The organism is Methanobrevibacter sp. V14, assembly GCF_963082475.1.
GTDB lineage: Archaea > Methanobacteriota > Methanobacteria > Methanobacteriales > Methanobacteriaceae > Methanocatella.
This window is the reverse complement of the sequence record NZ_CAUJAM010000003.1, coordinates 1-51,022: the sequence shown is the minus strand read 5'-3', so window position 1 is coordinate 51,022 and position 51,022 is coordinate 1. Positions and strand designations below refer to the sequence as shown.

Here is a 51,022-nt window from a genome sequence, read left to right as displayed (position 1 = left end):
GTATTAAATATTGTATAATTAAGTTTACATAATGGTGGCTTAATTCATTGAAAACATTAGAAATATTATTTTATCATCCTAATTTTTTAATATAATTATTTGTATAATTCTAATAAATTATATTATAAATTTGTTATTGGGGAATAATATGATAAGAGATGAATCCATACAATTGTGGATGGGTAATAAAAATAAGGAAAAAGATGACGGCTCTTTAGACATTAGTCTGATTAGAAGTCCTACAAAATACGAAATTATACGATTATTAAATAATAATGAGTTAAGTTTCGAAGAGATTGTAAAAAATACTTCAAAATCGAAACCAACAATTTCAATGCATCTTAAAAGCTTAAGAGAAGAGGGCATTGTAAAATATAAAATGGATCCGTCAGATAATCGTAAAAAAATTTTTTATTTATGTGCAGATATCATTGGCAATGTAAATGCAAATAGACATGTTCATGTTAAAGAGAACCAAACCAAATTGTTAATTGAAGACTTTATTGAAAATGGTGATGTGGAATATACATTAATGCTAGTTCATTCATTCAAATCAATTCTTCAAGAATTTGGTATTGAAATGGAATATATTCTAACTTCAATTGGAAATCATATGGGGGTATATTTATTTGAAACTCTCTATGATAAAGATTTCAATAGATTTCAATCAAATATCATCCAATATTGGAAAGACAATAATCTAGGTTTGCTTCAATTTGAACTTAATGATAATATTCAAATTGTCTGTTATGATTGTTTTGAATGTTATAATTTACCTAAAACTGGAAAACCCGAATGTTATTTGGAAGTTGGAATGTTTGAAACATTGTTTTCTAAATATTTCAATCATGAAGCTTCTGTTACTGAAATTAAATGTTATTCCATGGGCGATGATTATTGTGCTTTTGAAGTGGAAATTTAAGTTAACGTTTTAATTATTTTTAAAACATAACTTCTTTATTTTTTTAAAATTAACATTCATATGGATTTCATAAATCTTTCTTTAATTGTAATCGGGTCTATATCAATTATCGGTGCTTTAGAATTTCCTTCTTCAGTTCTATATACAATAAAACTTGCATCTTCACTTTTGATAAATTCTTTTAAATCGATATCCTCATAATAATGACTATTTTTAAATCCAACGCCTCTTGCAATATCAACAAGGTCAACTACTTGTGCATATGTGTCTTGATTGCCAGTAGATCCATATGCTCCATTGTCAATAACAATCCAGGTTAGATTAGAAGGATTATTTGCAAATACAGTTACAAGTGAGCCCATATTCATTAAAAGAGACCCATCACCATCAATAACAACAATATCATCATAAGGATGAGCTAATGCCAGTCCAAGTCCAATTGATGAGGCAAGACCCATTGAACCAATCATATAAAAGTTTTTAGATCGGTCATCTATTTCATATAACTCCCTTGATGGAAATCCAATATTACAAATGACCAATTCTTCATCGATATTTTCCATAATATCTTTAATAGCTTCATATCTTGCCATAGTATCACCAATATTTGATCTCTAATAATATGCTGACGGGTTTTCCTTCTTCTTCAGAAAATTCCCAAGATAATCTAACGTCATTATAAGCGGCTTCAGGAGTGACTGGTGTGAAGAAATTAAAATTCATTGCTTCAAGTATTCTTGAAGTTGATTCACCCATAGGAACTTGACCAACTATATTTTCACCTTCAGTTCCACGATGGCTCATTATCATCAGTAATGGAAATTCATATAACTCCATTAATGATTTAAGTGCATTTATTGAATTGCCAAATCCGGAGTTTTGCATTAAAATAGCTGTATGTTTGCCACCGAGATAAGCTCCAGCACATATTCCAATTCCTTCCTCCTCACGTGTAACTGGAATGTGGGTAATTTCAGGGTCATCATCAATCATATTTAATAATTTTGATAAGTTTACACAGGGAACACTAACAATAAAATCGATTCCTGCATCTTTAAGACCATTATAAATAGCTTCACTACTATCCATTTCATATCACTTTTTAAATTTTATATAGTAATTTATCTTAAATACTATAAAAAACTATTCAAACATAGTAAAGTTTTTATTTATTTAACCCTAATATACAATCATGTTTAGCAAACTTCCGATATCTAGTAAAACGGAAAAGATTTTAACAAAATCTTTAGATGAAGCCATTACAGTTGAAGAAGCAAATCATTTAATGAATATAAAAGGAACTGATTTATATCCTTTACTTGCAACTGCGGATTATTTACGCCATGAAATTGCTGGTGATGATGTAACATTCATCAATAACTGCAATATTAACTTTACTAACATCTGCACTGTTAGATGTGGTTTTTGCGCATTTGGAAAAGATGCAGGTGATCCAGAGGCATATATATTAAATGATGAGCAAATTTTGACAAAAGCTCAGGGAGCGGTTGAAAAAGGAGCTCATGAATTTTGTTTGATGGGTGGTGTTCTTCCAGATGCGGATATTGAGTATTATGAGCATCTACTTAGATTGTTGAAAGGGGAGTATCCGAATGTAATGATTCATGGATTTTCACCAACAATGATTAATGATGCATGTACTGTATCGGGAATAGATATTGCAGAAGGTTGTGAAAGATTATGTGATGCTGGTCTTGATACATTGCCCGGAACTGCTGCTGAGATATTAACTGACCGTTCAAGAGAAATAATCTGTCCAGAAAAGGTTAATGTACAAGAATGGATTGACATTGTAAAAATTGCTCATGAGGTTGGAATTCCAGGTTCAGCAACAATTATGTATGGACATGTGGAGACTTTAAAAGAAAGAGTAGAACATATTGATATCATTCGCAGATTACAAGAAGAAACTCATGGTTTTACTGAGTTTATTCCAATGACATTTATGCATGAGTATTCTCCAATCTTTTTAGAAGGCCAGTCAAATCTTGGAGCTAGTGGAATTGAAGATTTGAAATTATATGCAGTTTCCAGATTAATGCTTAGAGATTTAATCCCAAATATCCAAGTTTCCTGGGTTAAGATGGGTTTTAGATTTGCACATGTGGCTCTCACAGCAGGCACTAATGATTTAGGCGGAACTCTTGGAGGGGACGAATTGTCTGAAGCCTCCGGTGCTCCTGATGGTGTTGAAGCATCAATTGAAACATTAGAGGGCATGGTTAGAGATCTTGGAAGAAATCCGGTTGAGAGAAACTCCAAGTATACTGAATTTTATCCAATTAATAAAGGCATAGAAATGCCTACATTATAGGTGCTTAAATTGAAGAAGTTTATTGTTATCGATGGGTTAGATGGGTCTGGAAAAGATACACAAGTTAATTTATTGGCTGAAGCTTATAAAAAACATGGAAAAAGTGTTGTTGTTAGATCCCATCCATGTTGTGATAATAAGTTTGGTCGCAAATCAAAACTTGCACTTCAAAAACAAGGCAAAATCAATAAAATTAAAGCAACGGTTTATTTTGGTCTTGATGCAATCAGATCTGTTCATATCTATTATTATAAAAAAAATTGTGATGTTTTAATCTTTTCTAGATATATATTGGCGGTTATGTATCTTCCAAATGGTATAAATTCACTTGTTTATAAAATTGTTGCTTTTATTCTTCCAACTTCTGATTGCATGTTCTTTTTAGACATTACGCCGGAAGAATCACTTAGGCGTATTGATACACGTCAGGAAGAGCTTGAAATGTTTGAAAATATTGATTCCTTACGTGAAAATAGGGAAAGATCACGTAAATTTACATATAATTGGAATGTTGTTTCAGCAGATGATGCGCCTGATGTAATTTCACAAAAAATAAAAGACATATGTTTCCAAACTGATTAGATTATAATACTTCCTTTATCCCATCACTTGTTATAATCATCAATGAGTTTAAGTTTTCTAAAACAAGTGAAACAATCGGATGGGTCTGAATATCCTTATGCATGAATATTATTTCTTTTTCTACAATATCAATCCAATTAACATGATAAACTACCACTCCATTAACAATTAAACCCAAATACTCAGGTACGAATCTGTTTTCATCTATTTCTTCAAAGTAAGGATTTTTTCTCAATATCTCTCTTAAAACATTTTCCATATTATACACCTTTTCTCTCATATACAAACTCAGGCACTGCCTTATCAAAAGGATCAAAGCTTTCTCTATTTTTAACTTCCATACATTTCATGCTTACTTTGGAGTGTAGCGATGAAGGCAATCTCAAAATTCTTTTAAGGTCAATTGATACTTTTGCATCAATTGTTGCAAGATTAACTCTTGCCATAGATTCAACAAGGTTTTTATATCTTCTAGGTCCGATATCTCTTTTAAATAAACCCCAATTATTGTTTTTCAAGTGGTGTCTTGAAGATATTATGTCTTTCATTAATTTAGGATTTATTCCATCTATTTTTTCATTACCTACTAAATGGAGGATATTAAATTTAACTTTATCGGTAAATATCTTTGAATAACCTATAGGTATTGTGAAATGCTCAAAATTAAATCCCTGAGGAGATACTTCTGAGTTCATAAACTGTGATTTTGGAACTTCAGCACCTGCAGCGTATTTTAAAACTTCAGATCTAAGTTCACTATTTGCAAGCATCATTTCTTCATCAAGAATTCTTATATGGTATCCTCTTCCGGAGTATATTAAATGAATGTTTTTCAATCCTAAATCAGATTCTAAAGTATCAATTAATGTATTTACTATTTCTAAAGCTTCCCCAAGACAAATTTCGCATACTCCATTACATTGACATGATCTAATCGGTATGTCTTTTGCATCTACATCGAAAACATATTCCGCCTTTAACCAATCTTCACGACGGCGAGGGTTATTATAAAAAGCTACTGAAATATAAGCTGCAAATGGTGCTTTATACCTTAAGAATTTCCTTAATGATTCACTTCCTTTAAAAACTTTATATCTGTCATTTGGTCCTCTGCCGTTGTGGTCGAAACCAAACTCTCTTTTTCTGATATCATTTGAAATGAAGTCAGGCAAATCTTTAGGATCCCATTCTTCACGATAGTATTGTCTTCGCTCTTTTATTGTAGCTTTAGAAAACATGATTATAATTATATTTTTAAAGTATTTATTTATTGGGTAAGTGCGATTTTGTGTATTGTAATGTTTTTATATTACCTAAAATATAAGTTACATTGAGGTAAAATTATAGGTGTATTCATGTTTTTAACAATTACTTTATCAATAATTATAATGTTTGCAGTTGTTTTAATGATAGTGTCTGGAGTGGATTTTATCCAGAACAAAAGACTTTTCACATCAGCTCCTCAAGATATCCAAGATGCAATAGTCCCACATAATGAACGATTTAGAGGGGCTCATTTAATTGGTTGGATTTTAGCTATCCTTTCAGTTCTCATTATTATTTTTTCTATATTATATGCATTTATTGATGGAATCAATCATAACTGGAAATTCTGCAGATTTTCATAAGGTTTTTAGTCATGCTATGGGCTTATAAAATATTTGATATAATATTCCTGAATTGGTTTTTATTAACCAAAACACATTTTTATCAGCATTATTTTCCTGAAACCAGAGATTGTAAAAGTTTTAAGCAATATGGATTTAATAAAAACAGCAAATCATGAAATTGATCCTATTTCCATTTATTGCTTTAATATTTGCAGGAATAGCAACATTATTTTAAATTCAATAATTTTAATATCTATTAAAAGGAATATTATCATATGGAAGAAATAGTTGAAGTTATTGGAATCGAACATTTAAAAACAATATTGTCAGGTCTTACACCAGAAGATATTGTTAAACCTGCATTTGATAATTGGATGGGCGGCATTAAAACTGGCCATACAATATTAAATCTTGAAAATGGTCAGGTTTATGGATTAGGCATTGATTTTAATGATCTTTCATTAGGCGATGAGATTTATATTGAATTATATACCATTAGCTCTCATGAAAATCCAATCAATGAAGAGGAATTTTTCTCTAAAAGGGAATATGAGGAATTTCTAGAGTTTAGCAGCGAAGATCCTTGTGAGCATATTCCAGATATTATCACAGAATTTTGTGAAGTAAAAGGCATTGATGAATATGAACGCCAAATTGGCCTTTTAGCATATAATTTTGAAAAAATGGAACAATCCAATTATAATATGTGGGAATCTAAGATTTTAAACAAGTATTATGATGCCATTTATGAAAACCACAATCCATTTGAGTTTAGCCAGTCTAGTCTTTAGGGGATTGTTTGTCCAGCTGGAATTTTTTACGCCCATAACATGAAAGAGGGTTATTGATTCCTTTACATGATTTGTCTGGATGACATAGGTGGGGTAAATGTATTTTTATTTTCTCACAGCTCATTGGAGTATACCATTTAGTTTCACCTTCATGGTTAATATCAACTGTTTCATGCATTCCAAAACCTAATTTTGAGATGATATTTATTTTTTCTTGAGGCTGGTCATCAAATAAAGGAGGTGTACAGTTATCTGCCGCATCAAAGATTAATGGAAGGATTTCATTTTCTGTAATTGTAAGGTCAGGATCTATGTCTGATACTTTCACGGTTTCATCTGAAGCAAATATTCTTGGATATAATCTTGCATATGATGCAAAGGATGTTAAAAGAAGTACGATTGCATCGTTACGTCCACCGGAAGATACACCTTCAACTGTTGCTTTAATGCATGGTGGGAAAGCATCTGGATTTAATTTACCTGCTTCGACAGAACCGTAAATTCCACCACTACCTGTATAGTATTGATTATATTTGCTAATCTCTGTTGGTATGAATTCTTTTAACTCTTCACTGATTTTAATGATGGCTGGGTGAATTTCAATTCTTGCTGACATTTCTTTAATGCGTCCAATATATTCTTCGGTTTTTTGCATTATTAATCTTGATATGATTTGTTCTTTGACGCTGTCGCCTATTAATATATTATACATTCGCTCAGGGCTCCTGTCGATAAATTCATCCCCAAAACGATATAGGAAGTCGTCCTGTTGAAGAATAATGTTTCCTTCATCAATTAAAAGATCGGTCATTTTGATTTTTTTGGAAGCTACAATGTCTCTTAGGGATTTCCAGTTTATTGCACCATCCACCTTCACCTCATCAAGCACTTCATCAATGATTTCTGCTCTTGAAATTGGAGATATTTTAGATAATCTTTCTAGAATCAGTGTTCCTTGAGATTCAATAAATAGTCTGGTCTCTCGTGAGCCTAAGTTAAATTGTATTGCAATTGCCTGACATAGTATATGAAAGGCCACTGCGTCTTTGGCGAATAATTCTTCATTTGACAGGTATTCAAATTCAGCTTGAACAAAGTTGTTGTTGTTCTTTTTCTCTATTGCCCATTGCATACGTTTCATACATAAATCAAAGTATGATTTAGGAATTAAATTGTCATCTGATATTTTTTGATTTAGTGTGTGAGTGCAGATTTCTATTAAAGATTCATCTACCTCAAATATTTGATTTAAATCTCCATATTCACGTATAATTTCTCTTCCTTCATCGGAAAGTGGATTAATATATGAAACTTCTGCCATGTTCATTATTTTTTATTTTATATTTTAAATAGATAACCTATTTTCAAATTCAATATTGATTTTTTTAAATTATTTTAATTGGCGAAAAAATTGCCTCTAAAAATAAATCTTTATTATATATAAGTAACATAATTATACTATGTTTAAAATAATTGAGGGGACTGATTAATGTCAAAAATATTTATTTCATGTGCACTTCCTTATGCAAACGGACCATGTCATTTAGGTCATATCCGTTCCACTTATCTTCCGGCTGATATTTATGCAAGGTATAATAGAATGATTGGAAATGACGTGTTAATGGTTTGTGCTACAGACGAACATGGAACTCCAATTGCTGTAAAAGCGGATAAAGAAAATAAAAAACCGATTGAAATATCAAAAAGATATCATGACATGATTGTTCGTGATGTGGAATCAATGAATATTTCATTAGATAGCTTTACAAGAACGACTGACGAATCTCACTATGAAATTGCTAAAAACTTCTTCAAATCATTATATGATGAGGGATTAATTTATAGGGAGGATATCCAACAACTATACTGTCCTGTATGCAATAAATTCTTGCCTGACAGGTATGTGGAGGGGTCATGTCCAGAATGCGGGTCAGAAGCAAGGGGGGACCATTGCGAGAAATGTGGAAAGGCTCTTGAACCTACAGAACTTGATGAACCACATTGCATTACCTGCGGCACAACTCCAATTATCAAGGACACATTCCAATATGCCTTTAAGCTGTCTGAATTTGAAGATGACTTGAAGGAGTATATTTCTTCAAATGAAAATTTGCCTGCAAACGTTAAAAATTACGCTACTAACTGGTTAAATGATGGGTTAAATGACTGGATTCTAACCCGTGATATGGATTGGGGAATACCTGTCCCATTAGATGAAGCTAAAGGCAAAGTATTATATGTTTGGATTGAAGCATTCTTAGGTTACATCTCGTCAGCATCACAATGGTCAAAGCAATCTGGCAGGAAATGGGAAGAATACTGGAATGATTATGTGGTCCATTTCATTGGAAAGGATATTATTTACCACCATTCAATCTTTTGGCCGGGACTTTTAAAAGCATATGGATGCAAATTGCCTGACATGATATATGCCGGTGAATTTCTATCACTTGAAGGAGAAAAGATGTCTACAAGTAAAAACTGGGTAATATGGATCAGCGACTTTGTAAAAGACTATGATCCGGACTTATTAAGATATTACTTAACCATGAACGCTCCCTTAAACAAGGATTCAGATTTCTCATGGGACGACTTCCAAAGAAGAAACAATGACGAACTTGCAGATGTAATAGGAAACTTCCTGCACCGTACATTTGTATTCACTAAAAAATCATTTGACAATAGGATTCCAGAATATAAAAATCCAACAGAGGAAGATGAATCATTCAGAATGGCTATTGAAGAGCTACCTAATAAGGCTGGTGAATACATAGCAAATTATGAATTTAGAGATGCGTTGCTTGAAATATTCAAGGTAGCCAAAAAGGGAAATAAATATTTCAATGACCAGGAACCATGGAAGGCTGTTAAGGAAGATGTACAGAAAGCAGCAAACTGTTTATACTTATCTAATCAATTAGCAAAAACCTTAGCTTACATGCTAAAACCCTTCATACCAACAAAAGCCGATAAAATAGCTGAAATCATGAATATCGATTCTCTTGATGTATGGGATGATGCTAAAATAGCACTTCCGGTTGGTCATGAGATAAATAAAGCTAAACCATTATTTAAAAAAATTGAAGATAAAGAAATTGAAGCTCAAAAAGCTAAATTAAAAGAAAACTTAAGTGCAGAAGATGAAAATATGAGTGATTTAATAACAATAGATCAATTTGATGAAGTAGTAATTAAAATCGGACAAATTAAAGAAGCTGAAAAAATAGAAAAATCAGACAAACTATTAAAATTAAAAGTGGACATCGGAGAAGAAAAAACAAGACAAATTGTTGCAGGTCTTGCTAAATTCTACTCCCCTGATGAATTGGTTGAGAGGAAAGTGTGTGTTGTTGCTAACTTACAACCAGCTAAACTATTTGGGACATTATCTGAAGGTATGGTTTTAGCTACTGGTGAATCCGGTGCATTACTCGCTCCTGACGTTAATGGAAAAATTGGTGAAAGAATTCAATAAATAGATTAAAATGCCAGAATCTGCACTAGTTAATAAAGCTGAAAGCTATTTGAAAGAGATAGCAAATGATTGCATTAGCTTGGAAAATATTGAGGAATTCGATGTTTTCAAAGACCTTTACTTTAAACTAGATAACAGATTAAACTATTTATCAAAACTAAAAGATGATATGGATGTACAGGGATACACCACACCTTTTACATCTTTAAATAAATATGGAACAAAAACAGTAGCTGAAGTTGCAGCTGATGAAATAAGGGAAAACAGCCGGCACAATCAAATATTTAGAATGAAAGCAAATGCTAAGAAAAACATTCTAGACCGAGTTAAATCAGCTATTGATTCGCATAAAATTGCATTGGGAAACCTGGAACAATTCGGGTCTGTGAAATGCAATTCATGTTATAAAAAATATTCAATCAGTGAATATAAACAGAATCATGGTGAATGTAGTTGTAAAAGTAAAGCCTTCACTTTTAAAGTAAACAAAGAATTAACCTATCGCCTTGAAATAATCCCATACCTTCCGTTATCTGGTAATTACATGGTTCTTCTAAGTGAATTATCAAATAACTCACGCGATTCTTTTAAACAGGTATTGAACATTCTAAAACAGGAACGTAAAGGATTAGTTAAAACTATATCTCTTGTTATTAGGTTCAGAGACGATAATAATCGCTTAATTAGGAAAAATGTTACCTTGGAATCTGAATACATCCATAATTACGAAGAGGAGGTAAGACGTAGGTATGGTGGAGATGTGAGAATCGAAGCATTGAGATTCCATAGAACAAAACCGGCGATTATTGATGATAAGCATGCACGTACAGCTCTTGCACTTGCATATGTTGGTTATTCTCAGGAAATTATCTCCAACATTAAAGAGGATATCTTAAAACGTAGATTAACGGATTTTAAAAGAATAAATAAATATGATGAAATCATTGAGGAATTTGAAAATCAAACACCTGATTTCATAGATAAATATGATTTAGATGCAATAGAATCATGGAGAAAATCCGAAATTGAAAACAAATTCAGAAACCTTAACTATATTGACAGATTCGGAAATATGGCAAGATCTTTAAAGCGTGATTTGAAAGTAAGGGAAAGCATATACAAAAGCACTTTTAAAAACATTTCAGCAACATTAATAATATGGGATATGTTCAGATATTACCTTACAACATCCAACAATTCCCGTAAAATTAATCTAGGACCATTTCCATATATAAGGGTTGAATTGGATAGGGAACAAAGAAAAGTATTCCAAACAACATATAAAAAGGTAATAGAGATATTAAACTCATTCACGGATATTAAAATAATTCCTATATCTGAAATGGATTTGCTGTTATATGAGAAATTCAAATTCGAAAAAGAAATGCGCAATTCAAATATTAAAGTTAACCATGTAGCATTGGGTGCTGCTTTAATCAACCTAAACTCAAATATTGAGCTTGAAGACATTAGTAATGCATTCAACATTAATGAATCAAGAATTAAAAAGGAACTTAAGCATATCGATCAAATTAAAAATCCGAAAAGCGACAAATCTAAGAAATTCCTGGATTTAATTAAAAAGTGAAAATATGAATGATGAAGATATTACCACAATTCATATTACCAAAGCACTATCTTCCTCTATGATTGTTGAGTTGATTGACAAACACCCTAACTTAGAGGAAATCACCTGTTCTCCCAGTGTTTATAAAAGAACCTCTAAGACATATATTGATGCACTGAACCAGTTAGATATTAACGTTAAAACAGAATATCAATGGGGTGCAAAGTCTAGAAGTAATGATATCGAATTTTACATAAAAAAATTATCAGATGAAGGATTAAATCCAAAACAAATATCTCAAAAACTAGATATATCCCTTAATCGTGTTTATTACTTGCTTAGAAAGGCCAATGCTAGCTTTAACAATCGCAAACGTAAATATGACCATGATGAAATTAAACAGCTTAAAAAAGATGGCCTGTCTGCTAGAGAGATTTCTGACAAATTAAATATTCCTCCTAGAAGTGTTTATTATATTTTAAATAAAAAATAACTACTTTTTTTAATAATGACAACTATATAATAAACTATGATGATTTTACCACAACTTCCATTATATGGAATAGCTATAATCTGCGGCTTATTATCTTTTGCGGTTACAAAATTAACAATGCCAAGAATTATACGAAAACTTGAAGATGCCGATATTGTTGGAAAAGATATTCATAAATCATGGAAGCCTGTTGTTGCTGAAATGGGTGGATTTGGCATATTATTCGGATTTATAATTGGAATATTTTCCGGAATATATATGCATGATATTTTAACATTTAAGTTGGTTATAGTGCTCGTTGTCATATTGCTTGTTGGAATAATAGGTATTGCAGATGATTTACTTGCACTATCCTCAAAAGAAAAATTTTTCTTATTGTTTTTAGCAGGCCTGCCTTTAATTTGGGTAGCTCCTCCTAATGTAGGATTATTGTATCTTATTACAATTCCAATTGCATTATCTGTCGGTTCTAATTTAACAAACATGTTGGCAGGGCTAAACGGTATTGAATCCGGTCTTGGGATTATTTCCATGACATCACTTACAATTGCTTGTATAATTTTAGGCAAATACGATGTTACAATCATCTCAATGAGCATGTTAGGTGCCTTGATTGCATTTTTATACTATAATAGATATCCTGCAAAGATTTTCCCAGGAGATACAGGTACGTTAATAATCGGTGCAGCTATTATATGTGTTGCTTTTATTGGTAGGGTCAAGTTAATAGCTTTCATAATAATGATGCCGAATATTATTGATGCGGCTTTAAAGTTCTACTCGGCGGGAGTAATGAACAGACAACAACAAAAGCCAACGCAATTAAATGATGAGGGTAAACTTGTAAGGCCTAAAAGTGGTTTTAAGTCATTGATTAGGTTAGTTTTAAGAAGACCGATTGCTGAGAAGGATGCAGTTAAAATAATTTGGGGAATTGGATTATTCTTTGGTGTTTTAGGTATTGTTATTGCATTAATCATGCCGGGAATGCTTGAAAATCAGACATTGATGAATTTTTTACATATTAAGGAAATGTTTTATCATATATAGGTGATAATAGTGAGGCCTTATGTAATATTAAATGCAGCTATGACATTGGATGGTAAAATAGCCACCTTATCTGGAAGTTCAAATATTTCAGGTGCTAAAGACCTTGAAAGGGTTCATGAATTAAGAAAAGACTGTGACGGGATAATGGTTGGTATTGGAACTGTACTTGCAGATGATCCAAGATTGACAATTCATAAAATCGATGCAAAACCTTCAGACAATCCTGTACGCATTGTAGTTGACAGCAAATGCAGAACACCAGCTGATGCGAGAATAACTAATGGAGATGCTAAAACCATAATTGCAATGGCCAACGAATATAAGGACGAATTTAAAGCATCTGACAAATACGAAATATTGAAAAGCAAGGGAGTTAAATTCTTTTTTTCAGGTGATGTGCAAGTTGACCTGAAAATGCTAATGATTTACCTTCATGAAGAGGGAATTGATAAGTTAATGCTGGAAGGAGGTTCGACTCTTAACTTTTCAATGATAAAGGCAGGTCTGATTGATGAGATTAGCATTTGTGTAGCGCCAATGGTGGTTGGAGGGGTTAATGCTAAAACATTTTTCGACGGTGAGGGATTTAATACCATGGATGAGTCAGTAAAATTAAAGTTGATTGATTACTACCGGTTAGATAAAGACTTTATTTTAAATTATAAAGTATTAAATGGTTGATTGGACAATACTTTATACCAAATAAAATCGTCACCTCCATAAAAACTGACTAAAATAGATGTAATGCTAAGAATAATAAATATTACAGATACATCCAGTGGCATAAACATTAAAAACAGTGCCAATAATATAATTTCAACAGCTATAAATGTTTTTTGAGGATGATTTAGTTTAATATAGCTTAATAGACCCAGTAAAATAGGGGTTAATATGATGGCAGATATGTATAAAATCGAATCATATAATCCAATCATGTTTGGGATAGGCAAATTCAAGACATTCATAAATAAATGCATCTCCAAAACTGTTAAAAAGAATCCCTGAACGCCGCCGCTGATGGCTTGAGCTAAAGTATGCTTTTTGAGAAGCACTCTTGACCAAATCAGTATAGGATATATTATGCCAAATAATGCGCCAATATTGCCTAAAAGTAAAATTAATGCAGCAACCGGACCTGATAAACCAGTTGTATGGACACTAATTTTCCATTTGAGAGTAATTGCAAGTACAACACCAGTATTTATTGAATAACATAAAAGTAGGCAGGTTAAAAATCTATCCAAGCTGAATATTAAACAAATTAAAAAGCCAATAAGGTAGGAAAGGATGCCAACAACTAGTGGTGCATACCTGTCGGATCTATTGGATATGTCTTTATCGCTACCCAGCCTAGTGGCCCAAAACAAAATGATTGCCATAGGCAAAAGTGAAGCGAAAATTAAGGATATCACTTCCAAAACTATGAATTTGGATAAATCAAATCCGCTACTTGTAAAAGACAAAGTTAGAGAAATTATTAAAAACAATGGTATGCAAATAATTGGAGGATTTGTAAGTGTTGAAATCATTTAGCTATTTTCAATTTATTCATATAGGTAATAATGATGATTGAAAAATGCTATTTTTACTAATTTCTTCTAATTTTAAGAATAACTTCCAAGGCATAGCTAATGTAACATAATCATTTGGAATAAAATGTTTCATATGACTTCTAACTGAAAGGTCAACTGGTTCTAAAACCATATGAGGATCATCCTGCTCCTCTTGCTCAAAAACAAAACAACCAATACTTTGACAGGCTGAAGATTGTGGAACACAGACATAGTTACTTTTAGACCTATGAGAACCATCAAGTTGCAAAAGTAACATTAATTCAAATGCATCAACTGTAAAAATTACAGAATTTGGAATTTCACCATCTTCAAGGTCTTCTAACGGTTTAAAAACAACATAGTCTTCTGTATCATAAATTGGTCTTGAAGAGATGTTTTCATAAGCCGTTTCAAAATCTTTATAAATTCTCTCCCCTTCACTAAACATTTGTTTTACATGAGGAGGCCTATTTTCTAATTTTTTTAGATATTCTTTTTTATAGGGTGCTAGATTTATGTAAATAAATCTAGTTCGGATTGGACTTCTTTTTTAGTTAGGAGTGTTGTTTGTTCGTCAGTTTTTTCGCCCACTTGTTGATTTTCATTTGTTTTATTATTTTCCTTAGATTTTTTAGATTTTCTTGATTTAATTGGTTCAAGATCTATTCTGCCTTCAGCCAATTGTTGTAGTTTTGTTTTTGTGTCGAAGCCTTGTTGTATGACTAGTGTTGATAATAATATGCATAGATAGATGTTTCTTCTCATGGAACTCTGAGTATATGCGTGGAATTCACCTAATCCAAATGCATCTTTGCATACTTTGAAGAAATCTTCAATTAAGCCCCTTATTGGTTTTAATTTCTTCCAATTTTCTAGTTTTTCATATAATATTGTTGTTAACTCGAGGAATAAGTCTTTATTCTCTTCTAAAGTATTTTCATCGTAAAATATATCCAATGATGTGGACATTCGCGCATCTAATTTTTCAATAGTGAAGTAAATGCGAGGAAATATGACTGCAACAACGTTATACTTGTTAATCGCGTTAATATAGTTTTCCATGGAGTAATACCCTTTATCAAAAAGAATTACTTGTCTTTTTTTGAGTAAACGCCTTCTACTCAATTCTTCTAAAACTTCATCAAAAATTTTACTATCATTTTTCGCACCAGAATGGATAATTACAGAAATGGGGCATAATGAATCTTTTTCTAAGACTAAAGTGACTTTAAATCCTATATAATAGCCTTTAGTGGTTGAAAAACCCATATCTAAATCTAATTTTTCAAGATGTTCGGGACTCACGTATTTCTTTAGAATATTAATATCACAAGCTACTGGAGTTGCATCAACAATCCAATCACTTTTACGATTCTTATTTAGCTTAAGGAACAATTTGAAAAAGCTGTTGCTAATATTATTGTATTGATTAGGAGAATAACGACTCAAGTATTCATAAACCTGTGCTTCACTCGGCACTTCATTCTCAATTTTTAAGAACCTTTTTAGTTTTTTATCAATGTTAATCTCATATATTACTCTAGAAACTGGATAATTATAGAATTTACTTAAAAAAACGATTTTTATACATGTAATCATCATTTTAATGTTTTTTATTCCATTTTCACTAAATATGTGTCTGTTCTTTTTATCATCGATATTTATAAATACTTTGTCCAACAATCTAAATTTACGGCATCTTTTAGTATAATTTAATCCAGGCAACATGTTAATTCACTAATAAAATATTTGTTGCTCATTATATTTAAAATTAATTATTAATTGATGCCGTTTTTTAATATAACAAAATTATAAATCGTGGGCTACAAATTTGAGTAAAAAAATATACGAAAATAAGAAAAATAATATCAAACTGAAGGTTATTTACAACTCAAAAATCTAGCACCCTATTTAATTATCAAAATAAAATAAATTGTATATAAAAAACATTTGAAAAAGCCAAAAAGTAAACTATAATCCAAAACCCATTTAAAACATTTACACCTATTTAGATGCATCTAATTCAGCAATCTTTGCATCAAACTCATTGAATTTGCGAGCAAGACCTGAAAAGTATGGTATATATACCTTTGAAAATGTTAATCTTTCAGAATCCTCACCTAACTCTTCGATTCTATCTTTAACCCCTTGAATCTTGCGTTCAACTTCATCATACATTAAATCTCCTGGAAACTCACCAATAAACACTCCATCAGCACCATTGTCAAGTGCATAATGTATATGCTTTGGCCTTACACGATTTACAGAGATGACTTTAATAATATGAATAGACTCCGGATACGATAACCTATTAACCCCAATATTATCAGCAGCTGTGTAACCAATGTTATCTAAGAAAACAAGTATCATACGTTGACCCGCTTTCTTATTTGCAAGTATGCCTTTAATTGTTGCCATGATCTTCTCATCAATATTACCATTTACTGTAATAGCTCTTTGAGCGCATCCAACAAGGCATTTTCCGCAACCTGTACAACTCATTGGATCAATATAAATCTCATCATTTTGAATGCTCATTGATTTATACTTGCAACGTTGGATACATTCTCCACAAACAATGCAGCGTTCCGTATCAATTTCTGCAATAAACGGTTCAATTTCAACACCGCCATAGTTGTATTCCCCAACTTTTGATGCTGCGGCTGTTGCCTGCATAATCGAATCTGTAATGTCTTTTGGCTCATGAGCGGTTCCACAGACAAATACTCCTTGAACATCAGTAGCTACCGGTTTTATTTTTGGATGTGATTCTTTAATGAAACCATCTTCTGTTGTTCCAATATTTAAAATTTCAGCAATCTCTTCAGTCCCCTCTGAAGGTTCCATAGCAGTAGATAATACTACCATATCTGCTTCAATTTCTATAAATTCGCCTTTTAAAGTATCTTCAGTTCTTACAATGTAGTTGTCTCCTTTCTTAACAACCTCACCTGGACGTCCGCGTAAGAACCTTACTTCATTTTCCTGAGTGTGCTTATAGTATTTTTCAAACATTCCTGGAGTTCTAACATCAGTATAGCAAATTAAAACATCAGTATCTGGATATTTATGTTTAATAATATTTGCATTTTTTAAGGCAACTGTACAGCATATTTTAGAACAATACCTATGCCCATCCGGTTTTTCATCACGAGACCCTACACATTGTATCATGACAACACGTTTTGGGACTTCATCATTGGCTTTTAAGAGTTTACCTTTTGTTGGGCCATTTACACCAGTAATACGACCTAATTCAGATTGCGTTATAACATCATCATATCTACCATATCCATATTCCGGCCTTTTATCCATATCAAATAATTTATGACCTGTTGAAACTATTATTGAACCAACTTGAAGAGGTATTCTTTCTGATTTTCCTCTAAGCTTAATAGCTTTCATATTACATACTTTAACACAATTACTGCATTTTGTGCAGTTATCCATATCTATTACATATGCTTCTGGATAAGACTGTCCAAATGGCCGGTATATTGCCTTTCTCATAGATAAATTATCATTCCAGTCATTTGGAACTTCAACTTCACATACTTCTGCACATTTACCGCATGAAATACATTTTTCTGTATCAACATATCTCGGAGATTTTTCCAATATCAAATTATAAGTACCTGCACGCCTATCCGCTTCAATAACCTTCGTATTGGTCAGTACTTCAATATTTTCATTCCAGACAAGTTCATTCAATATTGGATTTAAAAGACACATTCCACATTCTTCCGCAATTTTAACTGGAGAGAATACTTTACCTATTTTAGCCATATGTCCACCAATTGAAGGAGATTGTTCAATTAATGTAACTTTTGTTCCCTGTTTTGCAATAGATAGTGCCGCATTCATTCCAGCTATTCCGCCACCAATTACTGCTACTTCCTTTGGAGTTTGGCAATAAATCGGATCTACAGCATCGGACTGTTTTACTTTTTCGATAGAAGCATTGATTAAACTAATTGCTTTATCTGTTGCTTTTTCATTATCATCATGTACCCATGAGCATTGCTCACGAATATTAGCCATATCCATAAAATACGGATTTAAAGGCTTTACATAATCCTGGAATGTTTTTTCATGACTTATCGGTGAGCATGCTGCAACTACAACACGGTCAAGATTATGGTCAAATATTGCATCCCTTATGATTTTACGACCATTTAGGGAACATAAATTTTCAAATTGTCCAATAAAACTAACATCAATTGCCTCTCTAACTTTATCCAAATCTACGATATCTGAAATATTTCCTCCACACTCACATAAAAACACGCCAATTTTTAAATCATCCCTCATTTACTAACCTCCTTTAACTCTTCAATAATCGAGTCTATAGGTACTGTGTGTGCCTTAACACCTATAACTTTATCAAAGTCTCCACCCATAGCCAATGCAATAAACTGAGCAATATTTAAATGAATTGCTTTGAAGTTTTTTCCCTCCATTTTAGATATTAAATGTTGATATCTGTCAAATTGTATATGGCAATTTGGACATAAATGAACTAATATATCAACATCCTCATCATCTATTGCATTCATCTTATCTGCAGTAGCTGTAAAAGATAAATCTGGGTTTGAATACCTTTGCCTGAAACCTGTTCCACATGTTGCACGTTTGTGGTCATACCATCCAATGGTTTTACATCCACAACACTCAACCAATTCATCCATGATATTTGGATCCCTAACTCCACCAATTGTATCCTCATAATGTACCTTACAGTAATGACAACCATGGTGAGTTGCTATTTTATAATCGCTTAAATCATATTTTATATGATTTTTTATTTCATTTTTTTTAGCATATAAGACATCCACTACATGAAATATGTTTTCTGTTGGTTTTAAGTCATCTTTTTCATATCTAAGATGAAAAAAACCATTATCATCAAATAATTGATTAATGTGATTTCTTAAATCCTCTTTCTTATTTAATAATTTAACCGATTTTTTATTTATAGCATAGCATGTTGCACACATCATAACAAGATTTGGCCTTCCAAGTTCACAGGCTATTTTAAAATTCCGAGCTCCGATAGCTGATGTGTCAATTTGATTAAATACATCTGAATAATGACCAAGACCTGTGCAGCAAGTTTGTTTTTCTGAAATTGCATAGTCAATGCCAAGTTTATCAAATACGAATTTAGTTGATGCTTCAATACCGGGATATTCTACGCTTACAAGACAACTTCTAAAAAGAAGAATATTGTTAACCGGAACGTCTTTCATTTATCTTCCTCCTCTGTTGCTCTTATCTTTTCAATTTTTTTCTTAAAACCGGTTATTGTTAAAATTGTACTTACTTCATCAATTACTTCTTTAGGCGGCATTAAAGGTGGGTCTAAGTTCAATTCATCTCTGATTTCATTTAAATGTTGTCTGAAATCCCACCATCCCGGAACATCACGGTCAATGTCTGGGAAAAACCTTTCAGGAATCGCTCCTATTGCTGCTGTGAAATATGAATCTGCAAATCCCATATATTCATATAATTTATCATATCCAACTTCATTTTCAACAGCTATTTGTTTTAAAATTTGATTTACTTCACATACACTGTTTCCAACAGGACATACGCTGTGGCATGTATAACAGTAAAAGCAATTCCATATATTATCGTCACTTATGATTGTTTCATCACCCTCAAGAACTCTTTCTATAATGTCTCTCGGGTTATAATCAGAGTGTCTTGCAGCAGGACAAGTTGATGTGCACATTCCACATTGAACACATTTAAGAACACCCTCCTCTTTTGAGTTTTTAACATCTTCAATGATTTTTTCAGCAAAATCGATTGGGGAGTCAGTTATTTTTTGTGTTGACATGAATAACCACCTACAAACTAAACTCTTTTTTCTCAATTAATTGTTTCAGTTTTAAGGATAGTTTATTTGCCCTTAATCTGTCAGATTGCCTACAAATAATTGGAATATTGACACTAATATCATCTATTTCCAGATCAACATCCCCAGTATTCATATTAAATGCATTGTGGCGACAGAAGTTTGCGCACATTCCACAACCAAAGCATTGGGCAATATTGAATTTGCGATTTTTAAATGCATTAGTTGGACATACATCTTCAACAAGACAAGTCTGACATTTGTTGCAGTCAGAATCATTGAATCTTGGTCTTAAATCATACCCTCCCCACATTTCATGATAATTGGTTTCAGATAGTGGCAAGTGACGTCCTTTAATGTCGGCCACAGGTAGGCTAACCTCTTCATCAGTGATCAATAGATTATTATAAATTTCCTCTGTCAATACAGGAATAGGTATAGCTACAGTATTGTATATTTCTCCACCTTCACCTGTTTTAAATCCTCCAATATAATAAGGATCCATTTCTTTATAATTAGCAGTTAACATTAAGTTTGGTTTTTCAGGACTAGAACGTGTACCGTCACCTAAAATATAACCTTCACTTCCATTTAACAATACTTTTGCACCTTCTTTTATAGCATTATGAGGAATATCATTTTGAAGAGGGTTCAAATCACCGCAACCTGAAAATGTTAAGCCTGATAGGTTACCTTCAAGAGGTGTTGCAGAAAATATGGAAGATACCGCTTCATTACTTGGATTTGTAAATGCAGTGTAGTTTTTAAATGCCATACGAGTTCCAATAAGTTGACCCCTTACAATATCATCAATAGTGATTGTGTTTTCAACACTTACATTATCTACACTTTCGACTCTTGCATCTACCGATTTACCTTCCAATAACTCTTTTAAAAGGAATCCTCCCCCATAATTCTTATCGTCAATTGAATGTGTAGTTCCATGCAGAATTGCATCAATTGAACCTAGCCATTCATTTGGACATGGCCCTGCATATGCAGGTATGCCATTTAAATAAACTTCACGCGCTCTTATGAATTTGCCTGGTTCTGACACTATAAAATTAAGAATGGCTGCAGTACCACTCATTACACCACAAGTTCCACAAGTTACAACATCCACTTCCTCAAAACAGGGAACATCTCCTTTTTTTATAAGTTTTTTAAATTCTTCTGCCGTATATATATTAGCTTCGCCCTTATCAATTTTTTCATTGATTTGACTAATAGTTTTAATTTCCAATTATACTGCCTTCTTTTAGGTTTTTTGAATGAAACTATAATTTCCACATTTTATTGTTTCAATCCATACTTAATTTTAAGTAAAAAAATAATATTAAATTTCACCAAATGTATCTCCTCTTAAACCTCTCCTCAAGGTTTCAAGAGATGTAATGTCATTAGTGGAAACATTACCTAAATTAACGATATTTCCTAGTTTTTTAATGAAAAATACTTGCTGGTCTTTATTTGGTGCTTCCCAAAGGATTTTATTAGACTCAACATTATCAACGATATAATCTATCTCATCTTCTTTTGGATTGCCTGTCTTATCAAATATTCCAATATTTTTCCCGCCTTCTCTTGCTTCTACAATGATAAGTGATGAACCTGCATCCAATTCCTTTTGCATACAAGTAACTCGGTCTTCCATAGACAATTCATTATCTAAAATAGGGTCTTTTTTACCTACTTCAGATAAAACTTCAAACCCCTCTTTTTTTGCCATTTTAATACAATCCAATTTACTTTCTAAATCAATAGACATTGAACCGTCTGAAATTTCAATTGCTGGAAAACCTAAATTATGGGCTTCTGCAAAAAACTCTTCTAGTTTATCCTTTAAGTAAGCTAGTTCAAATAATGTTCCTCCAGTATAAGGAGTAATATCAAATGATTTGTACATTTCAACTTTTGCTTTGATAATATCTTGTTCATGTACAATAGATGTGCCCCATCCAAATTTTAAATAGTCAACATATTCTCCAGATATTTCCATAAGGCTTCTTGCAGTTTCTAAGCCTAATCCTTTGTCTAAAACCATGGTTAAACCACAATTTCTTGGTTTTTCTTCTCTTTTAATAGATAAAAATTCAAAAGATTTCACGATATCACATTTACCTTATTCAATCATCAAATATAAATTATAATTAATAGTATTTATATATTTTTGACATTTTATATATAGGACTGTCAAGTAGTTAGTTGATTTTTTATCCAATTTTTTATTCTGTGGAGTATTTGATTAAATAAGCCATTTAATGTTCTGAATTTTCTTTTTTCTGATTTTAGTAATTTATTTCCATTGTAATTTTCTAATTGGTTGTTTGTTCGTTCTAATTTTTGGTAATTTTCTTTTTTAAGGAAATTTAAGAATTTATTATAATTTGGCAAAAAATTGTCATTTATGTAATTTTTTAAAGGTTCTGGAAAATTATTTATTTCTTGTTTTAATAAGTTAATATAGTATATGGCTTTTTCATAGCTTTGTTGATCAAATAATTTGAAAAATAGTTCATAATACTCAATTAATTCTGCGATAGGCATATGTTGACTAAATCAAATAGAACATAGCTATAAAATCATACATGATCCATACGAACACTATTGAAAATCATGACAAGACTGACAGACAGATTAAATTTGAATTAAAATAATATTAATGATTTACGAATAGTTTCATAAGATATCCCAATGTTATTGAAAAACATTGAATAAAAGGATTTAAAATAAATGAAAAAATCAAAGAAAAGATTCTATCAACTAACTTTGACAGTCCGTTTTCCTTAAAAAAAAAGGATTTTTGTGTAATGTATTTACACAAAAATAAAAACTAGGTTATTTTTTTCTTCTTATTAAATGAATTGAAATAAGGACTGATAATACAAATAAGAATATTGGATTACCTGTCTTTTTTAGATTCCTTGAAAACTCTTTTTTAATAGTCTTATTGTTTTCAACATTAGGTTTCTCTGGAGGTTTAACTGGAGGTTTAACTGGAGGTTTTACTGGAGGTTTTACTGGGGGTTTAACCGGAGGTTCCTCTGGAGGTTTTACCGGAGGTTCCTCTGGAACGGTAACATTAACAGTAACATTAGCAGTTTTATTAAAAACTCTAACAGTATTGTTAATTATGCCTAATTTTTCTACTGTTGCATTAACAAAAAGTTTAAATTCACCATCTGCAGGAATATTAACATTCCAAGTTATTGTGTTTGTTGTATTGTTATATAATCCATTATGAGAAGCACCTTTAAAAACTAATCCTTCACCTAAAGTATCAACAACTAATACATCAACAACCATTGATGTTTTGTTGTTGTTTTTTACTGTTATAGTATAAGATACTGTTGTATTAAGTTTAGGAGCAGTAGTATTTGCTTTTTTAGTTACATTAATCGGCGGTTCATCAGTTATATTTGACTCATTATATGTAAACACTATCAAATCTTGATGGACATCATTTGCAAACTGATAAAAGTTAAATATTAAATGTTTTTTTGTTAACAAATTAACCGGACCTGTTGCATTTGCATCAGGATATCTAACTCCTCTTTCATATTCATCTAAAGTTTGTTTAATCAAGTTATGAGATGAATAAGATTCATTAAATGGAGAAGGTACTAATGCACATCCACTTGTTATATACTGCAATACCCCTTTGAATAAATCTTTACTAATTTTCCCATCAAGAACTCTCTGATAATTTTGAACTATAAAGATTTTCAATAATTCTCCAATTGTTTTGCCAAGGAAATAACCTCCAGAACCAATTAATTTATTTGTACCAGTCTCAACTATAGGATTTGAAGCAATATTTAGAATTCCTGGTTGTAAACAATAACTTACTGGATTAGTTAAATTTTTTATACTAATCTTCTTACCAGCAGTATTATTAATACTTTCTACAATATTTACTGAAGGAAAAGTTATTTCATTAAAAATATCCGGATATTTTTTTGCATGATTATTTGAAATTGTGGAATTTATTATTTTTACTTCTAAAAGAGGACAATATAAACCTCCACCCATTGTTAAACCGGTTTCATTATAAGCAGAGTTATTTGTTATAATAGTATTTATAATAGTAACTCTTTGTTCTGACCAAATTGCTCCTCCTCTTAGCATTGCCCTATTTCCTTTAAGAACGGAATTATTTAAAACTATTTCTCCACCATGTAATGCAGTGAAAGCTCCTCCAGAAGTTCCATAATCTTCAGAATCCCCATTCTTATATGGAGCAGAATTATTTATAAATTCTACATGATCCCCATAATAAGAACCTAAATCTCTATCTCCTCTAATATAAATAGCACCGCCAGAATAATGTGCACCATTATTAATATATTTAGAACGTTTATCAAAAATTTTAGATGCAATGTTGTGGACTACACCACCAGTATAGGCAGCTTTGTTGTTAATAAAAGTATTATTATAAAGATACATATCTGAAACAGAAATGAAAATAACCCCACCTAAGTTTTGACCACTATTTGAATCAAAAATTGTGTTATTTATATGCAGATAAGATCTTTTTTTATAGTCATTGTTTTGAAAGTTGATTGCACTACCTTGAGCACCTATATTGTTTCTAAATCAGAATCCTTTATAGTTGTAGTACCTTACTAAATTAAGACACATGTAACTGCTATTTTCAAACAACAATTTTTAATTGTTATATTTGAATATGAATATGATTCTACAGCAGTTCTGAAATCCTAAAATTTAAAAATTTAATATAAACTTTATTTACAACATTGAATACGGATGAATATTTATTCTTTATATTAACAACATCATCATTATAGGCAGAAATACTTAAAGATTTATTAATTTTCCCATTGAATAGTCATAGCTTTCATTTAATATTGTCACCATCTTCAGAAATACTAATAGCTTTATTAAAACTACAAGGATTATCCAAATCCGACCGTTCAAATCATCTGCCATCAATGCTACATATATATCTTTACTTTAACAACAACAAACATGATAGTGTTATTAACAAAATAAGACTTATAAATATTATTTCTTGTATTTTTAAATTTAATAATACCCCATCCTGTTTTTTTATTTCGAAATTCATCAATTTCATTCTTTAATACTAACTATCAAAACATTAATTATATTAATATAATGGCAAACAGCACTAATAAAAGAGAACAAGAATGATTGTACTCTATACCATCAAAATCATTTTTTATAATTATTTTAAAAAAAATAAAATCAACGGTTAAGTTTCAGTGAAGCTAATATACATTTAATATAAAAGGTTCATATAATAATATGATTTATGAACAATATAAAATTTTCGTTAGTTTCATTCCTTTTAATTCTTTATTTCAGGATTTTCATAACATTTTATTGTTGTATATAGACAATTTATTGCTTTTACTAAAGTGTTTTTTATAAGAACATATCAGTAAATTTTAGTAAAAGTTTTTTATATGAGACAGATATATAGTTTAATAAGTAAGTTTTCTATATGAAACTATTTTATAGGTGAGTATAAGTTGAAAGAAAGATGTTATGGATAAAATCGAGAGCTTTATGGATAAAGATTTAATTAAAATAATAACCGGTGTAAGGCGTTCAGGCAAATCCTTTTTCTTAAATTTGATCATTAACGAATTGATTAAAAAAGGAGTTAATAAAGAAGATATTCTTTTAATTGATTTAGAACTTCCAAAATATAACCACATCAATTCAAAAGAACAATTAGATGAAATCGTTTTAGAATTTATCAACAAACAGGAAAATAAAGTTTATTTGTTTTTTGATGAAATACAAAATGTTTCAAAATGGGAAATTAGTATAAATAGCTATTTTAAATTGCCAAATGTTGAAGTTTATATTACAGGATCAAATTCAAAATTATTATCCAGTGAACTTGCAACTTATCTTACAGGCAGATATGTTTCGATTGAAATGTACCCTTTTTCATTTAATGAATTTATTGAATATAAGAAGGAGCTTAATGAAAAACCTATGATGAATAATGAGTTGAATAGTGAAATTGAGAATTATTTTGATGCATATTTAAATTATGGTGGTTTTCCAGTAGCCATTGCAACAAACACTAATAAGGAAATAATACTGAATGATTTATATGCATCGATAGTTTTACGAAACATCGTTGAACGCTATGAAATTAGAAATATTGGATTATTTAATAGGATTATAAAGTTCTTAATTAGTAATGTTGGTAATTTAATATCCGTTAATTCATTATATAGATATTTAAAACATGAAAAATTGGAAATAGGAAAAGCAACAATTTATAATTATCTAAAATATTTAGAAGATGCTTATATTTTATCAAAAATATCTCGTGAGGACATATTAGGAAAAAAAGAAATCACCGGTTCAGAAAAATACTATTTAATAGATCAAGGTTTTTATAAATCCAAATTAGATGAAAAACAGCAAAATATTGGAAGAATTATTGAAAATATAATATATCTGGAATTAATTAGAAACGATTATAAAGTTACAATCGGATCTGTTAATGATTTGGAAATAGATTTCATATGCAGAAAGGATGGTAAAAAAATCTACATTCAGGTTGCTTATATTTTAAATGATGTGAAAACACTTAATCGTGAATTTAAACCATTAATGAAAGTTAAAGACAATTATCCTAAATATGTTTTAACTATGGATAAATTTAATCATTCTAGAGATGGAATAGACCATATAAATATAATTAATTTCTTGAGAAATTCAGAAGAAATTCTTTAAATGTTTATGATTTGGAAACTGAGGATTACATTTATTTTTATATACCTAATTCCTAGAAACTTAAGGTTTTTCCTGATGAAATTTTCTATTATCCTCATTATTTAATAACACAGTTATATTATGTCCATATTGAATTTGAATTTTCCAAATCCTATGCTTTGTTAATGCCATAATGACAATTGGACATTGCTACTACATGATGATGAATAAATGAATTGAAATCAACAACATCTGCTAAAACTAATCCTAGCAGATTCGCTGAATTAAAAAAAAACAAAGGTAGTAAAAGTTATGGTGCATTAAGTTCCTTTTGTGATCTAATAACTAAATCATTTAAAGAATTGCGAACATTATTAGGGATAGGATTATCTTCCCTTTCAGCTATTATTTCAGAAATAATCTTACATAAAACAAAAATAGCATATTTATGTTCCGCTTTAGTTTTGTGAATATGATGTGGGCTTATTTTTAGGGAAATGTATTCGCTACAGTCATTTTTTATTTGGTCATCTTCCGCTAAATATTTTAAAACATATACCAAGAATTGGTGCATTTGTATCATTTCGTCTTTATACATAGATATCTAACCCTTATTTAACTAATTTCAATTAGTTAAAAAATTAACTCCATTAATAATATAAATTAATATTAAGATTTAATCATATTTAAATATTGCATTGTGTTATCAATCTATTTTTAACAGGTGTCAAAATTTTTAGTCTCTACCATATTAGGCAACCTACCTACAGTTGCCACTTTATCATCAGATATGATTAAAACTCCATCAAAAAATTCTTTATATAAATCGGTAGTTTCTAAAGCATTTGTCAATTTATCCTCACTACTCCCACCACAAACATCATTGGCAATTCTAGTTGCAAGAGCATCTGAAAGTGATGGGGAATTCGATAAAACCGTAACACTATCTGAAGAGCCAAAACTAATTGAATGGCCGATTTTACCTGAAGAAGTACATATTCCCAAGGGATATTTTCTTCTTTTAATCTCAAAAGCAATATCATTGCCTAAAATCTTATTTCCAGAATAAATGCCACACAATACTTTTTTATTGTTTATAAGTGCAATATCCCCACCGTTTTCTACAATAGAGAATTTTGATTTTCTTTCCATTAAATAATTAAGTGACAATTCAGATATTGTACCTGCAACACATGCCATAGGACCAACATCCGCCAAGTTAGATGATTCATACATTTTTTTAATAATTAATGGCAAATTATTGTTTTTTAATTTGATTGGCTCTAATGTATATAAAAAATCAGGATTGTGATTAATATATACCTTTAAATCAGCACGGAGAGAATAAATATAATGTTTCAGGTTGTGATTTGCCAAATCACTTGTCAACCTGATATGAGTTTCGCCAATGTCAATATTCATAATAATAATTAAACTTTTATTTATTAATAATTATAGTATAATTATGAAATCTCTAACTAAAATGCTATGTTTAGTTGACGGCGAACATTATCTTCCAGTCACACAAGAAGCAATAGATACATTAAATGGTCTAGATCATATTGATGTCGCAGGTGCTGTTTTTATTGGAGGAACAGAAAAACTAAGAGATGATTCAGAAGAATCATACTCTGAAAAGTTAGGCATTCCAGTTCAATTTGCAAAAGATAAAGATATTCCCTATGACATTATTGTAGAAATGATAAGAAAATACGATATTGAAACTGTTTTTGATTTAAGTGATGAACCTATACTCGATTATCCTAAAAGATTTAAAATTGCATGTAAAGTTTTAAATGAAGGAATAAGTTATGAAGGACCTGATTTTAAATTCGAACCGCCAACACAATATGATGTTATGAAAAAAGCATCAATTACCATACTTGGAACCGGAAAAAGAATAGGCAAAACCGCCGTATCCGGATTCATATCCAGATTAATTGATAAAAACGGTTATGAACCATGCGTAATTGCGATGGGTCGAGGGGGACCTGAAGAGCCTGAAATTGTACATGGTGAAGAATTAGAAATCAATGCCGAATTTTTACTTGCACAATCTAAAAAAGGAGTTCATGCAGCTAGTGATCACTGGGAAGATGCGCTGATGAGCAGAATATTGACCATCGGTTGCAGACGTTGCGGTGGAGGAATGGCTGGTGAAGTATTCCTAACCAATATGAAAAAAGGAGCCAAATTAGCTAATGAAGTCGATGCTAAATTCGCTATTTTTGAAGGAAGCGGAGCAGCAATACCTCCAATTAAAACAAATAAACAAATTACATTAATTGGAGCAAATCAACCTATTGAAAACTTAACCAATTATTTTGGACCATATAGAATTGCACTTGGAGAATTAGTTATTTTAACAATGTGTGAAGAACCGATGTGCAGCAATGAAAAAATAAAAGAAATTGAAGAGTTTGTAAGTGAAGTTAACCCAAATGCTACTGTAATATCAACAGTATTTAGACCTAAGGCACTTGATGATATTAGTGGCAAAAAGGTATTATTTGCAACAACAGCTCCTGAAGAGGTTAAAGGCAAATTAGTAGCTTACCTAGAGGACAACTTTGACTGTAAGGTTATTGGAACAACAGCGCACTTATCAAACAGACCATTATTACGTGAGGATATGGAAAAATATATGGATGAAGCAGATGTAATGTTAACTGAGCTTAAAGCTGCTGCAGTAGATGTTGCAACTAAGGATGCAATAGAGCATGGGCTAGAAGTAGTCTACTGTGACAATATCCCCATACCAATCGATGACTCATATCCTGATTTAACTGAATCCGTACTTGAATTAGTAGATTCAGCAATTGATGATTTTAATAAATCATCATGATTTCTCTTTTTTAACCCCTCATTATAATAAATGACAAGATCCATACGATTACTGAGATTATTAGTACATATTTTCCATGTTTCTTAGCTTTTTGAGAGTCTTTTCTTGTAATAAGATATATTCCAGCAATTAAACCTATTAATGGAATTAAAATACTGAAAATATACCCAATAACGATTGCTGCTTTATGCTCATTTTCAACAACAGGTGGGACTTGCTGAGTTGCATTTTCAGTTGTCTGTCCTGTATTAGAATTTTTTAAATTTTCACCGCAACTTTTACAAAATTTCGCATCATCTATAAGTTCTTCTCCACATGAAGGACAATATTTTGACATTTTTTCACCTATTTAAATAATTTATTAATCAATTCTTCTTCATTTCTGTAGAAATTAAGCTTTAATAGTCTTTGTAAGGTATCTGGTGCTCCCACCAATTCCAACATTTGATCCCATGGTATAAACACTTTTTTAGCATCTTGTTCATGACATAATTCCAATGTTTTCGGCAAATTACCTTTACTTGAATCTGTGAGTATAACTGTAGCATCATCTAAACTTTCATTCCGTTTAATGGATTCATTAGAAACAGTTTCTGCAATATTAAAATTACAACTTTCATCTCCACCCATTAAATTATCAATCTTCGCTTCATTATTTACAACACTATATTTGTAGACATCGCCATCAATAAAATAAACATCACCGATTTCACAGACAACATCAAAAAGAGAAATAAATGAGTCACTAGACGGTTCCTCTTCTTCATTTTCTTCTGAAAAATCAGGATAAACATAACCTGAGGCATCTGCATATGTAGCTTGACCGGCGATAATTTTTAAAAGGCGAATAATCTCTTTATTTTGATTTTCAATATTTTTATTAATTCTAATTAACTCAGATAATTCGGACATAATAAATAATGTAAATAATATGATTATTATAATTTTTTAATTGGAAAAATCCCTCCATAAAAAAATAGCATGCAAAACATCAGAGATTCCTTTTGACCATCACAAGTTACATGGACTGTATGTGTTAACAATCCCATATTATAATTTAAAGAGAGTAGGATAAATATTTTTTGATATGCATCCAATACAATACTGCATTATCATAATAAAAACATGTAATAAATTGAATCCGCCAATCTTTCATCATTAGCAAATTTTTCAAATCCAAGGGAGTATTTAAGAAGTGTTGATCTTGTAATTAAAACACTATCACTATCCGGATTTAAAACAATCCCATCCATATCTTCACATAAAACAAAATTAACCAACATGGCTAGATTAATTACTTGGGAATACTTAAATTGATTATTTTTAACAAGTTTTAATTTATCTTCACTTGAAAATATAGTAGCATAAACTCCACCAACATTGTCGCAGTACATCTGTGCAAGTGGACCTGAATCCATCATAGAAACAATGCCCATTTTAGCTTTTGAACTTAAATCAACATCACTTACCATTAATGTTAATAATGTTGAATTAGCTAGCTTATCAAACAAAGCTTCATAGTTCCCTATATTATTTGGATTTGAGATAAACTCCTCTAAGCCAGCATTATCAATATTATCTTTTAATTGTTTAATTTCCTCTTTAGAGTAAGTACTGGTATTGTAAAAATTAGTTTTCGGAATGTGCTTAATATCTAAGACAAATTCCTTATCAAAAACATATTTCTCAGTTGCAGGATTTAAAATATATCCTTCAATGTTACTTGTTTTTAAAATGTTTTGATACAATTCAAAGGAATTCTGCAATAATTCTATATCCTCTTCATCCTTAAAGAATTTATGAAACTCATCAGAGTCTGTAAAAAGTGGAGTAAGACTATGGTCACCATCTTCATAGATTATAAAATTCAGATTCGAATCGTCTCTTTTTACTGGGATAAATAAATTCGAATATCTAAATTCATTTATTAATCTTAAAGTTAATTCATTTGTTAATTCATTATTGTTTAAGTAGATATCTTCTAAAACTACTCGTAAATGCTTGTGATTAGTCATTAAAATTATATGGAGAACAAAATAATAAAGAAGATATTGTTGATTTTTGTGAAAGTATATCCACTACACACCAATTAAAGCTTGATGTGACCATTTACTAGAATCCACACTCAAAAATCATTTTTGGCGGACACTCTAGGAACAAAAAAAATAGACAGACAAAAATAACTACGAGAATAAAATTAAACGCAAATGGATACCAAGCAGTAAATGCCAATTCATTAAATCTTATTTCAACCAAATACACACACATTTGAGGAAATAAAATCATTAATACAGCTTAAAATTGTCAATTGCGAAAATGAAGATTTAATATTATAACTTAAAAATATTTTGGCAGATACGAAATTAGATGAAACTGAAATATATAATCAACTAAAATCTGAAAACACAATTTAACTCATCAAAAAATGAATTTAAAGAATTTATAGCAAACAATAATAGTTCTGAAGAAACAATTTTTAGTAAAAATAAAAAATAAAGCAAATAAATTAAATCCTGAAAAGCACACAAACATAGAAAAATATTCAAAAAGAAATACTAAATTGAATCACTAAACAAAGAACATTTAATCAATAACCTACAAAAAGAAAGAAAAATTGTAGCAATATTGGATAATTACTCAGTTCACAAAGCTAAATTAGTGATTCAAGCATCAAAAATATTAAATATAAAATTAATTCATTTACCAGTACATTCCCCTCACTTAAACCCAATAGAACAAGTCTGGAAATCAATAAAAAAAAAACACATAGGAAACTATTTATTTGATACAATAGAATCCATGGAAGAACAATTCGAAAAAGAATTTTATAGGACTATAAATAATGATTCATATTATAAAAATTGGATTAAAAAATTCATCAACCTTAACTAAAAAATTTTTTGTCCAAAACTATAGCTCCTGGAGGATGGTCTAAAAAGACATTTATAATATCTACAAGTGAGGGCAGGGCAATTTTTGAGGTTAATGAAAGTAAAGCCATTTCTTTAAAAGAAATAATTGAGGACAATATTTCCAATCAAAATCATGATGAGCTTGATGATCTTTTAGACTTATATTCATTATTTGGAGCGGGTGAAATCTCTAAAAAAGAATTTGATATTAGAAAAGACATAATTTGCAGTGATGATAGGTATTGTACTGACTGTGGTAAAAAACTAGATTCAAGTTCACTATTCTGTCCCAATTGCGACCATCAGGTTTCAGACTAAATAAAATCAGAAAGAAGTAGGCAGTCTTGTGCTTTTTAAATATAATGGCAAAGACACAATTTAATTATATTGGTGAATTATTACTGTAGACTTAAAGCCCTATATTTTGAGATTGTGTGTTATTTGCATATGTGCGTGTTTTACATCTGTAATGTAGCAAATAGTTAGGGAGTTATCCTAATAAATTAAATATTATAAATTCCTCATTATAAAACTTAATAGGGTAATTTATCTTAATATCATGTGTTTTATTTAATAATTACTGAATCTACGATGTGTCTTGCCATCAGATGTTATCTATTCATGGGATAACTTTGAAAAAATGAGGGGGACTTTTTCAAGTGCCTCTCATTCATATGTGAAATATGTAATACATTGGGAGGAGTATGTTTGTTTACATATTCTAACGCAATAGATATATTGTCACATTAATCAGTTATTCAATTTAAAGTATATATAATGATTTTTCATCGAAATAATTTAGGATAAACAAAATAATTCAATAGGGGGTTAATTCAAATAAACATTCATCATCTCCCATTGAATAGCATTTACTTTCAATGATTTTTAATTTAAAATTAAAGTAATTCTCAAAAAGTCCTTTAAAGATTCCATTTACAATATCGCAGCTGGATTTTCCTGTAATTGGTGTATTTTTACATTCAAAGCAATTTTTACAAGTTATTTTAATATCTTCATCTATATTGAAATTCAATTCTCCCAGCTTATTTTCATACCAGTGCCGTTTGATGTTTTCTGTATATTTTTTCAAATCCTCATCGTGTAATTGTAAGGATAATTCTTTTCCCATATAATTTCCAATTGATTTTAAAACAGGGCTGATTTCAATGTTATATAAGTGAAGAATAGCCTTTAGTGTGGTTATAATCTTAATATTACTTTTAAGATCTTCATTTTTTATAAATTCTTCTATTATCTCTTCCATTTTATTTTCAGATATTTTTTTTGCTTTATTGTATGTTTTTGTATTTATAAAAAAGATTTTTTTCCGATTGTCATTCGGATTCAGTTTAAAGTCAACAAGACCTATTTCACGTAGACTTTTAAGGTGAATTGAGATGCTGGTTTTAGATTTTGAGGTGTTTTCAACAATGTCTTCAAAGCTCATTTCATTATCATTTAAAAGGGATAATATTTCGTATTTCATTGGGCTTTTAAGGATATCAATGTCAATAAAATTCTTATCGGGTTTATTTTCATCAACTGGGATTTGATTTAAATTTGAGGGGTTCATATAAGTTACTTCCTCCTTACATATAATTTGACATTTCAAATTTAAATATTTTGTTTAACCTAATATAATAAGAGTTGTTGTATTTATACTTACCTTAAATTAGTTTCATTAAATTTTAATTATTTTCAGTGTCTAAAACTAATTTTCAATTAATTTTCGCTAGTTAATTTTAACTAGAAGATAATATATACATTTATATATCATAAAACCACAAACAATATATATCAAACATTTAATGTGATAACCATGACCAAAAATATCAGAAAAGAATTAAATGAAGCAAAAAAAGCATACCAATCTAAAAATTATGAAGATGCTTTAAATATTTATGAAAAACATTTCATTGAAAATCCTGAAAATTTAAATGAATGGGATAAGATTTTTTACAGCTGGTCTTTATATCAGATATACATTAAGGACTGTGAGGATGAGGATAAACTTTTCCAAGCGGCTGAAACCGTTACCGAGTTAATTGAACAAGAAGATTTAACCAAAAAATCGGTTTGCGCCTATACTTTCTCTGTTTTCAAAGTTTTAGATTATCTATATGCTCAAAAGGATTATTATACTTTAATCGTTTGGTTGGAAAAAATCGACTCTAGCTTATTAGACCAAAATAGGTATGAAAAAGACGATAGGGTATTTAGGTCTAGAAAGGAAAAATACTTCGATTACGCAACCAAGTCCTACTTTGAATGTAATGACTTTGAAAGGTGTATTGAAGTTTCAAAAGAGGCACTTTCATCACTTAACAAGTACACCAACAACAGCGATATTTGGTATCGTTGGAGAATAGCCAAATCACTAAAAGAATTATTTAAAAATAAAGAAGCATTAATCTACTTAAATGAAGTTTTAAAAGTTAAAAAAGATTGGTTTGTCTTTAAAGAAATCGCTGAAAACTATTATATTCTGAAGGATTGTAAAAAAGCCCAAAAATATCTCTGCGATGCGGTTCTTACAAATGATCCAATTAGAATTAAAGTTAACTTGTATTATTTGGCTTATAAAATCCTTAAAGACATAAATCCTGATATTGCCCATAAGCACATTGAGTTATTCTATGCTATTAAAATGGAAAATGACTCTAAAGTGCCTGAGGATATTGGAGATTTATTGATTGAAGATGAACATTTGGATAAAAAAGTATTGGAACGTGAAATCAAAGATTACTGGACTGAGTTTAAATTTAAAGACAAGAAATTACAATACGGCACAGTTACTAAAATCTTTGAACATGGCAAATCCGGATTCATTACCTCTGATGATAATGAATCTGTTTACTTTAACGTTTATGAGTTTAAAGAGGGGAAAGCTAGTTTAGGTCAATATGTATCATTTTTTACTGAAAAATCATTTGATAAAACTAAAAACCGGGAATCAGTCAGAGCCATTCATATTAAAGCACAATTATAAGAGTCAGCACAGCATGACCCTAATTTTTGATTTTTTAAAAATTCAATGGTAAATCCATAGAGGCGTCTGTAAATTGAGGATGCAAATGTTAAATGTGTTCCCTGATGTAAATTAAAAAAGGGATGGTAACGATGAGTAGTAGAGAAAATAACCATGATGAAAAGTTTATTAAAGAAAGAGATGAATATGAACAAGTATTTTTCTCACAGATAATTGAAGATGTGGATGAAATTGATGGATTAGATATGTTGATTTCTGAGGAGGTTTATGATGACTTTGATTTTGGACCATCTCCGGCGGATCTTCGTTTAGAAGAGATATATTTTGCTGAATATGAATTAAAGTTTAGAGATGAAGAAGATTTAGATTGCATGGAAGACTATGATTATCCTGAAGGGGTTGATGAAAATCTTAATGGTCAAATTTTTAAGATTCGAATTCCTTAGACACCCTCTTTCTTCTGTCTCTTATACCCCTCTGCCTCTTCCTCCTACTTCTACTTTTTATCTCTCGTTTGTCTTGGTATCATTAAAAAATACAATAATTGTAATGCCTTGTTTGTTCCGTTTTTTGTCTTAACAGTCTTCTTACGTTGTTTGTAAATTATATTGTACAATACAATATTTAACAATATCCTTAGATAATTAAATCTTTAAATTCCTTAGGCATGAATTTATCATTTTTAACGAAGCCTTTAATCCTTGAGTCTATAAAATATGTCTTACAATAATCATCGCGAAATCTCATTCCTCTACCATATGTTTGAATTAAAGCTAAAGCCGTCTTATAGTTATACCACTCCCCATCAGCATTTGCTCTTAGGCGGATTTGCTTATCGGCCAAATCTAGATAAGGTAGCTTGTAAATTATTTGAAAACTACATAACTCACCAGGCAAATCCACTCCCTCATTCATTGAAGGAGATATTAATACTAAGGAATCATTACTATTTTTAAATCTATTAAGTTGATCTATCCTATTTTGAGTGTTGTGGTCAATCAATCTTTGATTGTCCAAATTATTAATCAAATAATCTTTACAGGTATTGCTTACTGTGTGTATTATTCCTTTTTCATTTTTGTGCATATCTAAAATAGATTTAATAATGCCGATTGTTTTTGGGGCGTTTTTCCCAATGGTTTTGTGAGATAAATTAATGCCTTCAAATGTTTTTATTGGATTTTTTTTCATATCAAAAGGACTTTTACGTCTTATTGGATATATTTTGCTTTCTTGAAGTCCAAGACACTTTGAAAAGAATTTATAATCAAGTATTGTGGCACTCATAAAAATACATACTTCACCAAATCTTAATATATTGTTTTGAGCATAATTATCAATTTTTAATGGCTTGAATTCGATTATTTTGTAATCATGGTTATAATCAAATATCCAACTATACGGATCATGAGAAATATTTTCAACGAAACGCCTGCAATCGTTGATTTCTTTTTTGATAAATGATTTTTTCTCGATTAAGTGAGGCCTATCAATAAATTTGATTTTATCATATTCTTTTTGATAATTGTCACAAATCTCCAAGATAAACTGAATCCACACATCATAATCCCCATTGTCAAGTTGATAGAGAAGTTCATCTGTAATGTCAAAATTTAAGTAGTTTTTTAAATCATCAATTGAAAATTCAAGTGTTAATTGACTCATTAATGTATCTTCCAAGTTATGTGCTTCATCACAGATCAATAATTCCCTTTTAGTGAAATCTCCAACATAATTAAGTTCTAAAAACATGTAAAAATAATTAGAAATAACTTTTTTTGAATTTAAAGCAGCGGTTTTTTGATAGTGATAATCACAAGTGGATTTAGTATTATCACATGAAAATTCTTCAAGAAGACATTTGCCTTCATCACAAGTTAAAGTTGAATCCTGTTGGCATCTGAAGTTAGATCTTCCTTTAACAAGCTTCAAATTATTAAAATCATCCACATATTGGTTTTGCAATTGTTTTGTGACAGTCAGTATATATGATGAATCATACATTGATGATAATGTATAAGCTATTGCTGATTTACCTGTTCCAGTTCCAGCTTCAAGAATGATATATTTAAAACCCTTATCTATTGCATTAACAATTTCAGAAATGGTTTCTAATTGATCCACTCTTGGATTTTTGAATGGGAAGTGCTTTTGAACTTCAGGATTTATTTTTGAATAATTACTATACTGCCACATTGTTATAATTATTTAACAGTATAAATATAACTTATTTAACCAAGAGCATTTGATTAGTATTTGTGCAACAAGCTAGATCCTATTTCCCATTGAAATTCATTCCTATCCTCGGCAGGCAAACTTGGCAATCCTCACAAGATTTCACAACAATATTATGAGTAGGCGAATTATAAATGAATCCTAAATCATTAGAATGCAGAGGATAATAATTGAACTTTCGGATAAAGTTCTGCATGATTCCTATGTTCTGAAACAGATATGCACGGTTCTCAGGCGATTGCAGACGAGCAATCGTCCAATCTTATCCGACTGTTATACTCCCCAATAGGCCCTAAGCATTATCATTTTTGCGAGTAACTTTTAACTGAATTAATTAAGTCATCCATTTCACCAATTAGATTATCCACATCTTCCTTGTTAGATAAGTTCTCATTTAAAACTAATTCATTTGAAAGAGCATCTAATTTATCATTGATTTCATCTAAAATAGTGATTTTAGACTTAATTTCCCCTGCAATTCTGGCGGAATATTCATCAGCCAGTTCAATCATTGTTAAAGCTGATTTTAAATTCCTGTTAAACATCACTTCCGATTTATCAACACCACCAATAAAGCGAGTATATGTAAGTTGTGGCGGTTCAAATCTTTTTTCAATTAAATCACGAACATATTCATCTTTTAATTTAAATTTATGGTTTAAATCATCAAGCTGTTTTTTATACTATGAATATTCTGGAATGATTTCTTTTTTAGGTTGGAATTCTGGCTTTTGAGTGAATGCTTCTTTTTTAGCTTCCGCTTTTTTAGGTGAAGCTTCAAGATTTGGATTTGTGAACTTATGGATTCCATAACCTATTAGGAATGCCGGAATTTCAAATATAACTCCAAATACTACTGCTGCAAATAAAGAAGGCACATCAGTTGTAAAAGACATTATGAAAAATAGTATAAATACAATATGGGAAATTATTTTTGTTTTAGATAATGCATATTCGCCTTGTTTATTTTGCCAGAAAAATAATAAATGGCCTAAATCAATTCCTAAACCATAATCATTATTAGCAATTATCGCATTTGAAGGTCCCCAATGATGTTTCTTATATACTTACCTAATTGATATATGAAAACCCCCAATATTGCTGCAAAAACAATGACATCTAGTGAGTATGGTGGAACTAATACTATAAGTGAAAAAATTAAAAAGACAATAATTGAGATTACTTTAGCCTTTGAGATAACATAATATCCATCATAGTATTCATAAAAAAGCAAATGGGCAATAGAATTATCTTTTTTTACTATCCAATTTTTATTTCCAAATGATTGTGAATGACAATATGGACAGTAATTTACACTATCATCAACATTTTTTCCACAGTTATTGCAAATCTTATCCATTCTAATCCTCAACTAAAAAATCTTCATAAGTTAAAGTATTTAATTCCTCATCAGTTATATCTTCCTGTAGTACTAGGCGATTTGCTTGAGCAGTTATTACTTCTTCAAAGAAATTGCGAACAACTCTGCCATTAGCAAAGTTTTGAGGTTTATTTTCACACATCTTATCAAAATATTGAATTGCATAATCCTCAGAAGATTTCTCCAACACTAAATTGGCTTCATCACACATCAATTTAAATATATCATACAGTTCCTCTGCATTATAATCATCAAAGTATATGAACTTATTAAATCTTGACTCCAAACCGGGATTTGAATGTAAGAATCTATCCATTAGCTCAGGATAACCTGCTACAATTACAATTAAATCATCACGATTATCTTCCATTGATTTTAGAATTGTATTTATCGCTTCTTTTCCATAATCATTCTCTGAAGTTGAAGCAAGTGAATATGCCTCATCAATAAATAATATTCCCCCCATTGCCTGGTCAACTACATCCCTTGTTTTAATGGCGGTTTGACCAACATAACCGCCAACAAGACCAGATCTATCCGTTTCAATTAAATGACCTTTAGATAAAAGTCCAATTTCATGATAAATTTTTGAAAGCAATCTTGCAACGGTTGTTTTGCCTGTTCCCGGATTTCCACTAAATACCAAGTGAAGACTCATTGAAGGTTGCTTAATTCCCCGGTCTTGCCTTAATTTTCTAATTTGAACAAGATTTATTAATGAGTTAACATCTTTTTTAACTTTTTCAAGACCTATCAGTTTATTTAACTTATTCAAGTATTCCTGAAGTGAGTGCTTTTCCCCTTCAACTTTTCCAGGCAAGTTTTTTGGAATATAGTTGCAATCTTCATCATCTTCAGACAAATAATCTCCCAAGAAATCTTTCAGGTTTTTAATGTATGAATTGTATTTTTCAAGCATAACAGGGTCTAAATTCCCATCAACAGTGATGAAGAACTTTCCAAGAAATTTATAAGAGTTAAACAATTCATTGCATATTTTAACACTCCACATATCAAAGTTTTGGGCAAATAAGTCAAGTTCATGTAATCATTCAAATGACGGAGGCAAATCATCTATTTCATCATCAGTTAAGTTTAAGATATCCCCTATTGTATAATTAGAATTTAACAGCTCATTTATAAAATTAAGCTCATTATCAGTTATTACTTCATCGCCTAAGCCCAAATAACTAAAATATTTAAACAGGTCATCTAAAACCATGATTTCAAGCGATGAGTTTAGTGATTTTATTTGTGGACAGTAATCTTTAACTAAATCAATATCCAGAGTTAACTGAAGGTTATTTACAACTCAAAAATCTAGCACCCTATAAATATAATAATACTGACTATACTTTTTTGGGGGAAAAATATGAAAATGGAAATAGAATTAACAGATGAGCAAGCAGAGAAAGTGGAAATCTTAAAAGAAAATGGTATTGAAGTTGGAGAGGCTATAGAGATTCTCTTTGATATGAAAGATGCTGTTATTGAACATGGCAATGATTTTTTTGACCATAGAATCAATAAGGCACATCAAGAAAAAGCAGAACTTGAAGAAAAATTGGCTCAAGTTGAAGATGAAATAGAGTTATACAATAAATTAAAAGGCAGCGCTCTTAATCCAATTCAAAAACAAAAGATTATTGTAAAAGAATATGGCAATGTTGAAAAATCTTATGATGAGACTGTTCAGGATCAAAAACACAAGTTTAAATGGTCAAATGACATTTTCAAATTCTAATTCTTTTTTTTTAAATTTTTAATTGTTGCAAATACAATGGTTGTTAATGCAACAGTTTATATATTATAAGAATATAATAGTAACATATGAAATCTTTAGTAGTTTATTATTCAAGAACAAAAACAACAGAAATTCTGGCGGAAGTCATAGCCGGCAGAGTAAATGCGGATGTGGAAGAAATCATTCCAAAAGTAAAATATCAGGGAAAAATTGGTTATGCGAGAGGTGGAAAGGATGCAATGAGAGAAAAAATCATTGACCTTGAATCATTAAAATTTGACCCATCTGAGTATGATGTAGTATACGTTGGAGGACCAGTTTGGGCAAGTAGGATAGCCAATCCAGTGATTTCATATTTAAAGCAAAATGAAGGAAAATTCAACAATGTAAAGTTCTTTGCAACCGCAAAAACTAGTGGATTTGATTCCGCTTTTATTCAGATGGAAAAATTTTCAATTAAACCATTAAACACACTTGGACTGAAAACCAAAGAAGTTAGAAAAAGTGAATATGATATAGATTCATTTATAAACTGATAATATGTCACTTGAAGAATTTAAGATAATAGATCCATCTAATCTTCCTGTTGGTAAGTTAATTGCCATTATTGAAAAAAATCAAGTTTTATATTTAAATCGTCAACTTGAAAGATTTAATATTAATTCCTCACAGCTTCATTTTTTATTTGAAATATCTCATCAAAAAGAAATAAATCAGGATAAAATTGCTTCTAGATGCACTATTGATAAGGGTACAGTTGCTAGATCAGTCAAAAAATTAGAAGATAATGACTTGGTTAAAAGAGAGGTAGATGAGAAAAATAGACGTCAAAAAAAGGTTTCATTAACAAATAAAGGTGAGGAAACATTAAATCAGGCGATTAAATTACTTAATGAATTGGAAAAAACTGTATATGATAATAGCTATATAGAAACTGAAGATTTTAAAAAAGCTTTAAAAGAAATAGCCATTAAAGCTATAGAATTAAATGATAAAGGGGAATAAAATGGCTGGAGAAAAAAATAAAAATATTGAAATGATAACAGGGGATCCTAAAAAGGCTATTGTTAAGTTAGCATTGCCAATGATGGTTTCCATGTTTTTAATTATGCTTTATAATATTGCAGACAGTATATGGGTAGCTGGTCTTGGAGCAGATGCTTTAGCTGCAATAGGATTTATTACACCATTATTCATGGTATTGGTAGGGCTTGGAAACGGTATTGGTGCAGGTGCAAACTCATTGATTGCAAGATACATTGGATCAAAAAACTATAGGCAGGCAAATAATGCAGCATTGCATGGTATTCTTCTGGCGGTTATCATATCTGTGATATTTACAGTTTTAATTGAAGGGTTAATGGTTCCTATTTTACAATTTATGGGTGCTGGAGATACAATACAATATGCATTAGACTATAGTTACATTATTTTCGGATTTTTATTTGTCTTTGTATATTCTGGAGTTGCATCAGCCATATTTAGATCAGAAGGAGATATGCGCCGTGCAACCATAGCAATTGCAGTAACAGCTATTTTAAATATTATTTTGGATCCAGTATTTATTTACATTTTGAACTTAGGAATCTCCGGAGCCGCTTGGGCAACAGTAATATCAGCAGCAATGTCATGTGTTGTAATGAGTTATTGGATATGGGGTAAAAAGGATTTATATCTTGATTTGTCACTTAAGAACTTTGATTATCAAGGAAAAATGATGGTTGATACATTGCAGGTAGCTATACCTTCAACATTGGAAAATATTGTATTTTCTGCTTTAGCCATTATTATAAACAGCATGCTTGTTATGGCTTCTGGAACTACAGCAGTTGCAGTATATACTGCATCAATGAGGATTGTACAATTGGCTATGATTCCATTGATAGGTCTTGGAACAGCGGTTCTAACAGTTGCAGGTATTGCATATGGTGCACATAATCATGTGAATTTAAAAACAGCCCATTCTTATTCAATTAAATTGGGTTTTGCTATTTCAATTGTATTGGGTGCTGCAATGTTCATATTCTCGTCACAACTTGCGGCCATGTTTTCATATACTCAGGCAAGTGCATCGCTTTCACCACAAATTGCAGTAGCAATATCTGTTTTAAGTTTATTTGTTCTTGCAATTCCGCATGGAATAATGTCATCTATGATGTTTCAGGGGGTTGGAAAAGGAGGTTATTCACTATTGATTACCCTTCTTAGATCATTGATTCTTGAAAGTGTATTTGCATATATATTCTGCTTTATATTTGGATGGGGTTTGCAAGGAATTTATGTAGGAGTGGTATTTGGTTGTTTTGTTGGAGGAACAGTTGGATACGTTTGGGCCAAATTCTTTATTAAGAAATTCACTCAAATTTCAATTAAAAAATATATGCCTCAAAAAAGCTAGTTTAAATAACTAGTTTTTTATACTTTTTTTAACAATAATTAATTATGGAATTCATAGTTAGTAATAAAAAATACTCTATAATAAACCATGAATTATATATAAACTATTTAATGGTTGATGCTTATTTTAAAGACAATTCTAAATATGACTATAATATCCATTTTGATTTCCTTGATTCTGTTTTAGAAAAAGATGAAATAAAATTTGAAGACATACTTGAAGGCACTAAGGATTTAGAAGAGTTAATTGAAAAAAATGAGATTAATTTTATACCTTCAGGCCTTAGAATTGAAGAGCATTTAAATAATAGCTTTAAAATCACTTATCAAAATTTGGAATTTAAAAATGTCAAGGTTGGTGAGGCTATACCATTATTAATAGCATTAACAAGCCTTTTAAATCACAAACCAATTGTAACATTATATCAAATAGATGAAGAATTGCACTATTTTTTGGAAAGCTTCAATAAGTATTAAATTCTTTAGGGATTACATGATCTTAAGTGGCAGGTAGCGGTTTTTTTCCAATAGCAATTATTGCAGGTTTTACAAAAGCTTTCACCATTTCCTTTAATTTGCCAGTCTACTAGGAAACTCGGATCTTTGACGAATGGCCTTTGCATTGATATAAAATCTATATTTGTAGAATTTAACATTTCATTTATCTGATTTTGACTATTTGCTCCACCGCCTAAAATAACTGGAATATTAACATTATCAATTATTTGCTCTGTAGCTTCGATTAATGGATTTTCCTCTTTATTTTCACGTGTGAAAAATTGCGGCGAACGTGGAAGAGTAATTTGCAAGAAATCCGCACCATATTTTTCAAGAAGTTTGGCTATTTCAATTGTTTCAGTCAATGTCATTCCATTGGTTGTTCCATCAAATGCATTTAAACGACAATTTATATGTAATTTCGTATTGTCTTTTATTACTTTAATCATTTCTAGAACTATTCTTAATCTATTGAAAGTGTTTCCACCGTATTTGTCATCTCTTGTATTGAAATTTGGATTAATAAATCTGGATAGGAAATAATAATTTCCAAGACCTAATTGAATGCCGTCAAATCCGCCAAAATCAAACTTTTGAGCTGCAATAATCATATCCGTTTGTATTTTTCGGATGTCGTCAATTGTTACATCTTCAATTTTCATGTTTTGCTGCGTTTTTTTATTATATTGTACAAAACCTAATTGGGCAAAGATGGGAACATCATATACATGAACAAGATCAGTTAAATCACGAGCTTCACGAACAAATTGAGTGTAGTGAATGGTATTTGAGTATTTGGAGAATGTATCTCTTGGGTAAAGTGAATATAACTCAGTAATTATTAATCCAACGCCGCTGGCGGCAATATTTTCATATCGGTTATATATATCAGGAGTCATATTGCCTGATTTTTCTCTTTGAGACTCCCAAAGTCCAGTTCTCACAATTCTGCTATTAAGTTTTAAATCTCCAAAATCACAATAATCAAATAAATCTTTCATAGTTAATATTTTAAATCAGAATAATATAAATATGTTATATAGTGAGTTTATATATGATATGATTGAAATGTGGGATGTTATTGATATAGAATTATAAGGTAATATTATGCAAAGTAGGTTTGTAATATCCGTAATAATTGCAGTGCTTGTGATTAGTGGATTATGTGTGGTTATATGTAGTGGTTTTGATAATTCATTAGATATCTCAAATAAAACGGAAGTTAGAATTTGTGTTGACAACCCTATTGCAATAGATAAGTTCATAAATGAATGTGAAAATTCGGATTACTATAGAAATGTTAATGGAACCACTTTAAATTGGTTAAAATCTTTATGCAACAATCATATGGTTTTTATATCTGGTGATGAGTCTTATATTATTCCTCTTTCAGATGTAAATAAACTACCTCCTATTGAATATGTAACTGACATTTCAATATATGATATTTGCAATTGCACTATTTGAGAGGATAGGCCGTTGGGTGATGATTTAGGCAATATCAAATTAATTTCCGACGTTGAATTTATATATCAGGACGTTGAACATTATGATGTTTAATTTTTTTAAATTAAACAATATACAATATTTTTTTCTATTTTATATACTATTGTTTTCATAATATAAAATTATATTGATTTAAAACTGGTTATTTTAAATAATATTATGTTAAATATACTAATTAGGAAATAAAAATTATTTCCTACCGGCTGATATAAATTTGATTAATTGGAACAATCCAATTAATCATTTGTTTAATTATATTTAAATAAAATAAAAACAAATATCTAATCATGGCATTTAATATTATTTCTGTATTGTTGATAGCAATAGCTCTGGCTATGGATGCATTTAGTGTATCAATGACAAAGGGGTTTACTCAAAAAAACATAACCAATGGACAAATCTTTTATTATGGACTATTTTTCGGCGGATTTCAATTTATAATGCCCATATTAGGATATTTCTGTGGTAATGTTATAACAACTATTGTTGAATCTTTAGCTTCAATTATTGGATTTATCTTACTTTTAATGATTGGATTAAATATGATTCGTGAGAGTTTATCAGGTGGCGATGAAGAAATAACTGACCATTTCTCATTTAAAGAAGTAACTTTGCTTGCAATCGCAACAAGTATTGATGCCTTTGCAGTTGGAATTACATTAGCACTTTTTAAAGATCCGGTTTTAATATCATCTGCTATAATAGGTATTGTAGCATTTTTCTTTGGTATTGTGGGTGTATCTATTGGTAAGAAACTTGGAAATTATGTTGGAGATAAGTTCCAAATCCTTGGTGGAGTTATCCTTATACTGATTGGTATAAAACTCCTTTTAGGTTTCTAAATTTTTTATTCCCAATACCTTTTTTATAAAAATTATAAAATTTAATAAATTTCATTAAAAATACGAATTTATAAAGGTTTATTTTTTAATTATGGTTTAATATAATACAAAATAATTAAAATCAGATTAAAAATTTAGTTTATAATTAAATAGAGATGTATTATCCAGTATATTGCTATTAGAGTATTTATATGAATTATTTTACAAAATTTCTGTTAGTGTAATATTACTATAGTCGGAAAGGTATTTCCGTATATTAACCTTAAATATCAATTAGTAGGTAAATATATATAAATGACTATTTATCTATAATTACTATTAATAGTATTATACATATAATAAGTAAAATAGTAATTATATTATTATACTTATATTACTATTATACATTTATACAGAAAATATATATTAAGTATATTTCCCTACTTACAGAAATATTAATTTATACATATTTTACTATTCATACTAAAGTAATATTTAGAAAAATGCTTTAAATAAATAATTACATATATCTCAAGCTATTGAAATATGTCATTTTCTTCAAATTTTGCTATTTTTTAATAAATTTCATGAAATTTAATAAATCTCATGAATTTGAATTATAAATTTTTATAAAAATCTTTGTGAATTAACCTTTAATTTTTGTTTCATTTGTTCATGGTCAATGTGAATATATTTATCCGTTGTTTGGGAGTTTGAATGCCCTGCAATTGACTGCACCTCTGCAACTGTCAATATTTCCGCATAATGGGATAATGCAGTATGTCTTAGAATGTGAACACTAACATCTCTACCATAATTTACATTACATTCAATTCCTTCATTTTCAATTCTCTGATCACATTCACGAGCATGTTTTTTAATGATATCCTGAACAGCACGTTTTCCAATTCTTTTTCCATTAATATTGGTAAATAGCTCTTCCCTTACTACTTCTTCAGCCGCTTTTTTTCGCTGAATTACTGGACGATATATATTATTAGTATTTTTCCTAAGTTTTGTGATACGATTCTTCATCATTTCATTTAAACTGATTAATGTATCATAGGTGATAAATGTTGTACGGTCTTTTAACTCACCTTTTGTTGTTTCTGCTCGTAAATAAACATCAATAAATTCATTAGTGTCATTGGGAAGTTCGTAAAATCCATTTTCATCAATTGAAACTTGAATATCTGTTTTGTTTAATAAGACCAATTCTTTCAATCTCATACCGGAGTCAATAAATGTTCTGCAGATTGCATAATCCCTTTTATTTCCGCTTTGTTCGATTGTATCTAAGAAAAAATTGGATTGTGGCCAGGTTAAGGATATTTTTTCAATTCTTTTTTTAGCAGTTTCAGAATCTTCTGCTTTTACTTCAATAATATCCTTCATTTTGATGGTTTCATGCTGGATTTCCTCTTGAACATCTTCTGAGTTGATGAATTCCAAAATATTCATCATATATGTTTTAACTGTGGTTCTTTTATTTCCACGTTTTTTCAAACAATGCCTACGATAATGTCTTAACTGTTTTTTAATATTCTTATCAGTTAGTTCTCCTATTCCTTCTTTTTCAAGATATTCGATGAATTTAGATATGTTAAATGTTTGTTTTTTTATAGTTTCTTGAGTTAAGTTCTTTACCTCTTGCTTTTCTTCTAAGTATTCATTTAGGTAGTCTGTTAGCTCATCAACTTCTATCATAAGCTTTCTGCCTCCTAAATTTTTTTACTCAAACCCTTGTTTTAATATTTATTTTTTTAATATATAAATACTTCGTATCTTTTCATTATTAACGTATATTATTACATAAAATATACATTTATTTTATATATAAAATTTGATGAATTTGAAAGTTTCTAAAGGAATGTTGTAAATGAAGTAACACCTATACATCAAGAGATATAAAAATACAAATCTTTCCCAATTTTAGATTTGTAATAGAAATTATAATAAAAGTAATAAAAAGTTGTAATTATAAAAATTAATTTTAACTGGATAAAAACTATAAATTAATTTATGTATGTAATAGTTAGTTTTGATATAAAATTTAAAACAAATCAAGAAAAGATTGAAAGTGTTATTGAGCACTTTGGACTTAGAAAATTCAAAATACATTATATATAGGAGAATTAGATAATAATGAACAAAATACATTAGTTAAATCCATAAATAAAATAATTAAAGAATATGATAGTGTTTTAATAACACGAATATGTCAAAATTGCTATTTAAAAAAAGAAACATGTGGTGTGAAATTAAATTCAATAATGATTTATTTAGGATATATTAATATGAAACTAATTATTGACGGATATAATAAATCAATCCACAAGAAAGACAACCAAATTGTTATACATGAAAATTCCGAAATTATAGATTCTATCAAGGCAAGCGAAATTAATGATATAACCATTACAGGAAAAGGTTATGTGACCTTTGATGCTTTAAATTTAATAGCTGAAAATAATATTAAATTAATAGCTATTAATCCACGAGGACAACTAAGTTATATCTTAGAATCACCAGATTGGAGAAATGTGAAGTTAAAAACAACAATACAAATTAAGCGAAAATAAACTTGGTCTTAAATTATCAAAAGAATTAATAAAATGTAAAATGAAAACCAAAAAGCTACATTAACAACACTTAATAAAAATAAACAGCTGAAAAGAGTTTTTAACCATAGATCAAAAATTGATGAAATAATAAAACAACTTGAAAAATTAAATTTAAATGGAAATAATGATGAAATAAGAATTAAAATAATGGGTTTAGAAGGAAAAGCATCTAATGAGTATTGGAGAGCAGTAAAATATTTCATTCCAAATAATATTGGATTTGAAAAAAGAACAAAAAAACCAACAGATTTACTTAATTCCATGTTAAATTATGGTTATGCAATTCTTGCAAGTGAAATAACAAAAAGCATATTACTAATAGGTTTAGATCCATATTGCGGATTTTTACATTATGATATAGATAAAAGAACAAGTTTAACCTTTGATTTAATCGAACCATTCAGACAACAAATTGTTGATAAAACAGTAATAAGTTTAATTAACAGAAAACAAGTTACCATAAATGATTTAGATAAAAGAAATAATACCATAAAATTAGAAGCAAGGAAATTAATAGTGAATAAAATTCTTGGAAAAATCTTCTCAACAATTACTTACAATAATGAAATAAACACTTATTCAGATTTAATTAGAAAACAAAGCAAAGATTTAGTAAATACAATATTATACGCTGAAGAATTTAATGGATTTTATTTAAGATGGTGAGGAAATGTATTTATAAATTTTAGTTAAAAATTAATGTCCTCAAAATTTAGAAAAAATACTGATAAAATCATTGAAAACAATTATAATTCTGAGGAAACCAACACTTTAAATAATATATAAAAATGAAATCCTCAAAATATTTTTAAAAGAAGAAATATAAAACATTAAAATAAATAAAATAAGAAAAATAGACACTGTTAATACTGAATGTTTTCAGTTGAATTATTCAAAACCTTAATTAATTTTGCATTTATTTAATTTTACCCATTGTTCAAGACCAATTTCATCAATTTCTTTAAATATTGTTTCTTCTATATATTTATTTAATTCTGCTTCTACATATGGTTCAAAAGTGAATGGATATTTAATATTATCATCATATTTATTATATGTTAGTGTTCCAGTAAGTTTGCCATCTATTACTTTTGCGTTAATAATACCACCATGACCATATGGTGGGGTAAATATACATATTTGCCTACAATCTAATGCAATATCAAATTCAAAAGAATCAATTTTTGTCCAATTATATTGTGGATATTTATCTTTATAGTATTCATAATATACCATTTTACCATCCTCCATCTTCTAATCTTTGTAACCAACAAACTTCTTTGTAGATATTATCTAAATCGTTTATTATTGGTTTTGGTGCATTTATACTATATATTTCCATATATTTTGCAGTACCATCTCCATCAATACACTGAGGTTCATCGTATACAATTCTATTCCATAATTTGTTTTCCATTAATTTATTAATTCGATAATCAATTTTTTCATTTCCATAATAATTTCTGCGATAAACTGTCATCCCCCAATTATGAGAATAATTTTCTATCATTTCTAAATATCTTTGATGTTTTTCTCTTATTTCTCTTTTTTGTCGATATTTACCTATTGTTAGATTTTCATTAAACAATTCTTTAAAATATTCAACTGATTCTTTATCAAATCCTTGATATATTAAATATTCTTCTCCTATTTTACATTCTCTTGCATCTAATAGTTCATTTTGTTTGTTTAATTTCATTCCACATCTTTTACAGATATTTAAAAATTCTTTTTCAATAGTTTTTTTATTTTTTATAACATTACTAATAGGATTGTATTGTGTGCAAGGTTGAACTCTATAGTCAACACTATAATTGCTGATGTCTTTTTTAAGCATTTTTCCTGCTACTATTGGGGTTCCCAACATTCCTGCTAAAGCAAATATTCCTAACATTATCTTACCTCTTGTAAATACTCAATCATACCCTTTTTATCAGTTGATAGTACATCATTAAGTATGTCATTTATTACTTCAATCATTGCTTTATAGATTTTATGAGTTGAATCCCCACCAAAGTTGACTAAAGTTTCTATATGCCATTCTAAAGCTTTGGGGTTTTCATAGTAGTCATCTTTAAATTTTTCTTTAAAATCTTTAATGATATTCTC

The 51,022-nt window shown here is 29.9% G+C and carries 56 protein-coding genes and 1 pseudogene; 25 read left to right on the top strand and 32 right to left on the bottom strand.

Annotation, left to right across the window (positions count from 1 at the left end):
- Window positions 1-148: 148 nt before the first annotated feature.
- Window positions 149-922, top strand: coding sequence for a V4R domain-containing protein (locus Q9968_RS01645; RefSeq protein WP_305512829.1), 774 nt, complete (start codon window positions 149-151; stop codon window positions 920-922).
- A 56-nt stretch (window positions 923-978) separates the two neighbouring features.
- Here the strand turns inward: Q9968_RS01645 and comE are convergent, their stop codons facing one another.
- Window positions 979-1,515 carry a sulfopyruvate decarboxylase subunit beta gene (gene comE / locus Q9968_RS01640; protein WP_305512826.1) on the bottom strand — a complete coding sequence of 179 codons (537 nt, stop codon included), beginning with the start codon at window positions 1,513-1,515 and terminating at the stop codon, window positions 979-981.
- Between the two features lie 4 nt (window positions 1,516-1,519).
- Window positions 1,520-2,011, bottom strand: coding sequence for a sulfopyruvate decarboxylase subunit alpha (comD, locus tag Q9968_RS01635; protein WP_305512824.1), 492 nt, complete (start codon window positions 2,009-2,011; stop codon window positions 1,520-1,522).
- A gap of 103 nt (window positions 2,012-2,114) precedes the next feature.
- Here comD and cofH point away from each other — a divergent pair, with 103 nt between their 5' ends.
- Window positions 2,115-3,257, top strand: coding sequence for a 5-amino-6-(D-ribitylamino)uracil--L-tyrosine 4-hydroxyphenyl transferase CofH (gene cofH, locus Q9968_RS01630; RefSeq protein WP_305512822.1), 1,143 nt, complete (start codon window positions 2,115-2,117; stop codon window positions 3,255-3,257).
- A gap of 9 nt (window positions 3,258-3,266) precedes the next feature.
- Window positions 3,267-3,839 (top strand): thymidylate kinase, encoded by a 573-nt coding sequence (locus tag Q9968_RS01625; RefSeq protein ID WP_305512820.1) that lies wholly within the window; start codon window positions 3,267-3,269, stop codon window positions 3,837-3,839.
- A gap of 1 nt (window position 3,840) precedes the next feature.
- Here the strand turns inward: Q9968_RS01625 and Q9968_RS01620 are convergent, their stop codons facing one another.
- A complete protein-coding gene (locus Q9968_RS01620; protein WP_305512818.1) occupies window positions 3,841-4,098 on the bottom strand; it encodes a hypothetical protein in 258 nt (85 codons plus the stop codon).
- Between the two features lies 1 nt (window position 4,099).
- Complete coding sequence (gene priS, locus Q9968_RS01615; RefSeq protein WP_305512817.1) at window positions 4,100-5,077, bottom strand: DNA primase catalytic subunit PriS; 978 nt, start codon at window positions 5,075-5,077, stop codon at window positions 4,100-4,102.
- A 117-nt stretch (window positions 5,078-5,194) separates the two neighbouring features.
- On the opposite strand from priS, the gene Q9968_RS01610 reads away from it, so the two are divergent.
- Window positions 5,195-5,467, top strand: coding sequence for a hypothetical protein (locus Q9968_RS01610; protein WP_305512815.1), 273 nt, complete (start codon window positions 5,195-5,197; stop codon window positions 5,465-5,467).
- Window positions 5,468-5,724: 257 nt separating this feature from the next.
- Window positions 5,725-6,240 (top strand): hypothetical protein, encoded by a 516-nt coding sequence (locus Q9968_RS01605; RefSeq protein ID WP_305512813.1) that lies wholly within the window; start codon window positions 5,725-5,727, stop codon window positions 6,238-6,240.
- Here Q9968_RS01605 and priL read toward each other — a convergent pair.
- Window positions 6,230-7,561 carry a DNA primase large subunit PriL gene (gene priL / locus Q9968_RS01600; RefSeq protein WP_342765937.1) on the bottom strand — a complete coding sequence of 444 codons (1,332 nt, stop codon included), beginning with the start codon at window positions 7,559-7,561 and terminating at the stop codon, window positions 6,230-6,232. The two genes, Q9968_RS01605 and priL, sit on opposite strands and share 11 nt — an antisense overlap.
- A 168-nt stretch (window positions 7,562-7,729) precedes the next feature.
- Here priL and metG point away from each other — a divergent pair, with 168 nt between their 5' ends.
- From metG to Q9968_RS01575, 5 genes are read left to right on the top strand one after another with little or no spacing between them, the layout of a single operon-like run.
- Window positions 7,730-9,715 carry a methionine--tRNA ligase gene (gene metG, locus Q9968_RS01595; protein ID WP_305512809.1) on the top strand — a complete coding sequence of 662 codons (1,986 nt, stop codon included), beginning with the start codon at window positions 7,730-7,732 and terminating at the stop codon, window positions 9,713-9,715.
- A 10-nt stretch (window positions 9,716-9,725) separates the two neighbouring features.
- Window positions 9,726-11,303: a DUF530 domain-containing protein gene (locus Q9968_RS01590; protein ID WP_305512807.1), complete on the top strand. Its 1,578-nt coding sequence runs from the start codon at window positions 9,726-9,728 to the stop codon at window positions 11,301-11,303.
- 4 nt (window positions 11,304-11,307) lie between these two features.
- On the top strand, window positions 11,308-11,775 hold the full coding sequence (locus Q9968_RS01585) for a hypothetical protein (RefSeq protein WP_305512805.1): 468 nt from the start codon (window positions 11,308-11,310) through the stop codon (window positions 11,773-11,775).
- A 36-nt stretch (window positions 11,776-11,811) separates the two neighbouring features.
- Window positions 11,812-12,825, top strand: a complete 1,014-nt coding sequence (locus Q9968_RS01580) for a glycosyltransferase 4 family protein (protein ID WP_305512803.1) — start codon at window positions 11,812-11,814, stop codon at window positions 12,823-12,825.
- 9 nt (window positions 12,826-12,834) lie between these two features.
- The gene (locus Q9968_RS01575; protein ID WP_305512801.1) at window positions 12,835-13,506 is read left to right on the top strand and encodes a 2,5-diamino-6-(ribosylamino)-4(3H)-pyrimidinone 5'-phosphate reductase; all 672 of its coding nucleotides are present in this window, start codon (window positions 12,835-12,837) and stop codon (window positions 13,504-13,506) included.
- Here Q9968_RS01575 and Q9968_RS01570 read toward each other — a convergent pair.
- Window positions 13,485-14,069, bottom strand: coding sequence for a hypothetical protein (locus Q9968_RS01570; RefSeq protein WP_305512799.1), 585 nt, complete (start codon window positions 14,067-14,069; stop codon window positions 13,485-13,487). The two genes, Q9968_RS01575 and Q9968_RS01570, sit on opposite strands and share 22 nt — an antisense overlap.
- Before the next feature lie 43 nt (window positions 14,070-14,112).
- On the opposite strand from Q9968_RS01570, the gene Q9968_RS01565 reads away from it, so the two are divergent.
- Window positions 14,113-14,358, top strand: coding sequence for a hypothetical protein (locus Q9968_RS01565; protein WP_305512797.1), 246 nt, complete (start codon window positions 14,113-14,115; stop codon window positions 14,356-14,358).
- 15 nt (window positions 14,359-14,373) lie between these two features.
- On the opposite strand, the gene Q9968_RS01560 is transcribed toward Q9968_RS01565, so the two are convergent.
- The 9 genes from Q9968_RS01560 to Q9968_RS01520 form a co-directional block, all read right to left on the bottom strand.
- On the bottom strand, window positions 14,374-14,826 hold the full coding sequence (locus tag Q9968_RS01560) for a DUF169 domain-containing protein (RefSeq protein ID WP_305512795.1): 453 nt from the start codon (window positions 14,824-14,826) through the stop codon (window positions 14,374-14,376).
- Between the two features lie 65 nt (window positions 14,827-14,891).
- Window positions 14,892-16,106 (bottom strand): transposase, encoded by a 1,215-nt coding sequence (locus tag Q9968_RS01555; RefSeq protein ID WP_305512792.1) that lies wholly within the window; start codon window positions 16,104-16,106, stop codon window positions 14,892-14,894.
- 276 nt (window positions 16,107-16,382) lie between these two features.
- On the bottom strand, window positions 16,383-18,689 hold the full coding sequence (gene hdrA, locus Q9968_RS01550; protein ID WP_305512790.1) for a ferredoxin:CoB-CoM heterodisulfide reductase subunit HdrA: 2,307 nt from the start codon (window positions 18,687-18,689) through the stop codon (window positions 16,383-16,385).
- The gene (gene hdrB / locus Q9968_RS01545) at window positions 18,686-19,627 is read right to left on the bottom strand and encodes a ferredoxin:CoB-CoM heterodisulfide reductase subunit HdrB (RefSeq protein ID WP_305512788.1); all 942 of its coding nucleotides are present in this window, start codon (window positions 19,625-19,627) and stop codon (window positions 18,686-18,688) included. The genes hdrA and hdrB overlap by 4 nt, the downstream gene beginning before the upstream one ends.
- Window positions 19,624-20,223, bottom strand: coding sequence for a ferredoxin:CoB-CoM heterodisulfide reductase subunit HdrC (hdrC, locus tag Q9968_RS01540; protein WP_305512787.1), 600 nt, complete (start codon window positions 20,221-20,223; stop codon window positions 19,624-19,626). Before hdrC ends, hdrB begins: the two co-directional genes overlap by 4 nt.
- A gap of 10 nt (window positions 20,224-20,233) precedes the next feature.
- Window positions 20,234-21,484, bottom strand: coding sequence for a methanogenesis marker 16 metalloprotein (locus Q9968_RS01535; protein WP_305512786.1), 1,251 nt, complete (start codon window positions 21,482-21,484; stop codon window positions 20,234-20,236).
- A 93-nt stretch (window positions 21,485-21,577) separates the two neighbouring features.
- Entirely contained in the window at window positions 21,578-22,348 is a 771-nt protein-coding gene (gene comA / locus Q9968_RS01530; protein ID WP_305512784.1) for a phosphosulfolactate synthase, read from the bottom strand.
- 86 nt (window positions 22,349-22,434) lie between these two features.
- Window positions 22,435-22,788, bottom strand: a complete 354-nt coding sequence (locus Q9968_RS01525) for a hypothetical protein (protein WP_305512783.1) — start codon at window positions 22,786-22,788, stop codon at window positions 22,435-22,437.
- A 291-nt stretch (window positions 22,789-23,079) separates the two neighbouring features.
- Window positions 23,080-24,687 carry a hypothetical protein gene (locus Q9968_RS01520; RefSeq protein WP_305512781.1) on the bottom strand — a complete coding sequence of 536 codons (1,608 nt, stop codon included), beginning with the start codon at window positions 24,685-24,687 and terminating at the stop codon, window positions 23,080-23,082.
- A 1,104-nt stretch (window positions 24,688-25,791) separates the two neighbouring features.
- Between Q9968_RS01520 and Q9968_RS01515 the strand changes: the two genes are divergently transcribed.
- Window positions 25,792-26,982: an ATP-binding protein gene (locus Q9968_RS01515; protein ID WP_305512779.1), complete on the top strand. Its 1,191-nt coding sequence runs from the start codon at window positions 25,792-25,794 to the stop codon at window positions 26,980-26,982.
- Between the two features lie 289 nt (window positions 26,983-27,271).
- Here Q9968_RS01515 and Q9968_RS01510 read toward each other — a convergent pair whose 3' ends face one another.
- Window positions 27,272-27,559, bottom strand: coding sequence for a UPF0058 family protein (locus Q9968_RS01510; RefSeq protein ID WP_305512777.1), 288 nt, complete (start codon window positions 27,557-27,559; stop codon window positions 27,272-27,274).
- A 119-nt stretch (window positions 27,560-27,678) separates the two neighbouring features.
- Window positions 27,679-28,392: a UPF0280 family protein gene (locus Q9968_RS01505; protein WP_305512833.1), complete on the bottom strand. Its 714-nt coding sequence runs from the start codon at window positions 28,390-28,392 to the stop codon at window positions 27,679-27,681.
- A gap of 34 nt (window positions 28,393-28,426) precedes the next feature.
- Here Q9968_RS01505 and Q9968_RS01500 point away from each other — a divergent pair, with 34 nt between their 5' ends.
- Window positions 28,427-29,806 (top strand): 2,3-diphosphoglycerate synthetase, encoded by a 1,380-nt coding sequence (locus Q9968_RS01500; protein ID WP_305512776.1) that lies wholly within the window; start codon window positions 28,427-28,429, stop codon window positions 29,804-29,806.
- Window positions 29,807-29,816: 10 nt separating this feature from the next.
- On the opposite strand, the gene Q9968_RS01495 is transcribed toward Q9968_RS01500, so the two are convergent.
- The 3 genes from Q9968_RS01495 to Q9968_RS01485 all read right to left on the bottom strand — a co-directional run bounded on the left by Q9968_RS01495 (window position 29,817) and on the right by Q9968_RS01485 (window position 31,821).
- Window positions 29,817-30,143 carry a zinc-ribbon domain-containing protein gene (locus tag Q9968_RS01495; protein WP_305512774.1) on the bottom strand — a complete coding sequence of 109 codons (327 nt, stop codon included), beginning with the start codon at window positions 30,141-30,143 and terminating at the stop codon, window positions 29,817-29,819.
- An 8-nt stretch (window positions 30,144-30,151) separates the two neighbouring features.
- On the bottom strand, window positions 30,152-30,718 hold the full coding sequence (locus tag Q9968_RS01490; RefSeq protein ID WP_305512772.1) for a hypothetical protein: 567 nt from the start codon (window positions 30,716-30,718) through the stop codon (window positions 30,152-30,154).
- Window positions 30,719-30,918: 200 nt separating this feature from the next.
- Entirely contained in the window at window positions 30,919-31,821 is a 903-nt protein-coding gene (locus Q9968_RS01485) for an SseB family protein (RefSeq protein ID WP_305512770.1), read from the bottom strand.
- 544 nt (window positions 31,822-32,365) lie between these two features.
- On the opposite strand from Q9968_RS01485, the gene Q9968_RS01480 reads away from it, so the two are divergent.
- A complete protein-coding gene (locus Q9968_RS01480) occupies window positions 32,366-32,698 on the top strand; it encodes a transposase (RefSeq protein WP_342765936.1) in 333 nt (110 codons plus the stop codon).
- An 8-nt stretch (window positions 32,699-32,706) separates the two neighbouring features.
- On the top strand, window positions 32,707-33,036 hold the full coding sequence (locus Q9968_RS01475) for a hypothetical protein (RefSeq protein WP_305512768.1): 330 nt from the start codon (window positions 32,707-32,709) through the stop codon (window positions 33,034-33,036).
- Window positions 33,037-33,535: 499 nt separating this feature from the next.
- Here the strand turns inward: Q9968_RS01475 and Q9968_RS01470 are convergent, their stop codons facing one another.
- The gene (locus Q9968_RS01470; RefSeq protein ID WP_305512767.1) at window positions 33,536-34,291 is read right to left on the bottom strand and encodes a V4R domain-containing protein; all 756 of its coding nucleotides are present in this window, start codon (window positions 34,289-34,291) and stop codon (window positions 33,536-33,538) included.
- Between the two features lie 246 nt (window positions 34,292-34,537).
- Between Q9968_RS01470 and Q9968_RS01465 the strand changes: the two genes are divergently transcribed.
- Window positions 34,538-35,707 carry a DUF7017 domain-containing protein gene (locus Q9968_RS01465; RefSeq protein WP_305512765.1) on the top strand — a complete coding sequence of 390 codons (1,170 nt, stop codon included), beginning with the start codon at window positions 34,538-34,540 and terminating at the stop codon, window positions 35,705-35,707.
- A gap of 131 nt (window positions 35,708-35,838) precedes the next feature.
- Window positions 35,839-36,153: a hypothetical protein gene (locus tag Q9968_RS01460; protein ID WP_305512763.1), complete on the top strand. Its 315-nt coding sequence runs from the start codon at window positions 35,839-35,841 to the stop codon at window positions 36,151-36,153.
- 190 nt (window positions 36,154-36,343) lie between these two features.
- On the opposite strand, the gene Q9968_RS01455 is transcribed toward Q9968_RS01460, so the two are convergent.
- The 6 genes from Q9968_RS01455 to Q9968_RS01430 all read right to left on the bottom strand — a co-directional run bounded on the left by Q9968_RS01455 (window position 36,344) and on the right by Q9968_RS01430 (window position 40,545).
- On the bottom strand, window positions 36,344-37,903 hold the full coding sequence (locus tag Q9968_RS01455; protein ID WP_305512761.1) for a helicase C-terminal domain-containing protein: 1,560 nt from the start codon (window positions 37,901-37,903) through the stop codon (window positions 36,344-36,346).
- Window positions 37,904-38,244: 341 nt separating this feature from the next.
- Window positions 38,245-38,487: a hypothetical protein gene (locus tag Q9968_RS01450; protein ID WP_305512759.1), complete on the bottom strand. Its 243-nt coding sequence runs from the start codon at window positions 38,485-38,487 to the stop codon at window positions 38,245-38,247.
- Between the two features lie 138 nt (window positions 38,488-38,625).
- A complete protein-coding gene (locus Q9968_RS01445) occupies window positions 38,626-38,838 on the bottom strand; it encodes a hypothetical protein (RefSeq protein ID WP_305512757.1) in 213 nt (70 codons plus the stop codon).
- Between the two features lie 131 nt (window positions 38,839-38,969).
- Window positions 38,970-39,302: a zinc-ribbon domain-containing protein gene (locus tag Q9968_RS01440; RefSeq protein WP_305512755.1), complete on the bottom strand. Its 333-nt coding sequence runs from the start codon at window positions 39,300-39,302 to the stop codon at window positions 38,970-38,972.
- A 1-nt stretch (window position 39,303) separates the two neighbouring features.
- A complete protein-coding gene (locus tag Q9968_RS01435) occupies window positions 39,304-40,335 on the bottom strand; it encodes an AAA family ATPase (RefSeq protein WP_305512753.1) in 1,032 nt (343 codons plus the stop codon).
- Between the two features lie 36 nt (window positions 40,336-40,371).
- Window positions 40,372-40,545 carry a hypothetical protein gene (locus tag Q9968_RS01430; RefSeq protein ID WP_305512751.1) on the bottom strand — a complete coding sequence of 58 codons (174 nt, stop codon included), beginning with the start codon at window positions 40,543-40,545 and terminating at the stop codon, window positions 40,372-40,374.
- A gap of 150 nt (window positions 40,546-40,695) precedes the next feature.
- Here Q9968_RS01430 and Q9968_RS01425 point away from each other — a divergent pair, with 150 nt between their 5' ends.
- The 5 genes from Q9968_RS01425 (at window position 40,696) to Q9968_RS01405 (ending at window position 43,941) form a co-directional block, all read left to right on the top strand.
- Window positions 40,696-41,067 carry a hypothetical protein gene (locus Q9968_RS01425; RefSeq protein ID WP_305512749.1) on the top strand — a complete coding sequence of 124 codons (372 nt, stop codon included), beginning with the start codon at window positions 40,696-40,698 and terminating at the stop codon, window positions 41,065-41,067.
- 86 nt (window positions 41,068-41,153) lie between these two features.
- Window positions 41,154-41,603, top strand: a complete 450-nt coding sequence (locus Q9968_RS01420; RefSeq protein ID WP_305512748.1) for a flavodoxin — start codon at window positions 41,154-41,156, stop codon at window positions 41,601-41,603.
- Window positions 41,604-41,607: 4 nt separating this feature from the next.
- Entirely contained in the window at window positions 41,608-42,072 is a 465-nt protein-coding gene (locus Q9968_RS01415; RefSeq protein WP_305512746.1) for a MarR family winged helix-turn-helix transcriptional regulator, read from the top strand.
- Window position 42,073: 1 nt separating this feature from the next.
- Window positions 42,074-43,465 (top strand): MATE family efflux transporter, encoded by a 1,392-nt coding sequence (locus Q9968_RS01410; protein ID WP_305512744.1) that lies wholly within the window; start codon window positions 42,074-42,076, stop codon window positions 43,463-43,465.
- 44 nt (window positions 43,466-43,509) lie between these two features.
- Window positions 43,510-43,941, top strand: a complete 432-nt coding sequence (locus Q9968_RS01405; protein ID WP_305512742.1) for a hypothetical protein — start codon at window positions 43,510-43,512, stop codon at window positions 43,939-43,941.
- Between the two features lie 5 nt (window positions 43,942-43,946).
- On the opposite strand, the gene Q9968_RS01400 is transcribed toward Q9968_RS01405, so the two are convergent.
- Entirely contained in the window at window positions 43,947-44,963 is a 1,017-nt protein-coding gene (locus Q9968_RS01400) for a tRNA-dihydrouridine synthase (RefSeq protein ID WP_305512741.1), read from the bottom strand.
- Between the two features lie 106 nt (window positions 44,964-45,069).
- Here Q9968_RS01400 and Q9968_RS01395 point away from each other — a divergent pair, with 106 nt between their 5' ends.
- Window positions 45,070-45,429 (top strand): hypothetical protein, encoded by a 360-nt coding sequence (locus tag Q9968_RS01395; RefSeq protein WP_305512739.1) that lies wholly within the window; start codon window positions 45,070-45,072, stop codon window positions 45,427-45,429.
- A 326-nt stretch (window positions 45,430-45,755) separates the two neighbouring features.
- The gene (locus tag Q9968_RS01390) at window positions 45,756-46,310 is read left to right on the top strand and encodes a manganese efflux pump MntP family protein (protein WP_305512737.1); all 555 of its coding nucleotides are present in this window, start codon (window positions 45,756-45,758) and stop codon (window positions 46,308-46,310) included.
- A gap of 606 nt (window positions 46,311-46,916) precedes the next feature.
- Here Q9968_RS01390 and Q9968_RS01385 read toward each other — a convergent pair.
- Entirely contained in the window at window positions 46,917-47,996 is a 1,080-nt protein-coding gene (locus tag Q9968_RS01385) for a site-specific integrase (protein WP_305512735.1), read from the bottom strand.
- A gap of 566 nt (window positions 47,997-48,562) precedes the next feature.
- Here Q9968_RS01385 and cas1 point away from each other — a divergent pair.
- Window positions 48,563-49,579, top strand: a pseudogene (cas1, locus tag Q9968_RS01380) (CRISPR-associated endonuclease Cas1).
- Between the two features lie 234 nt (window positions 49,580-49,813).
- Here the strand turns inward: cas1 and Q9968_RS01375 are convergent.
- The 3 genes from Q9968_RS01375 to Q9968_RS01365 all read right to left on the bottom strand — a co-directional run.
- Window positions 49,814-50,149 (bottom strand): hypothetical protein, encoded by a 336-nt coding sequence (locus tag Q9968_RS01375; protein ID WP_305512733.1) that lies wholly within the window; start codon window positions 50,147-50,149, stop codon window positions 49,814-49,816.
- Between the two features lies 1 nt (window position 50,150).
- Window positions 50,151-50,807 (bottom strand): hypothetical protein, encoded by a 657-nt coding sequence (locus tag Q9968_RS01370; protein ID WP_305512731.1) that lies wholly within the window; start codon window positions 50,805-50,807, stop codon window positions 50,151-50,153.
- Window positions 50,807-51,022: hypothetical protein (locus Q9968_RS01365; protein WP_305512729.1), on the bottom strand; the 216-nt coding region annotated here is incomplete at its 5' end. The genes Q9968_RS01370 and Q9968_RS01365, both read right to left, overlap by 1 nt.

Bases quoted from the DNA above. Each gene is read 5' to 3' on its own strand.
- Q9968_RS01500 (WP_305512776.1), top strand. From the start codon at position 28,427: ATGAAATCTCTAACTAAAATGCTATGTTTAGTTGACGGCGAACATTAT.
- cofH (WP_305512822.1), top strand. From the start codon at position 2,115: ATGTTTAGCAAACTTCCGATATCTAGTAAAACGGAAAAGATTTTAACA.
- Q9968_RS01605 (WP_305512813.1), top strand. From the start codon at position 5,725: ATGGAAGAAATAGTTGAAGTTATTGGAATCGAACATTTAAAAACAATA.
- Q9968_RS01430 (WP_305512751.1), bottom strand. From the start codon at position 40,545: ATGGTTTTAGATGACCTGTTTAAATATTTTAGTTATTTGGGCTTAGGC.
- priL (WP_342765937.1), bottom strand. From the start codon at position 7,561: ATGGCAGAAGTTTCATATATTAATCCACTTTCCGATGAAGGAAGAGAA.
- Q9968_RS01450 (WP_305512759.1), bottom strand. From the start codon at position 38,487: ATGTTTAACAGGAATTTAAAATCAGCTTTAACAATGATTGAACTGGCT.
- Q9968_RS01585 (WP_305512805.1), top strand. From the start codon at position 11,308: ATGAATGATGAAGATATTACCACAATTCATATTACCAAAGCACTATCT.
- Q9968_RS01515 (WP_305512779.1), top strand. From the start codon at position 25,792: ATGGATAAAGATTTAATTAAAATAATAACCGGTGTAAGGCGTTCAGGC.
- Q9968_RS01410 (WP_305512744.1), top strand. From the start codon at position 42,074: ATGGCTGGAGAAAAAAATAAAAATATTGAAATGATAACAGGGGATCCT.
- Q9968_RS01435 (WP_305512753.1), bottom strand. From the start codon at position 40,335: ATGTGGAGTGTTAAAATATGCAATGAATTGTTTAACTCTTATAAATTT.
- hdrA (WP_305512790.1), bottom strand. From the start codon at position 18,689: ATGAGGGATGATTTAAAAATTGGCGTGTTTTTATGTGAGTGTGGAGGA.
- comE (WP_305512826.1), bottom strand. From the start codon at position 1,515: ATGGCAAGATATGAAGCTATTAAAGATATTATGGAAAATATCGATGAA.
- Q9968_RS01620 (WP_305512818.1), bottom strand. From the start codon at position 4,098: ATGGAAAATGTTTTAAGAGAGATATTGAGAAAAAATCCTTACTTTGAA.
- Q9968_RS01590 (WP_305512807.1), top strand. From the start codon at position 9,726: ATGCCAGAATCTGCACTAGTTAATAAAGCTGAAAGCTATTTGAAAGAG.
- Q9968_RS01385 (WP_305512735.1), bottom strand. From the start codon at position 47,996: ATGATAGAAGTTGATGAGCTAACAGACTACCTAAATGAATACTTAGAA.
- comD (WP_305512824.1), bottom strand. From the start codon at position 2,011: ATGGATAGTAGTGAAGCTATTTATAATGGTCTTAAAGATGCAGGAATC.
- Q9968_RS01560 (WP_305512795.1), bottom strand. From the start codon at position 14,826: ATGTTTAGTGAAGGGGAGAGAATTTATAAAGATTTTGAAACGGCTTAT.
- Q9968_RS01565 (WP_305512797.1), top strand. From the start codon at position 14,113: ATGCCAACAACTAGTGGTGCATACCTGTCGGATCTATTGGATATGTCT.
- metG (WP_305512809.1), top strand. From the start codon at position 7,730: ATGTCAAAAATATTTATTTCATGTGCACTTCCTTATGCAAACGGACCA.
- Q9968_RS01645 (WP_305512829.1), top strand. From the start codon at position 149: ATGATAAGAGATGAATCCATACAATTGTGGATGGGTAATAAAAATAAG.
- Q9968_RS01445 (WP_305512757.1), bottom strand. From the start codon at position 38,838: ATGTCTTTTACAACTGATGTGCCTTCTTTATTTGCAGCAGTAGTATTT.
- Q9968_RS01520 (WP_305512781.1), bottom strand. From the start codon at position 24,687: ATGTATCTTTATAATAATACTTTTATTAACAACAAAGCTGCCTATACT.
- Q9968_RS01485 (WP_305512770.1), bottom strand. From the start codon at position 31,821: ATGACTAATCACAAGCATTTACGAGTAGTTTTAGAAGATATCTACTTA.
- Q9968_RS01440 (WP_305512755.1), bottom strand. From the start codon at position 39,302: ATGGATAAGATTTGCAATAACTGTGGAAAAAATGTTGATGATAGTGTA.
- Q9968_RS01425 (WP_305512749.1), top strand. From the start codon at position 40,696: ATGAAAATGGAAATAGAATTAACAGATGAGCAAGCAGAGAAAGTGGAA.
- Q9968_RS01555 (WP_305512792.1), bottom strand. From the start codon at position 16,106: ATGTTGCCTGGATTAAATTATACTAAAAGATGCCGTAAATTTAGATTG.
- Q9968_RS01395 (WP_305512739.1), top strand. From the start codon at position 45,070: ATGCAAAGTAGGTTTGTAATATCCGTAATAATTGCAGTGCTTGTGATT.
- Q9968_RS01465 (WP_305512765.1), top strand. From the start codon at position 34,538: ATGACCAAAAATATCAGAAAAGAATTAAATGAAGCAAAAAAAGCATAC.
- Q9968_RS01580 (WP_305512803.1), top strand. From the start codon at position 11,812: ATGATGATTTTACCACAACTTCCATTATATGGAATAGCTATAATCTGC.
- Q9968_RS01610 (WP_305512815.1), top strand. From the start codon at position 5,195: ATGTTTTTAACAATTACTTTATCAATAATTATAATGTTTGCAGTTGTT.
- Q9968_RS01370 (WP_305512731.1), bottom strand. From the start codon at position 50,807: ATGTTAGGAATATTTGCTTTAGCAGGAATGTTGGGAACCCCAATAGTA.
- Q9968_RS01460 (WP_305512763.1), top strand. From the start codon at position 35,839: ATGAGTAGTAGAGAAAATAACCATGATGAAAAGTTTATTAAAGAAAGA.
- hdrB (WP_305512788.1), bottom strand. From the start codon at position 19,627: ATGAAAGACGTTCCGGTTAACAATATTCTTCTTTTTAGAAGTTGTCTT.
- Q9968_RS01525 (WP_305512783.1), bottom strand. From the start codon at position 22,788: ATGCCTATCGCAGAATTAATTGAGTATTATGAACTATTTTTCAAATTA.
- Q9968_RS01470 (WP_305512767.1), bottom strand. From the start codon at position 34,291: ATGAACCCCTCAAATTTAAATCAAATCCCAGTTGATGAAAATAAACCC.
- Q9968_RS01415 (WP_305512746.1), top strand. From the start codon at position 41,608: ATGTCACTTGAAGAATTTAAGATAATAGATCCATCTAATCTTCCTGTT.
- Q9968_RS01455 (WP_305512761.1), bottom strand. From the start codon at position 37,903: ATGTGGCAGTATAGTAATTATTCAAAAATAAATCCTGAAGTTCAAAAG.
- Q9968_RS01490 (WP_305512772.1), bottom strand. From the start codon at position 30,718: ATGTCCGAATTATCTGAGTTAATTAGAATTAATAAAAATATTGAAAAT.
- Q9968_RS01400 (WP_305512741.1), bottom strand. From the start codon at position 44,963: ATGAAAGATTTATTTGATTATTGTGATTTTGGAGATTTAAAACTTAAT.
- Q9968_RS01510 (WP_305512777.1), bottom strand. From the start codon at position 27,559: ATGTATAAAGACGAAATGATACAAATGCACCAATTCTTGGTATATGTT.
- Q9968_RS01390 (WP_305512737.1), top strand. From the start codon at position 45,756: ATGGCATTTAATATTATTTCTGTATTGTTGATAGCAATAGCTCTGGCT.
- Q9968_RS01420 (WP_305512748.1), top strand. From the start codon at position 41,154: ATGAAATCTTTAGTAGTTTATTATTCAAGAACAAAAACAACAGAAATT.
- hdrC (WP_305512787.1), bottom strand. From the start codon at position 20,223: ATGTCAACACAAAAAATAACTGACTCCCCAATCGATTTTGCTGAAAAA.
- priS (WP_305512817.1), bottom strand. From the start codon at position 5,077: ATGTTTTCTAAAGCTACAATAAAAGAGCGAAGACAATACTATCGTGAA.
- Q9968_RS01375 (WP_305512733.1), bottom strand. From the start codon at position 50,149: ATGGTATATTATGAATACTATAAAGATAAATATCCACAATATAATTGG.
- Q9968_RS01495 (WP_305512774.1), bottom strand. From the start codon at position 30,143: ATGTCAAAATATTGTCCTTCATGTGGAGAAGAACTTATAGATGATGCG.
- Q9968_RS01405 (WP_305512742.1), top strand. From the start codon at position 43,510: ATGGAATTCATAGTTAGTAATAAAAAATACTCTATAATAAACCATGAA.